58 protein-coding genes, 3 pseudogenes and 2 riboswitches (1 of these 63 only partly in view) are annotated in these 56,877 nt (G+C 68.4%); of the genes and pseudogenes, 28 read left to right on the top strand and 33 right to left on the bottom strand.

The annotated features are described in order from the left end of the window. Positions 1-196, bottom strand: partial view of a hypothetical protein gene (locus tag DLJ59_RS37395; protein ID WP_244236007.1) — the 5' portion only. 5 nt of this gene lie to the left of the window's left edge; the window shows 196 of its 201 coding nt (coding positions 1-196); it begins with the start codon at positions 194-196; the stop codon falls past the left edge of the window. On the opposite strand from DLJ59_RS37395, the gene DLJ59_RS13695 reads away from it, so the two are divergent. The 6 genes from DLJ59_RS13695 (at position 188) to DLJ59_RS13670 (ending at position 6,556) form a co-directional block, all read left to right on the top strand. Next, complete coding sequence (locus DLJ59_RS13695; RefSeq protein ID WP_244236006.1) at positions 188-979, top strand: iron-containing redox enzyme family protein; 792 nt, start codon at positions 188-190, stop codon at positions 977-979. The two genes, DLJ59_RS37395 and DLJ59_RS13695, sit on opposite strands and share 9 nt — an antisense overlap. Then, positions 976-1,878, top strand: coding sequence for a diaminopimelate epimerase (gene dapF / locus DLJ59_RS13690; RefSeq protein WP_124772888.1), 903 nt, complete (start codon positions 976-978; stop codon positions 1,876-1,878). Before DLJ59_RS13695 ends, dapF begins: the two co-directional genes overlap by 4 nt. Positions 1,879-2,010: 132 nt before the next feature. Continuing rightward, positions 2,011-2,865, top strand: coding sequence for an enoyl-CoA hydratase/isomerase family protein (locus tag DLJ59_RS13685; RefSeq protein ID WP_208648673.1), 855 nt, complete (start codon positions 2,011-2,013; stop codon positions 2,863-2,865). After that, on the top strand, positions 2,862-4,280 hold the full coding sequence (locus DLJ59_RS13680; protein ID WP_124772887.1) for an asparagine synthase C-terminal domain-containing protein: 1,419 nt from the start codon (positions 2,862-2,864) through the stop codon (positions 4,278-4,280). Before DLJ59_RS13685 ends, DLJ59_RS13680 begins: the two co-directional genes overlap by 4 nt. 14 nt (positions 4,281-4,294) lie before the next feature. After that, positions 4,295-5,104 carry a TauD/TfdA dioxygenase family protein gene (locus tag DLJ59_RS13675; RefSeq protein ID WP_158630830.1) on the top strand — a complete coding sequence of 270 codons (810 nt, stop codon included), beginning with the start codon at positions 4,295-4,297 and terminating at the stop codon, positions 5,102-5,104. A gap of 9 nt (positions 5,105-5,113) precedes the next feature. Continuing rightward, positions 5,114-6,556, top strand: coding sequence for a class I adenylate-forming enzyme family protein (locus DLJ59_RS13670; protein WP_124772885.1), 1,443 nt, complete (start codon positions 5,114-5,116; stop codon positions 6,554-6,556). Positions 6,557-6,953: 397 nt separating this feature from the next. Here DLJ59_RS13670 and argJ read toward each other — a convergent pair whose 3' ends face one another. From argJ to DLJ59_RS13620, 10 genes are all read right to left on the bottom strand, one after another. Continuing rightward, positions 6,954-8,147, bottom strand: a complete 1,194-nt coding sequence (gene argJ / locus DLJ59_RS13665; RefSeq protein ID WP_124772884.1) for a bifunctional glutamate N-acetyltransferase/amino-acid acetyltransferase ArgJ — start codon at positions 8,145-8,147, stop codon at positions 6,954-6,956. Positions 8,148-8,593: 446 nt separating this feature from the next. Then, the gene (locus DLJ59_RS13660) at positions 8,594-9,670 is read right to left on the bottom strand and encodes a substrate-binding domain-containing protein (protein ID WP_244236005.1); all 1,077 of its coding nucleotides are present in this window, start codon (positions 9,668-9,670) and stop codon (positions 8,594-8,596) included. Positions 9,671-9,698: 28 nt separating this feature from the next. After that, a complete protein-coding gene (locus DLJ59_RS13655; RefSeq protein WP_208648672.1) occupies positions 9,699-9,908 on the bottom strand; it encodes an SDR family oxidoreductase in 210 nt (69 codons plus the stop codon). A gap of 23 nt (positions 9,909-9,931) precedes the next feature. Beyond that, positions 9,932-10,756 carry a 5-deoxy-glucuronate isomerase gene (gene iolB / locus DLJ59_RS13650; protein ID WP_124772882.1) on the bottom strand — a complete coding sequence of 275 codons (825 nt, stop codon included), beginning with the start codon at positions 10,754-10,756 and terminating at the stop codon, positions 9,932-9,934. Positions 10,757-10,791: 35 nt separating this feature from the next. Then, entirely contained in the window at positions 10,792-11,976 is a 1,185-nt protein-coding gene (locus tag DLJ59_RS13645) for a glycoside hydrolase family 88 protein (protein WP_124772881.1), read from the bottom strand. 88 nt (positions 11,977-12,064) lie between these two features. After that, the gene (locus tag DLJ59_RS13640) at positions 12,065-12,742 is read right to left on the bottom strand and encodes a ferredoxin-NADPH reductase (RefSeq protein WP_124772880.1); all 678 of its coding nucleotides are present in this window, start codon (positions 12,740-12,742) and stop codon (positions 12,065-12,067) included. 5 nt (positions 12,743-12,747) lie between these two features. Continuing rightward, positions 12,748-13,644: a carbohydrate ABC transporter permease gene (locus tag DLJ59_RS13635; RefSeq protein ID WP_124772879.1), complete on the bottom strand. Its 897-nt coding sequence runs from the start codon at positions 13,642-13,644 to the stop codon at positions 12,748-12,750. Then, entirely contained in the window at positions 13,644-14,507 is an 864-nt protein-coding gene (locus DLJ59_RS13630; RefSeq protein WP_244236004.1) for a carbohydrate ABC transporter permease, read from the bottom strand. The genes DLJ59_RS13635 and DLJ59_RS13630 overlap by 1 nt, the downstream gene beginning before the upstream one ends. Positions 14,508-14,623: 116 nt before the next feature. Continuing rightward, positions 14,624-15,928 (bottom strand): ABC transporter substrate-binding protein, encoded by a 1,305-nt coding sequence (locus DLJ59_RS13625; protein ID WP_124772877.1) that lies wholly within the window; start codon positions 15,926-15,928, stop codon positions 14,624-14,626. Next, positions 15,925-17,976, bottom strand: coding sequence for a DUF2264 domain-containing protein (locus tag DLJ59_RS13620; RefSeq protein ID WP_208648671.1), 2,052 nt, complete (start codon positions 17,974-17,976; stop codon positions 15,925-15,927). Before DLJ59_RS13620 ends, DLJ59_RS13625 begins: the two co-directional genes overlap by 4 nt. Positions 17,977-18,238: 262 nt before the next feature. Here DLJ59_RS13620 and DLJ59_RS13615 point away from each other — a divergent pair, with 262 nt between their 5' ends. Together DLJ59_RS13615 and DLJ59_RS13610 are read left to right on the top strand one after the other, a co-directional pair. Next, complete coding sequence (locus DLJ59_RS13615) at positions 18,239-20,185, top strand: heparinase II/III family protein (RefSeq protein WP_124772876.1); 1,947 nt, start codon at positions 18,239-18,241, stop codon at positions 20,183-20,185. Continuing rightward, complete coding sequence (locus DLJ59_RS13610; RefSeq protein WP_124772875.1) at positions 20,182-21,318, top strand: substrate-binding domain-containing protein; 1,137 nt, start codon at positions 20,182-20,184, stop codon at positions 21,316-21,318. The genes DLJ59_RS13615 and DLJ59_RS13610 overlap by 4 nt, the downstream gene beginning before the upstream one ends. 214 nt (positions 21,319-21,532) lie before the next feature. Here the strand turns inward: DLJ59_RS13610 and DLJ59_RS13605 are convergent, their stop codons facing one another. Then, positions 21,533-22,975, bottom strand: a complete 1,443-nt coding sequence (locus DLJ59_RS13605; protein WP_244236003.1) for an RICIN domain-containing protein — start codon at positions 22,973-22,975, stop codon at positions 21,533-21,535. A 611-nt stretch (positions 22,976-23,586) separates the two neighbouring features. Between DLJ59_RS13605 and DLJ59_RS38075 the strand changes: the two genes are divergently transcribed. Genes DLJ59_RS38075 through DLJ59_RS13570 form a run of 7 tightly spaced genes read left to right on the top strand, consistent with a single transcriptional unit; the run spans position 23,587 to position 26,872 of the window. Continuing rightward, the gene (locus DLJ59_RS38075) at positions 23,587-24,309 is read left to right on the top strand and encodes a hypothetical protein (protein ID WP_341869587.1); all 723 of its coding nucleotides are present in this window, start codon (positions 23,587-23,589) and stop codon (positions 24,307-24,309) included. Between the two features lie 37 nt (positions 24,310-24,346). Further along, the gene (locus DLJ59_RS13595; protein WP_124772874.1) at positions 24,347-24,655 is read left to right on the top strand and encodes a hypothetical protein; all 309 of its coding nucleotides are present in this window, start codon (positions 24,347-24,349) and stop codon (positions 24,653-24,655) included. Positions 24,656-24,661: 6 nt separating this feature from the next. Continuing rightward, positions 24,662-25,156: a WXG100-like domain-containing protein gene (locus tag DLJ59_RS13590; RefSeq protein WP_124772873.1), complete on the top strand. Its 495-nt coding sequence runs from the start codon at positions 24,662-24,664 to the stop codon at positions 25,154-25,156. Next, complete coding sequence (locus DLJ59_RS36940; protein WP_208648670.1) at positions 25,149-25,754, top strand: hypothetical protein; 606 nt, start codon at positions 25,149-25,151, stop codon at positions 25,752-25,754. The genes DLJ59_RS13590 and DLJ59_RS36940 overlap by 8 nt, the downstream gene beginning before the upstream one ends. Next, positions 25,751-26,218: an SUKH-4 family immunity protein gene (locus DLJ59_RS13580; protein WP_124772872.1), complete on the top strand. Its 468-nt coding sequence runs from the start codon at positions 25,751-25,753 to the stop codon at positions 26,216-26,218. Before DLJ59_RS36940 ends, DLJ59_RS13580 begins: the two co-directional genes overlap by 4 nt. Positions 26,219-26,229: 11 nt before the next feature. Continuing rightward, the gene (locus DLJ59_RS13575; protein WP_124772871.1) at positions 26,230-26,628 is read left to right on the top strand and encodes a YbaB/EbfC family nucleoid-associated protein; all 399 of its coding nucleotides are present in this window, start codon (positions 26,230-26,232) and stop codon (positions 26,626-26,628) included. A 43-nt stretch (positions 26,629-26,671) separates the two neighbouring features. After that, positions 26,672-26,872, top strand: coding sequence for a hypothetical protein (locus DLJ59_RS13570; RefSeq protein WP_208648669.1), 201 nt, complete (start codon positions 26,672-26,674; stop codon positions 26,870-26,872). A 13-nt stretch (positions 26,873-26,885) separates the two neighbouring features. Here DLJ59_RS13570 and DLJ59_RS13565 read toward each other — a convergent pair whose 3' ends face one another. After that, entirely contained in the window at positions 26,886-27,488 is a 603-nt protein-coding gene (locus DLJ59_RS13565) for a response regulator transcription factor (protein WP_124772870.1), read from the bottom strand. After that, on the bottom strand, positions 27,485-28,627 hold the full coding sequence (locus tag DLJ59_RS13560) for a sensor histidine kinase (RefSeq protein ID WP_124772869.1): 1,143 nt from the start codon (positions 28,625-28,627) through the stop codon (positions 27,485-27,487). The genes DLJ59_RS13565 and DLJ59_RS13560 overlap by 4 nt, the downstream gene beginning before the upstream one ends. A 107-nt stretch (positions 28,628-28,734) precedes the next feature. Here DLJ59_RS13560 and DLJ59_RS13555 point away from each other — a divergent pair, with 107 nt between their 5' ends. The 8 genes and pseudogenes from DLJ59_RS13555 (at position 28,735) to DLJ59_RS13515 (ending at position 36,979) form a co-directional block, all read left to right on the top strand. Beyond that, a complete protein-coding gene (locus tag DLJ59_RS13555) occupies positions 28,735-29,616 on the top strand; it encodes an ABC transporter ATP-binding protein (protein WP_124772868.1) in 882 nt (293 codons plus the stop codon). 27 nt (positions 29,617-29,643) lie between these two features. Then, positions 29,644-30,363, top strand: coding sequence for an ABC transporter permease (locus tag DLJ59_RS13550; protein ID WP_124772867.1), 720 nt, complete (start codon positions 29,644-29,646; stop codon positions 30,361-30,363). Then, positions 30,360-31,040, top strand: coding sequence for a GOLPH3/VPS74 family protein (locus DLJ59_RS13545; protein WP_124772866.1), 681 nt, complete (start codon positions 30,360-30,362; stop codon positions 31,038-31,040). The genes DLJ59_RS13550 and DLJ59_RS13545 overlap by 4 nt, the downstream gene beginning before the upstream one ends. Before the next feature lie 601 nt (positions 31,041-31,641). After that, a complete protein-coding gene (locus DLJ59_RS13535) occupies positions 31,642-33,354 on the top strand; it encodes a carboxylesterase/lipase family protein (RefSeq protein WP_208648668.1) in 1,713 nt (570 codons plus the stop codon). 71 nt (positions 33,355-33,425) lie between these two features. Continuing rightward, a pseudogene (locus DLJ59_RS38280) lies at positions 33,426-33,575 on the top strand (IS982 family transposase); the annotation flags it as partial. Between the two features lie 230 nt (positions 33,576-33,805). Further along, the gene (locus tag DLJ59_RS13525; RefSeq protein ID WP_425271419.1) at positions 33,806-35,968 is read left to right on the top strand and encodes a hypothetical protein; all 2,163 of its coding nucleotides are present in this window, start codon (positions 33,806-33,808) and stop codon (positions 35,966-35,968) included. Positions 35,969-36,358: 390 nt separating this feature from the next. Beyond that, the gene (locus DLJ59_RS13520) at positions 36,359-36,667 is read left to right on the top strand and encodes a GNAT family N-acetyltransferase (RefSeq protein WP_124772863.1); all 309 of its coding nucleotides are present in this window, start codon (positions 36,359-36,361) and stop codon (positions 36,665-36,667) included. Positions 36,668-36,697: 30 nt separating this feature from the next. Further along, positions 36,698-36,979: a (4Fe-4S)-binding protein gene (locus DLJ59_RS13515; protein ID WP_124772862.1), complete on the top strand. Its 282-nt coding sequence runs from the start codon at positions 36,698-36,700 to the stop codon at positions 36,977-36,979. 84 nt (positions 36,980-37,063) lie between these two features. Here the strand turns inward: DLJ59_RS13515 and DLJ59_RS13510 are convergent. From DLJ59_RS13510 to DLJ59_RS13475, 10 genes and pseudogenes are all read right to left on the bottom strand, one after another. Next, positions 37,064-37,420: pseudogene (locus tag DLJ59_RS13510) on the bottom strand (transposase); the annotation flags it as partial. Between the two features lie 134 nt (positions 37,421-37,554). Beyond that, entirely contained in the window at positions 37,555-38,457 is a 903-nt protein-coding gene (locus tag DLJ59_RS13505) for a GNAT family N-acetyltransferase (protein ID WP_124772861.1), read from the bottom strand. Positions 38,458-38,491: 34 nt separating this feature from the next. Beyond that, entirely contained in the window at positions 38,492-38,743 is a 252-nt protein-coding gene (locus tag DLJ59_RS13500; RefSeq protein WP_208648679.1) for a (4Fe-4S)-binding protein, read from the bottom strand. A gap of 75 nt (positions 38,744-38,818) precedes the next feature. Beyond that, entirely contained in the window at positions 38,819-38,959 is a 141-nt protein-coding gene (locus tag DLJ59_RS37385; protein WP_244236009.1) for a GNAT family N-acetyltransferase, read from the bottom strand. A gap of 8 nt (positions 38,960-38,967) precedes the next feature. Then, positions 38,968-39,126 carry a GNAT family N-acetyltransferase gene (locus DLJ59_RS37380; protein WP_244236001.1) on the bottom strand — a complete coding sequence of 53 codons (159 nt, stop codon included), beginning with the start codon at positions 39,124-39,126 and terminating at the stop codon, positions 38,968-38,970. 129 nt (positions 39,127-39,255) lie between these two features. Beyond that, entirely contained in the window at positions 39,256-40,197 is a 942-nt protein-coding gene (locus tag DLJ59_RS13490) for a DUF5996 family protein (protein ID WP_124772860.1), read from the bottom strand. Between the two features lie 121 nt (positions 40,198-40,318). After that, the gene (locus tag DLJ59_RS37895; RefSeq protein WP_279635750.1) at positions 40,319-40,447 is read right to left on the bottom strand and encodes a hypothetical protein; all 129 of its coding nucleotides are present in this window, start codon (positions 40,445-40,447) and stop codon (positions 40,319-40,321) included. Positions 40,448-40,528: 81 nt separating this feature from the next. After that, positions 40,529-40,711: a flavodoxin family protein gene (locus DLJ59_RS36935; protein ID WP_208648667.1), complete on the bottom strand. Its 183-nt coding sequence runs from the start codon at positions 40,709-40,711 to the stop codon at positions 40,529-40,531. Positions 40,712-40,908: 197 nt separating this feature from the next. Further along, positions 40,909-41,325, bottom strand: a pseudogene (locus DLJ59_RS13480) (LysR substrate-binding domain-containing protein); the annotation flags it as partial. Between the two features lie 312 nt (positions 41,326-41,637). Next, positions 41,638-42,885 (bottom strand): cation:proton antiporter, encoded by a 1,248-nt coding sequence (locus tag DLJ59_RS13475; RefSeq protein WP_124772858.1) that lies wholly within the window; start codon positions 42,883-42,885, stop codon positions 41,638-41,640. Between the two features lie 227 nt (positions 42,886-43,112). Here DLJ59_RS13475 and DLJ59_RS13470 point away from each other — a divergent pair, with 227 nt between their 5' ends. Both DLJ59_RS13470 and DLJ59_RS13465 read left to right on the top strand, forming a co-directional pair. Continuing rightward, positions 43,113-43,574 carry a hypothetical protein gene (locus DLJ59_RS13470; protein ID WP_124772857.1) on the top strand — a complete coding sequence of 154 codons (462 nt, stop codon included), beginning with the start codon at positions 43,113-43,115 and terminating at the stop codon, positions 43,572-43,574. A 211-nt stretch (positions 43,575-43,785) separates the two neighbouring features. Beyond that, complete coding sequence (locus DLJ59_RS13465; RefSeq protein WP_124772856.1) at positions 43,786-44,712, top strand: mechanosensitive ion channel family protein; 927 nt, start codon at positions 43,786-43,788, stop codon at positions 44,710-44,712. Here DLJ59_RS13465 and DLJ59_RS13460 read toward each other — a convergent pair. After that, a complete protein-coding gene (locus tag DLJ59_RS13460; RefSeq protein ID WP_124772855.1) occupies positions 44,690-45,919 on the bottom strand; it encodes a cation:proton antiporter domain-containing protein in 1,230 nt (409 codons plus the stop codon). The genes DLJ59_RS13465 and DLJ59_RS13460 overlap by 23 nt on opposite strands. A 176-nt stretch (positions 45,920-46,095) precedes the next feature. Here DLJ59_RS13460 and DLJ59_RS13455 point away from each other — a divergent pair, with 176 nt between their 5' ends. Then, a complete protein-coding gene (locus DLJ59_RS13455; RefSeq protein ID WP_158630829.1) occupies positions 46,096-47,301 on the top strand; it encodes a DUF2254 domain-containing protein in 1,206 nt (401 codons plus the stop codon). 276 nt (positions 47,302-47,577) lie between these two features. Next, the gene (locus tag DLJ59_RS13450; RefSeq protein WP_124772853.1) at positions 47,578-47,826 is read left to right on the top strand and encodes a hypothetical protein; all 249 of its coding nucleotides are present in this window, start codon (positions 47,578-47,580) and stop codon (positions 47,824-47,826) included. 9 nt (positions 47,827-47,835) lie between these two features. Here DLJ59_RS13450 and DLJ59_RS13445 read toward each other — a convergent pair whose 3' ends face one another. From DLJ59_RS13445 to DLJ59_RS13405, 8 genes are all read right to left on the bottom strand, one after another. Continuing rightward, positions 47,836-48,315, bottom strand: coding sequence for a hypothetical protein (locus DLJ59_RS13445; RefSeq protein ID WP_124772852.1), 480 nt, complete (start codon positions 48,313-48,315; stop codon positions 47,836-47,838). Between the two features lie 81 nt (positions 48,316-48,396). Then, positions 48,397-49,287 carry an ABC transporter substrate-binding protein gene (locus tag DLJ59_RS13440; protein ID WP_124772851.1) on the bottom strand — a complete coding sequence of 297 codons (891 nt, stop codon included), beginning with the start codon at positions 49,285-49,287 and terminating at the stop codon, positions 48,397-48,399. 163 nt (positions 49,288-49,450) lie between these two features. Continuing rightward, positions 49,451-49,573 (bottom strand): hypothetical protein, encoded by a 123-nt coding sequence (locus DLJ59_RS37890; protein ID WP_279635747.1) that lies wholly within the window; start codon positions 49,571-49,573, stop codon positions 49,451-49,453. A 3-nt stretch (positions 49,574-49,576) separates the two neighbouring features. Next, complete coding sequence (locus DLJ59_RS13425; RefSeq protein ID WP_425271420.1) at positions 49,577-50,023, bottom strand: acyl-CoA thioesterase; 447 nt, start codon at positions 50,021-50,023, stop codon at positions 49,577-49,579. Between the two features lie 198 nt (positions 50,024-50,221). Beyond that, positions 50,222-50,435, bottom strand: a riboswitch (cobalamin riboswitch). Positions 50,436-50,617: 182 nt separating this feature from the next. Then, positions 50,618-52,867 (bottom strand): 5-methyltetrahydropteroyltriglutamate--homocysteine S-methyltransferase, encoded by a 2,250-nt coding sequence (gene metE, locus DLJ59_RS13420; protein ID WP_124772849.1) that lies wholly within the window; start codon positions 52,865-52,867, stop codon positions 50,618-50,620. A 116-nt stretch (positions 52,868-52,983) separates the two neighbouring features. Continuing rightward, positions 52,984-53,197: riboswitch (cobalamin riboswitch) on the bottom strand. A 488-nt stretch (positions 53,198-53,685) separates the two neighbouring features. Next, positions 53,686-54,183, bottom strand: a complete 498-nt coding sequence (locus tag DLJ59_RS13415; RefSeq protein ID WP_124772848.1) for a hypothetical protein — start codon at positions 54,181-54,183, stop codon at positions 53,686-53,688. After that, positions 54,180-54,842, bottom strand: coding sequence for an SDR family oxidoreductase (locus DLJ59_RS13410; protein WP_244235999.1), 663 nt, complete (start codon positions 54,840-54,842; stop codon positions 54,180-54,182). The genes DLJ59_RS13415 and DLJ59_RS13410 overlap by 4 nt, the downstream gene beginning before the upstream one ends. 258 nt (positions 54,843-55,100) lie before the next feature. Then, a complete protein-coding gene (locus DLJ59_RS13405) occupies positions 55,101-55,709 on the bottom strand; it encodes a copper resistance CopC family protein (protein ID WP_124772846.1) in 609 nt (202 codons plus the stop codon). Between the two features lie 240 nt (positions 55,710-55,949). Between DLJ59_RS13405 and DLJ59_RS13400 the strand changes: the two genes are divergently transcribed. Continuing rightward, complete coding sequence (locus DLJ59_RS13400; RefSeq protein ID WP_124772845.1) at positions 55,950-56,384, top strand: hypothetical protein; 435 nt, start codon at positions 55,950-55,952, stop codon at positions 56,382-56,384. Positions 56,385-56,877: the final 493 nt, after the last annotated feature.

Genomic DNA, 56,877 nt, shown 5'->3' with positions numbered 1-56,877 from the left:
GGATCAGCTTGACCGCGCGGTGCGCGGTGCGCTGCGGGAGCAGGTTCTCGAACGGGTGGGAGATCTGAACGACCGCGCTACCGCGGGTGACCCGGATGCATTTTTGCAGCAGCAACAGCTCCTCGCCCGAATCTATGATCTGGGGTTGCGGATCGCTCCGGGTGAACCGAGCGCCGAGGGATCGGTCGTGATTCACGAGATCGCCCGCCTGGTGGAGTCCGCCACGGGCGCCGCAGAGGACGCCCGCATCGAAGCCGGCCTGCTGGACGGCATGCCGACCGAACCAGCCGCTTACGTCTCCTGGTTGAAGTCGCTGGCCAAGCAGCACCGGGTGTACAAGCATCCCTACTACACCGATTTCATCAGCAACCACGCCGACTCCGAGGACCTGCGTCTGTACATGATCCAGGAGTCGGTCATCGACGCGAGGTTCGACGACCTGCTCGCCCTCATGCAGGTCGGTACCGACGGTCCCGCGAAGATGGAGATCGCGGCGAACTACTGGGACGAAATGGGCAACGGCCGGCCGGACGAGGTGCACACCACGCTCTTCAAACGGATCTTCGAGGTCTTCGACGTGCGGGACGACGAGGTCGCCGACCGGCTCACGGGCACGGCGCTGCTGTCCGGGAACCTCGCGGTGATGCTGTCGCGCTACCGGTGCCGGTACGCCGAGGCGGTCGGCTACCTCGGGATGACCGAGTGGCTGGTGCCGGACCGGTTCGTGTGCGTCGTACGCGCATGGGAGCGACTGGGGCTGCCGGAGGTCGGGATCACGTACCACAGGCTGCACATCACTGTCGACTCCCAGCACGCAGCCGGGTGGTTCCACAACGTGGTGAAACCGGCGGCGACCTCCGAGGCCATGCGTATTGGCATCGCACGCGGGACCGTGTGGCGGCTCAACTCGTCCGCTCGCTACCTTGACGAGCGGCTCGCCGAGACCGCCCCGCGGTGGGCTGACGGCAGCCGCAGGTGACCTCGCCGCGAGGGACAGGCCTTCCGCGCTTCGCGAAGTACCAGGCGATGGGCAACGACTACCTGGTCGTGGATCCGGAGGACGGGCTGCCCGCCGCACCGGCGACAGCGATCGCGATGTGCGACCGGCACTTCGGGATCGGCGCGGACGGAATCGTCTTCCGGGGACCGCCGGCGGGCGCGGGCCAACCCATGCCGACCCGGTTGTTCAACCCGGACGGGAGCCCCTGCGAGCTGAGCGCGAACGGGCTGCGCATTCTCGCCCTGCACCTGTCCCGAGGCGGCGCTACGGAGTTCGTGCTGGACACGGGGTTCCGCCACACCGGTGTCCGGGTACTGGACCGGTCCGCAGGGCTGGTGTCGATCGACCTGGGTCGTCCGGACTTCGACGCGGACGCCGTCGGCCTGGTCGGGGGTTCCGGCCCGGTCGTCGACCACCCGTTGCCCGTCGCCGGGCGGACCCTTGGGGTGACCTGCGTCCACAACGGAAACCCGCACGCGGTCGTCGTCCTACCGGCCGAGGACGAGTCGGCCGCGCGGGACCTGGGGCCGCTGATCGGCCGGCACTCTGCGTTCCGCACCCGGGTCAACGTGGAGTTCGCGGTGGTGCGTGACCGGAGTTCGCTCGAGGTCGTGGTGTGGGAACGCGGTGCCGGGCCAGTGCTCGCGTCGGGGAGCGGGGCCTGCGCGGCGGCAGCCGCGGTGCGGCGTCTCGGTCTGGTGGGCGACGAGGTCGACGTCCGGATGCGCGGTGGCGCCGTCACCGTGTCCGTCGACGCCGGCGGCGCGGTCCGGCTGACCGGACCGGTCGAGGAGGTCGCCACCGGACGGGTCTCCGCCGGACTCGCCGCTCGCGCGGGTCGACCGACCCGCCCGGTGCCGACATCAAGCTCCTCCTGACGAAGCAGGAGCCGCCACGGTGGCGGCGTGGCGGGCGCACGGAAGTCGCCGGGGGTAAAACCCCGTTTGTGCGGCCCATTCCGGCAACGTTGGCGGAAGGGTGATCACCGTGTTGATGAACGAGTAATCAACGTGTTTAACCCGGGGAGAGGCGCGATTGTCTGCGCCATCTCGCACCCCGAAAAGTCATGGAGGACCAGCTTGATGAACAACGCTGTCGACATACAGCCCCGTGACACCTTCACCGTGATGACGAAGGACGGCGTCGCGCAGGTTACGTTCGAGGGCTCGCATCACTCGAACGCGATGAGCAACGGCCGGATGCGCGCACTCACCGGGATCCTCCGCGAGCTCGAGGCCGACGACGCGGTCGCCGCCGTGGTGCTGCACGGCGGCGAGGGCAACTCCTTCGCCGTGGGCGGCGATTTTCACGAGGTCAGCCACTTCTCGGGCGGTGACGAGGTGGACGAGTGGATCGACAACATCACCGAGCTCTACGTCGCCAGCCTCGAAGTCACCAAACCCACAGTGGCCGCCGTCGAGGGTTACGCCATCGGGATCGGCCTGCAACTCTTGCTGACGTGCGACTACCGCGTCGGTGCGGACTCGTCGATCCTGCGCATGCCCGAGTTCAAGGTCGGTATCGCATGCAATTTCGGCGCGTTCATGCTGGAACGCTCGGCCGGGCGTTCGGTGATGCAGCACATGCTCCTGTCGTGTGACGAGTGGCCCGCCGAGTCCTCCCTGCGGGACGGCCTGCTGCACCAGGCGGTGCCCGCGGCCGAGGTGCTGCCGACCGCGCTGGCCCGCGCGGCGGCCTTCGCCGACTACAACCCGGCGGCCGTGCGCAACACGAAGCCGCAGATGAACCGCGACTACATCCAGGGGTTGCACGTCCTGCGGGACAACGCGAAGAGATCACACCGGGCAGGATTCGCCTCGGGGCGGCCGCAGCGGGAGATGCGCCGGATCGTGGGCAAGGCATGAGCGGCGGCTGGGTGGTCGTCGCCAACCGGCGCATAACCGGACTTGAGTCGATGGGTGCGTGCGTCGAGGTCGGTGATCTGTTCGTCTACCACCGTGGCCTCGCGGCGGGGCTACCCGCGACCGCGCCGTTCGATGTCGACGTCCGTACGCTGACGGCGGCGCCCGCGCTCGGCGAGCTGCCCACGAAACCGGCGCAGCGGACCGTGCTGCAGGTGGCCGAGGACGCCGTGACCGCGTTCACCTCGGTGTTCAACGAGGACGCCATCTACGTCGCCGAGGACCCCGCGACCGGCGGCTTCGCCTTCTTCACCGACCTGCTGCTCGCCGCGGCTATTTTGCCCGCGTGGGGCCTCGCCGCCCGGGTGCACTCGGGTCCCGTGGGCACCGATCCGGAAGCCACGCTGGTCGACGGGATCCGACGGTTGGACCACTCGGTCCGGCAGCGCCGTGCCCGGACCGCTTCGGGCTGGCTGACCAGCACCACCCCCCAAGCCGAGGACTTCCTCGAGCGGTTCCGCACGCCGTTTCGGGACGATCCGCTCGCTGCCGGGCAGGCGCAACTGGCCGAGCTGGATGCGGTGATCGCCGGCATCGCCGCCGTCCGCCCCGAGGCCACGTACGCGTCTCTGCTCTCTGGCGGGATCGACTCGGGCACCGTGACCTACCTGGCCGCGGCGCGGAACCTCGACGTGCGGCCGTACAGTGTCGGCACGCCCTGGGGAGACGAGTTCTCCGACGCCGCGGAGCTGTGCGAGGTCGCCGGCCTCAAGCTGCATCCGCTGCTGCTCGACGAGGACAGCATCATCCGTGCCATCCCCGCCGCCGTCCGCTGGCTCGGCGTGACCACGCCGGAGGTGGTCGAGGTCGCGCTCACGGCCACGGCGTTCTACCAGTCCGGCGTCGTCGAACCGGGTCGCGTGCTGCTCACCGGGTACGGCAGCGACCTCATCAATGCCGGGCTCTTCACCCCGTTCGAACACCCGGACGAGCTGATCGACCAGGGCATCGAGGCGGTCGCGCGAACCCGCACCAGCGGTGAGCTGGCCAACCGGATGGCGCTGGCGTACGGCGTCGAGACGTTCCACCCGTTCTGGACGCTCCCGGTGATGCGCACCGCGCTGGAGACCACTCCCGCGTGCAAGGTCCGCGACGGCCGGGAGAAGTTCCATCTGCGGACCGCGATGGCCGTCCACGTCACCCCCGCCATCGCGTGGCGCCGCAAGATCGCCGTACACCACGGCGGGAACCTGCAGGACGGGGTGCGGCGGCGGCTCACTGCGGACTCCGGGCAGAGCGACCCCTCCCGCATCTACCAAGCATGCTTCGCCGACCTTCTGGCGCTGGCCGGTCAAGGACACCTCGACGACTGGAGCGCCGACGAGGTCTACGCACGCGCGCTCGCCGCGATCCGATGAACGAGGAGATGATGATGGCCGAGAACACACTGACCGACTCGGGTTTCGGCACGGTGTTGACGTCGCCGCCCGGGGAGACCGTCGAAGAGCTGGCCCGGCGGTCCCAGGAGGCGGCGTTGACCAGCGGGGTCGCGCTGACCCGCGGCCTGGACTTCACCGAGAATGCCTTCCAGCGGCTCGTCCACCTCCTCGGCCAAACCGTGGATCACAAGTTCGGCGAGGGCCAGGCCGATCTGTTGCTGCTCAACGCCTCAAGGGACGTGGGAAAGGTCGTCACCGGCCGCGGCCCCCTCCCGCTACACACCGACGGACTGTTGGTGGGCGAGCAGGTCGACCTGATCGTCCTGTACGCCAAGGACTTCGCCGACGAGCCTGGTTCCGGCGAGACCACGGTGTGCGACCAGCTCGCCGCGTGGCGTGAGATCCCTGCGCACCTCGGCAAGGTTGTTGCCGACGGCCGACTCGAATACCTCGTCGAGGAACGCGGCTACTTCCCGCAGGTACCCGCCGACTGGTACGAGATCCCGACCACCCGCGACTACGGCCGGGTGCGCTCGCTGAACCTGGCACTCGGCTTCCCGCCGGATGTGCCGCAGGGCTGGCAGGTGCGCGTCGCCGGCGTGAGTGCCGACGACTCCGCCGCATTCTTCGCGGAGCTGTCGGCGCACCTGCATTCGCCGCGCTACCTCTATCAGCATCGTTGGCAGACCGGTGACCTGCTGGTGATCGACAACCAGCGGACGCTGCACGGCCGCACCGCGATCGGGTCCGACGGGGTGCGGCTGCTCTATCGCGGCCAGGTCACTCTGCCGACGACCGCCTGAGGAGAAACGATGCTACTGACCGAGTTCCGTTCCGTGGTGGCCCGCAGAGCCGATGCCCTCGCGGTGGTGGTCCCCGACGGCGATCGCGTGAGCTACGGCGAGCTGTCGCTGCGGGTCGACCGTGCCCTCGGCTGGCTGCGGGCCCGGGGCATCGGCGAGGGCCAGGTGGTGGCGACCTGGCTGGACAACGGGATCGACTACGTGGCATTGGTGTTCGCCCTGGCGGGCAGCGGCGCTATCCACGTGCCGATCAGCCGGTCGGCGACGCCGGAGCACATCGCCTGGCTGGTTGAGCAAACGAAACCGGCACTCGTCGTCGGCGCGGAGCCGCTGCCGGACGTCGTCGTCGAGCAGGTGACGACCGCAGAGCTGGCGGGCGGCTCCGAGCTGATCGGCGTGCGGCCGTTCGCGGCGTACGGGGGCGCGTTCCGGCTGCTGGAGACGTCCGGCTCCACGGGGAAGCCCCGGCTCGTGACCTGGCGCCAGGATGACCTGCTTCACGACCGGCGACAGTGGATCGCCTACACCGCGACGACCGCCGCGGACGTGCTGTTCAACCGCCACACCCTGGACGTCGCACACGGCTGCGACGTCCACCTGTTCCCGGCGCTGCTCTCGGGCGCCCTCCTGGTGCTGGCCGATCCGTCTGCCGCGCCCGACCAGTTGCTGCGGTGGCTGGAAGAGACCGGCGCCACCGTGTGCAGCGCACTGCCGAGGCACTACGAGTTGCTGACGCAGGCGGCACGCAGTCGGTCCGTCGACCTTTCCGCGTTGCGGATGCCGCTCTGCGGCGGTGCGTACCTGAGCGGCCAGGTCGTCGCCGACGCGGCCGAGGTGCTCGGCATCCACATACGACGCATCTACGGCTCGACCGAGTTCGGCATCGTGCTGGGCAACATGGACGATGCCGTGCAGGACACCCGCGGCATGACCCCGGTCACCGGAGTGGAGATCAGGCTCGCTCCCCTCGACGCGGCTTGGCCTTCGATCGGTGAGGTGCTGGCCCGCTCGACGCACACGAGCGTCGGCTACTTCGGTGACCTGGGGGCGACCTCCGCCACGTTCCGCGACGGCTGGTACCACACAGGAGATGTCGCCGAGTTCGACGGCGAGTACCGAGTCCTCGGCCGTGTCGCCGACCTGCTCGGCGGCTCGGCCGGTCCGGTGTTCAGCCCGGGCGTCGAGGCCGCGCTGACGGCCGCGTGCCCGATCACCGAAGCCGCCGTACTGGCACCGCTACCCGGGGAGGCCGAGGGCGAGGCGCTCGTGGTGGCGACGCCCGCGGCCGGGGTCGAGGACGAGCGCGTGCGCGCGGCGATCCGTGCCGTGCTCGATGACCTGGGTGTGCGTGCGGAGATCGTGCTCGCCGCCACCATCCCCCATACCGCCGTCGGGAAGGTGGATAAGCCCGCCCTGCGCAAGGGGCGGACGTCGAACGTGCGCCAGCACTGACCGATGACGGACCGAGATCGAGGGGGCGTTCCCGCTGGGTGCGGACGATCTGCGCGGCGCCGTGATGCGCCGACGCCGGTGTGTGGCCCGATCCCGGAATGGCGGTGTTCGTGGTTGTAGTAGCTGTAGAAGGCCTCGCTGTGATCCGGGCGTGCCGCCAGGGACCCAACCCTGTCGGGGTACGTGAGGTCGTACTTGACCGCGATGCGACGAGCCGTTGTCCACGATCCAGAACCCGCTTCGCCGACACGTACGGCGGGCGGCCGGCCCGGCCGCCGCCGATCGGACCGGCCGGGCAGTCGGACGGGCGGGGCGGACGGGCACCAGAGCTCGCTATCTCTCGGTAACCCACACAGGACCGCCGAGGTTGCCGGCTGACCAGCCGGCAACAAGCTGATCAGGTCGTGTAGTCGGCGTTGATGCGGATGTAGCCGTCGGTGAGGTCGCAGCCGTAGACGGTGAACGAGCCGGCGGCGATCCCGAGGTCGATGTCGATCGTGACTTCCTTGCCGCGCATGTATTCCGCGGCCCGGTCCAAGATGTCGTCGGCGGAGCTTTCGGGGAACATCAGCAGATCGCCGAAGCGGATCGCTACCCGGTCGGGGTCGATGTCGGTCTCGTCCTCCAGCTTGCCGATCGCCATCGCGACCCGGCCCCAGTTCGGATCGGCGCCGTGCACGGCGGTCTTGACCAGCGGCGAGTTCACGACGCTCTTGCCGACCAGCTTCGCCTGCGCGTCGTCGCGCGCGCCGCTTACCCGGACCTCGATGAGTTTGCTCGCGCCCTCGCCGTCGGAGGCGATGTCTCTGACCAGGTGTAGGGCCGCCTGGTGCAGCGTCTGCTCGAACTCTGCGAGGTCGGCCGGGCCGGCAACGCCGTTCGCGAACACCGCGGCGGTGTCACTGGTCGAGGTGTCGGTGTCGATGCTGAGCGCGTTGAATGTGCGGTCGACCACCCGGCGGAAGATCGCGTCGAGGTCTTCCCTGCCGACCCGCGCATCGGTGAAGAAGAACGTCAGCAGCGTCGCCATGTTCGGCTCGATCATGCCGACGCCCTTGGCGATGCCGACGATCACGGCGTCACCACAGCGCAGCCGGACCACCTTGTGGCGCGTGTCCGTCGTCATGATCGCGCGCGCACTGGCGTCGAAGTCGGCGGCGGGGAACGGCCAGGACAGCTCGTCGAGCCCTCGCCGGATCTGCGCCATCGGATAGGGCCGCCCGATCACTCCGGTCGAGCCGATCAAGAGCTCGTCGGCGGGGATCCCGGCGACCTCGGCGACCCTGCGCTGGATCTCGGCGGCGTTCTCGGCGCCGACCTTCCCGGTCGCGACGTTGGCATTGCGGGAGAGCACGACCATGCCTCGGAAGCTCCCGGCCGCTGCGGACTGCCGGCTGAGCTCGACGCTGGGCCCGGCGAACCGGGAGCGCGTGAACACCGCCGCCGACGTCGCGGGAACCTCGGACACGATGGCGGTAAAATCGTCATCGACGTCTTTGAGGCCCAGGTTCCTCGTCACGCCAAGGAAACCCTGTGGCACAAGAGAAGATCGCGGCCCAAGGAAATCTTGCGATTCAGCTGTCGACGACATCCGCTCACCAGTTTCATCCGTTGACGGCATTGTCCCATAACCGCGTCCGGCCGCTACGGATCAGAAGGTTAGTACTGCCATGGCGGGTCGTAGCTTCCGGGGCGTTCGAGTCGTTTGCGGTAGCGGGCGGCTCGGGCACGGTGATTGCTGAGCCGCCGGATTTTGACCAGGCCAGGACGTGGCTGGTGGTGTGTTGTGCGGCCAGGTTCAGGATGGCGAACAGGTGCCTGATCTCGTTGACGGTCAGCGGATCAGGCTGTCCTGGTCGCTGTCGCCGGTGGCGCCCCCTGGACTGTCTCGCAGGCTCGCCGAGTGAGCATCGGGCCCCGTGGTGGCACCAGTTGCAAGGCCGGGCCAACCGACGGCTCCGTACCGCCTTGACCTGCGCACGCTCCCCGACCAGTCGGTGAATACTGCGAGCGTCGCAGGCAGCCGCTTCCTCCCGGCTAGTGCCGTTGCGTGAAAGACAGCGACGAACCGCGGACGACGAGGTCTGGAGCGAGTAGAACCCGCTGCGGTGGCCGGCGTACACCGTGGAGAAGGCGGGAGACCATCAGTTCGACGGCAAGGCGGCCGACGTGACCCTTCGGTGGTCGGACCGCGGTGATGGCGGGATCGGCCAGGTGAGCGATCTCGTCGTCATAGGACACGATCGCCAGATCGCCAGGGATGTCGATGCCCATCTCAGTGCAGAGCTTTGTGATCGTGATGGCATGCAGGTCACTGTGGACAATCAAGGCCGTGACCCCGGCGAGTCGGCAGTTCCGGAGGATGCCATCCATGACGTCCCGCCCTCCGGGCGCCACGGCAGTTTCCTCCATGGCGAGGACGCCGGACAACGTGGGATCGGCGGCCGCAGTCCGCCAGGCGTGGCGCAGGTGGACCGAAGTTGGGCTGCCCTGCGCGACGACGAGTCCGATTCGACGGTGCCCTTGCCGTCGGAGGTGATAAATGGCGATCTCGATGCCGAGAGAGTGATCGCTGCGTACCCATTCGATATGCCGCGTGGATGGCGTCCACCGACGTGGCTGGCGTTCGACGAGGATGGTTGGAACCGGCAGGTGCCCGATCCATTCGAGGATCTCGTCGGCGTCGTCGCCGTCCAAGCTCGGTGCCAGCAACAGACCTTGGACCTGCTGCGCCTCGACGAGATCGCGCATCTGGCGGCGGTCCTCCTTGGCGTCGTAATTCGAACCGCGGAGTTGGATGCTGACCCCGAGCGCGGCAGCGGCAACCCGCGCGCCGGCCACGACAGGTGGCCAATAGAAGTCGAGCGAGGGCACGACCATGCCGACGGCGAACCGGAGGGGGGCTTGTCGGCGCTGGGTGACGGCGGTGCCATGGGATGGCAGCGTGGCACCACCGTGGACCTTCGAGACGAGACCCTGTTCGGCAAGGGCGGCGATGTCGCGCCGGACGGTGAGCTCGCTGACGCCGAACTCGCGGGCGAGGTCGCGAACCCGTACCGCTCCCTGTCCGCGTAGTTCGGCGAGCAGGCGCTCCTGCCGCTGTGCGCTGAACAACCGACCAGTTCCCACGATGCGAATGCTCCTAACGGGCGAGCCAGCCTCCGTCCACCGGAAGGACGGCCCCGTGCACGTACCGGGCGGCGTCGGAGGCGAGGAAGACCGCGGCGCCCATGAGATCCTCGGGGGTGCCCCAGCGGCCGGCCGGGATGCGGTCGCGGATGGCACGTTCCCGATCTGGGTCGGCGCGCAGGGCCGCGTTGTTGATGATCTTTCCGCGCCCCTGGTCGAGCATGATCCGGCCGGCCGCCTAACACATCACAGGCCCAGGTTGCGCAGGGTCGGGACGGTCTGGCCGACCCAGGCCAGGTCGGCGTCCTCGCGGGCCCCCTGGGTGCGCTGGGTGCCGCCCAGGAACCACAGGAAGTACGTGGTGTAGCCGGGTGCGCTGACGACGGTGTGGTAGCCCTCCGGCATCATCTGCATCACGTGATCCCGGATGGTGACGTTCTCCTCGTATCCGTCGTCGGTGTAGACCCGGCTGATGCCGAACCCGTTCGGCGGGTTGACCCGGTAGTAGTACATCTCCTCGTGCGCCGCCTCGGCGGGCAGGTCGTCGACCCGGTGCCGGTGCGGCGGGTAGGTGCTCCAGTTTCCGGACGGCGTGTAGGTCTCGCCGACGATGAGCCGGCGGGCGGGCAGGTCCGGTTGGCTGACCTCGGTGAGGATCTGGTGGTAGGTCCGACCGAAGTTGGCCGCCCCCCAGCGCCCGCTGGCGACCTGTTCCGGTGCGATGACGTACGGATCGGTGGCCAGGTCGCTGGGGGCGCTGGGCAGGGCGATCTCCACGTCGGTGACCGCCTCCACCATGATGGTGGCGCCCGCTGGGACGTACACCGAATGCGGCTTGCCGGAGAAGACGTCGGCACGCTGGCCGACCTCCGGGAAGTGGTGGTCGGCGACGGTGAAGTTCGCGGTGCCGCCGAGGATGACCGCGAGGATCTCCCGGTCGCCGGACCCGCCGGTCCAGGACTGACCGGCCGACAGCTTCAGTAGGGTGAAGTCCAGTAGCCGGCAGGGGTTGACGGGCAGCGTGTTGTGGCCGTCGACGGCGGGAATGGTGCAGTGGTATCGGTAGTTCATGGTCACCTTTCGAGGAACTGTGGGGTTGGGGCGGGTCACCAGGGACTGGTCCAGCCGGGGATGGTGGCGCGGGTGAGGGCTTCCAGGTAGAAGTAGTCGCCCCAGAGGGTGCCCTCGTCGACGCCGATGCCCTTGGGTTTGTCGTAGACGCCGTGCAGGAGGAGCGCGTTCGAGTCCATCGGGCCACCGGCGGCGTAGTTGTCGACCAGGGAGCGCAGGATTCGTTGGGCCGCATCTCGGTAGCCCTTCGCGCGCGCCGCGTCGGCGACGCTGCCAGCGAGCTCGGCCAAGCCGCAGGCGGCGATTGCGGCGGCGGAGCTGTCGCGCTCTTCGCCACTGCCGTCGCCGAACTCCAGGTCCCAGTAGCCGACGTGGTCGGCCGGCAACCGTGCGAGAAAGTGGTCAGCGCAGGTTGAGGCGGCGGCAAGCAGTGTGGGGTCGCCGGTGTACCGGTGGTTCAGGGTGAAACCGTAGATGCCCCACGCCTGTCCGCGGGCCCAGCAGGTGTCGTCCCCGTGGCCCTGTTCGGTCTCACCGCGCAGCGGCGCACCGGTCTCCGCGTCCCAGTAGAAGGTGTGGAAGGTGGTGCCGTCCGGCCGCAGGATGTGCTCACGCAGTTGTGCCGTGTGCCGGCGGGCGGCCGTGGCGTAGCGGTCGTCGCCGGTGGTCTGGCTGGCCCAGTAGAGCAGCGGCGTGTTCATCAGGCTGTCGATGATGGTGCGGCCGCGTTGGCGGGGGTCGGCCAGGTCGCCCCAGGCCTGGATGATGCCCGCGGGTTCGAGGAAGCGGGTCATCAGGTGGTCGGCGGCGGCCAGGGCCGCGTCCCGGGCACGCCGGTCGCCGGTGCGTCGCGCCGGCGTGACGCAGGCGAGGGTGTAGAGGAACCCGAGGTCGTGGGTGTCCAGGTCGATGCCGCCGCGCACCCGATCGGCAAAGCTGTCCACGTGCGACTGTGCGGCCTGCAGATAGCGCTCGTCACCGGTCAGGTCGTGAGCGAGCCACAACATGCCGGGCCAGAAGCTGGTGGTCCAGCCGACGTTGGCGCCTTCCGGCTGGCCAGCGGTCGGTGGTCGCAAGGGGTAGCGGTTGGCGACGGTGGTGTCTGCCGGGTACCGCGTGCCGAAGGCGTCGATGTTCGCCTCGACGGTACGTATCGCGGCGGTCACCGCGGCCGTCATCGCTTCGGCGTCCGGGCTGGGACGGACGTTGGTCGCCGTCATGGATGCTGTTCTCCCTCGTGTGTCCGGTCCGGTGCCGGGCAGGTGTTTCGTCGGCGTCCCGGCTCGATCGCCGGGAGGGCGGGGGTGATCAGGTGCTCCGGGCCGCAGCCGTCGGTGGGTCGAGCGCGGCCCGCAGGCTGTACCGGCTGTTGGACCACACGACGTACAGCAGCGGCGCGGCCGCGACGCCGAGCGCTATCGCGGGACGGGCCGCGAAGAGCTGCGCCAGCAATGCCAGTACCAGCAGTGACGCGGCGCTGAGGTACCAACGGCGCACCGCCAGGTAGGCGCAGGCACGGGCCACGTCGCGCAGCCGCGCGGCCGGTCGTTCGGCGATGGTCACCAGGCCGAGGAGCGTGGTGGCGGCGGTGAGCACGGTGAGCACGGCGAGGATCGGCAGCGTGAGCGCACCCACCCGGTGACCCCACGACGCGTACGCGTCGACGCCGAGGACGACCAGGACCGCGGTGGCCGCGGAAGTCCAGAGGATGGCCCGACGGGCGGTGGCCCGCCAGGTGCCACCGAACGTGCGTAGCAGGCTGCGGGACCCCCCGGACGAGTAGTCGGACATGACCGCGAAGATGCCGCACAGGCCCGGCGCGCACAGCGGGGCGGCCAGCGCGTACAGCGGCCAGGATCGCGCCGCCTCGGTGGTGAACGTGAGGGCCACCAGTGGCAGGCAGCCGAGCACGAGCAGCAGGTTGCTGACGAGCGCGGTGTAGACGCCGTCGAAGACGGCGGTGATGGTGTGGTGGCGCGAACGCATGGACCTCAACCCTTCAGTCCGGTCGTGGCGATGCCCTCGATGAAGTAGCGCTGGCCGAGCAGGAAGATGACCGCGACGGGCAGCACGGACAGCACGGAGCCCGTCATGATCAGCGCGTACTCGGCGTTGTACTGGGAGATGAACGTGTTCAGCCCGAGCTGGATGGTCCGCAGCTCTGGGCTGCGCAGGTAGATCAGTGGGCCGAGGTAGTCGTTCCAGGTGGTCACGAACGTCAGCAGGGCCAGGCTGGCCAGCGCCGGTCGGGACAGCGGCAGCATGATCCGTCGGTAGATGCCGAACTCGCTGAGCCCGTCCACCCGCGCCGACTCGCTCAGCTCCTCGGGGATCGTCTCGTAGAACTGCTTCATCAGGAACACGCCGAACGCTCCGAACGCCTGTATCGCGACGATCGACCACAGCGTGTTCGACAACTGCAACTTCGACATGAGGATGAACTGCGGGATCATGTACGACTGCCAGGGCACCGCGATCGTCCCGACGTACGCCAGGAAGAGCGCGTTGCGGCCGGGAAAGCGGACCCGGGCGAAGCCGTAGGCGGCGAAGCTGCCGGTCACCACCTGGAGGAGGGTGACGACCATCGACAGCAGCAGCGTGTTCCCCAACCACGTCGTCATGTCCGAGCGCTGCCAGATGTCGAGGTAGTTGCGCCACACCACGGGATCGGGGAGCCAGGTGATCGGGATGGTGAAGACGTCGCTGTTGGTCTTCAACGACGCCACCACCATCCAGTAGAACGGCAGCAGCAGCCCGGCCGCCGCGAGCACGAGGGCGGCGTACCCGACGAGCCGCCAGCCCCGGGACGCGACCCGCCGGCTGGGTGGTCTGCCGCTGCCGGGCACGGTGATGGCCGGGGCGGGCGCGGCGAGGTCGGTCGTGGTCATCAGCTGTTCCTCCGCTTGTTGACCATGAACTGGATGACCGTGATGCTGAAGCAGATGGCGAACAGGACGATGGAGACCGCCGAGGCGTAGCCGAACTGGTTCTCCTCGAAGCTCTTCTGGTAGATGTACTGCGAGAGCACCAGGGTCGACTGGCCAGGTCCCCCGCCGGTCATCACGAGGATGAGGTCGAAGACCTTGAAACTTTCGATGGTGAGCAGCACGGTGACGAAGAAGGTGGTGTGTCGCAGCCCGGGAAGGGTTACGTGCACGAACCGCTGCCACGGCGTGGCACCGTCGGTCTCGGCCGCCTCGTAGAGCTGGGCCGGGATGGTCTGCAGACCGGCCAGGAACAGCAGCATGTAGTAGCCCATGTACCGCCAGGTGCCGACGATGATGACCGCCGGCATCGACCAGGTCGACGACGTGGTCCAGCCCGGCGCGTTGTCCACCCCGACGGCGCCGAGCAGAGCGTTGATCGGGCCGTACTCCGGGCTGAACAGCTGGTTCCACACGACCGCGATCGCCACGATCGAGGTGATGTAGGGGAAGAAGGCGACGGTGCGGAAGAACCGCACGCCGCGCAGTTTGCGGTTGAGCAGCAGCGCCAGCCCGAGTGACGCCGCGAGGGTCAGTGGGATGTGGAAGACGGTGTAGTAGACGGTGTTTCGCAGTGCGGTCCAGAAGCTCGCGTCGTCCCACATTCGCCGGAAGTTGGCGGTGCCGGTCCACTCGGCCGCCCCGAAGACGTTCCAGTTGGTGAAGGCCACGTAGAACAGCACGAGGACGGGTAGCAGGGTGAGCACGGCGAAGCCGACGAAGTTGGGAAGGATGAACGACCAGCCGGCGACCGTGTTGCGCGACACCAGCCGCCGGTTCCTGGGTCTCGTGCTCGGCAATGTTGCCATTGGGAGTCTCCGGGAGCGTTCGGCTTGGTGGTGGGACCGGCGTGCGGCTCAGGCGCGCCGGTCCCACCATCAGCTCACTGGTTGAGGATCTCGTTCTTGGCGCGGGTCTGCGCCTCGCTCAGCTCCGCGTCGACGCTCTTGCTGTCGGAGAGGATCGCCGAGTGCGTCTCGTTGAGGAGGTTCTGCAGGCCGGCGGTGTGCTTCGACACCGGGTTCTCCGGCTTGACGGTGTGCGTGGCGTAGGCGAACTTCGACAGGTCGTCCTGCGGTACGCCGTCCAGCCCGAACAGCGTCGCGGTGACCGCGTCGGTGACCTGGGCCGGGGTGATGCCGATCCCGGCCAGCGCCTTGGCGGCATCCGGGCCGCCGGCGTACTGGAGGAAGGCCTTGGCCGCGGCGACCTTCGACTTGCTGATCTTCGGGTTGATCCCCAAGCCGGTCGGGTCACCGAAGGTGACCGGGGTGGCGGAGGTGCCGGTGGTGGACTTGTCGAACTGCGGCGCCGGGGCGATCCCCCACTGGAACGTGTCGGCCTCACCGCTCTTTCGCTGGTTGAGCAGCGTGGCTACGTACCAGGTCCCCATCAGCAGCATCGCCGACTGCTGCTTGCCGAACTGCGCCTGGTAGGTGAGTTTGTTGGTCTTCGCGGTGCCGAAGGTCGGCTGCGCGCCGGCCGCCTGCAGGTCCAGTGACCGCTCGTAGTACGGCTTCAGGTAGCCGAAGTCCCCGGAGAGCAGGTCCGCGTTGGGGGTCTGGGCGAGCGCGAATCCCTGCACTGTTGACTGGAAGGTGTGCTGGTAGGCGCCGGTCGCGTTCGAGCCGGCCCCCTTCAGCCCGGTGTGCAGCCGCTTCGTCGCGTCGGTGTAGTCGTCCCAGGTCCAGCTGCCGTCCGGTGGCGTCACCTTCGCCTTCGCGAACAGGTCCTTGTTGTAGAACAGCACCCACGAGTCCTGCCGGTACGGCACCGCGTACGTCTTGCCATCCACCTGGTACGACGCCAGCGCCGGGACCGAGTCGAGACCGGCGGTGGCGTCGGAGACGTCGTACAGCTGGCCACCGCTCTGGTACGTGTAGAAGTTCTTGAGGTTCTTCATGACGTAGACGTCCGGGGCGGTGCCGGCGGCCAGGTCCGTGATCATCTGGGTGTCGTAGTCGTTGCCCGGGGCGTACTCCTTGAGCTCCACCGTCACGTTCGGGTGGGTCGCCTTGAAGCCGTCGGCGAGCGTCTTGAACTCGGGCGTGGACGACAGGCTCCAGCCCGCCAAGGTGATCGTCATCGGGGCATTGGGGTCGGCCGGCTCGTCCTCGCCGCCACAGCCGGCGAGGACGAGTGTCAGCGCCGTCGCGGCACTGACGGAAGCCAATATTGCGCGCTTCATCCCTTACTCCTTAGGTCAGGGGCCTCGATCGGGCCCGGACTACTACCTGGTCGCTGGACTGCGGATGTGGCCCGATCACGGTCCAGTCGGGTCATGGTGTTCGCCCCGCCCGGCCAGACGACCGCAACATGAAAACCGCCGGCGTCCTCGCCGAGCGCGACCCGGCAGCCCTGTCTGACCGTGACCGCGGGATCTCTGGACAGCTCGGCGAGGACGACGACCCACGCACCGGGCTGAACCGGATGATCTACCCAGGGCACCACCAGCCCACCGGTCAACGGCCCGCCGTCGGGAACGGACGTGGCACCGGCCGTACCACCGCCGTGCACGCCGTCGAGTCGGCTCGTCAAGCCCGCGCCGGTCACGCTGACCACACCGCCGCCGAAGGCTGCCGTCGCACCACCGGCAACGGCCCAACCACCGACCCGCAGGCGCACCTCGGCGGCGTCAACATCGTCGGCGAGATCGTCGACACGGACCAGACGCAGCTCCCAGGGCCCGTGGACCAGCGAGTACACAGTGAGGCTGCCGGCCGGCCGGAACGTGCCGGCACGGCCACCGCCGTGGTCACGGTGGCCCGGGTCCGGATCGACCCAGTGGGCGAGGGTGCGCGAACCAGCCACACCCACGCCATCGCCGTCGACATGCACCGTCAGCAGACTCATGCCGGCACGATGCGTGGCTCTGCCCCTTCGGTCGACGAGGGCGACGGACTGGTCGAGGGGGTTGGCCCAGCCGCTCTCGTCGAGCACCGGGCTGGTCGCGGTGGAGTAGCCGAGCCGGGCGTAGAGCGGCGAGTCACCCACCGAACTTCCCTCGACAGCGTGGTCGGTGCCGTGGTTGATCACCCGGACGATGCCGTCGGCGCGGGTGGCCGAGACCAGCCAACCCGGCGCGCGAACGACCCGGACGGCGTCCCACTCCTCGACAGGCAGCGGCTCCTCCGGCACCATCCACACGGGGTGGTCGGCGGGCAGGGCGATGCCGAGCAACCCCTTGCTGGCCCAGTACGGCGAGCCGGGCCCAGAGTAGGCCTGGGCCAAAGGCGGCCACGGCCCGTGCCAGCCGACGGTGAGCAGACCGCGATCATCGAAGGCGCCGCGGTCGACGAAGTGGCGCACGATGCCGGTGGCCGCGCGGCGCAGCTGGCCAAGACTGACCGACGGCACCCCCGCGATCGCGCCGACCCAGAACGGCGCTGCGGCCGCGAACCGGTAGATCAGGCTCCGCCCCTGCACCAGCGGCGACCCATCCGAGCCCACGAGCGCGACCGCGTCACGTAGGTACCGGTCGAGGCCGGCCAGATCCCGCTCGCGGCGTCCCGCCGCCAGATCCTCCGCGCCGACCATCCGGGCCCACAGCGTCGGATAGAGGTGCAGCGCCCAGCCCACGTAATGGTCGTAGGCGCGCTCGGACCCATCGGACATCCAGCCGTCCGCGCGGGCGAAGCTGTCGTGGGTGGCCAGGTCCTCCGCCATCTCGTCCAGTGAGTGCGGCCCGCCCACCGAGCGTAGGAAAGTCTGCACGACCAACCGGAACCAGACCCAGTTGATCTGCGGGTAGGTGGCGTCGCCGACCGCCGGGGCCAGGTAGTCCACCACCCGCTCCCGCACCTCGGATGAGAGTCGGTCCCAGATCCACGGACGGGTCAGGTCGAGGACGAGCGCGAGGGAGGCGGCCTCGACCTTCGCCTGGGGGTGCTCGTCCAGCCGCACCCAGCGGTCCGTAGATCTCGGGTCGGTACCGGCCGCGATTCCCGCCGCGTAGCGGTCGACCAGCTCGTCGACACCCACTCCGTGCGCGCCGGCGATACGGAAACCGGCCAGCAGAAACGTTCGGGCGAACCCCTCCAGGCCGTCGACGGCCCGTCCGTAGCCCCCTTGCCGGCCAGGAAGGACGATCAGAGAGTGGCCGGGCGACGCGAAAGGCTGGACGGCAGCAAGCATGCGGTCAGCCAGCGCCAACCAGTCATCCCGGCTCCAGGTCTTGCCAGCGCGGGCAACCCAGTCGGGCTCGGACCCCGGGGCACCGGTCCCGCCAGCCATCATCCGCGGTCCTGTCGCATCGATCCGCCTCCAAGAGCGCGTCGGAGCGGTGCGTTGCCCGCGCACGTGACGCGCAGGCAACAGCGAGGTTTCCGAAGTAAAACGCTCACAACAGAACAAGTCAATGCTCTTACCGAACTTGGATGACCACAACAGATCAAAAGGCCACAGGATGTCGCCATACCTAGACCGTCGTCTCCTCGATCAGCAAAAAGCGATCTGATACGGTCAGTTTCGCTCACATCTGCTCTACGTGCGAGGAGTCATGGCCGCTGCTGACCGCTTCACCGGCCCACTCGCCTCGGCCTGGCCGGATGTCGGTGTCGCCCGACTCGAAGGGCTACTCACGTCCCCCGAGCTGGCCCTGCCGGTGCCCCCGGCGCACCATCGCGACGTCTGGGCCGAACCGCACGTGCACGGTCCTACCCTGGCTGACCTGCGGGCAACCGCCGAGCGCGACCGGACCACCCCATGGCCGACCCCGCTGGCCAGCCAGTACGCCCGATACCACCGGTACGGCGACCGCGAGACGTATGAGCGGCAGGTCTTCGCCCGGCAGCGGCGGCTCACCCGCGCCTCTCTCATCGCCGCCGTGACCCTCGACAATGGCTGGCTCGATGAGATTGTCGACGGGGTGACACTGCTGTGCGAGCAGAGCAGCTGGTGTTGGCCCGCCCACGACGACACCCACACCGTGCACGGCACGGTGTTGCCCACCGTGACCGACCCGTACCTCGACCTCGGTGCCGGTGAGGTCGCCGCGCAGCTGGCCTGGATCGACCACCTGCTCGGCGAGCCGCTCGACGTGCGCGCGCCCGGCCTGCGCGCCCGCATCCGCTACGAGGTAGACCGCCGCGTGCTGACGCCGTTCACCACCCGCCGAGACTGGCACTGGCTCGGCCTCGACGGCGACGTACACAACTGGAACCCGTGGATCCACGGCAACGTCCTCGTTGCCGCGCTGCGGCTCGTCGACGACCAGACCCGGCGGGCCGCGCTGGTCGACCTGGTCGTCGAAGGGCTCGATCGGTACGTGGCGGCGCTGCCTGCCGATGGCGCCGTCGACGAGGGCTACGATTACTGGTGGAACGGCGTGTGCCGGGTGCTGGAAGCGCTCGATATCCTGGCCCACGCAGCGGGTGGCGCGCTGGACGACGTGCCCGGCGACGCACTGCGCCACAGCGTCGCTTTCCCGCACCGCATGCACCTGGGCGGCCCCTGGTACCTCAACCACGCAGACGGGGCCGCACGTCCGGCCATCGCCCAACCCTGGCACGCTCTACACCGCGCCGCCCGCCGCGTCGGCGACCGGGACGCGCAGGCCCACGCCGCCGCCCACCGCCGACCCGACGCACCGGTCGCCGGCGCGGAGCAGGGGCTCGGGCGGCTGCTGCGGGCGCTGACCGACCCGAGCTGGGTCCACGCCGCACCTGGCATGTCACCGCTTCCTCGCGACGTGTGGCTGCCGTCCACACAGGTCATGCTCGCTCGCCGCACCGCCGGCAGTGCGGAGGGCCTTACCCTCGCACTGAAGGGCGGCCACAACGGGGAACACCACAATCACAACGATGTCGGCAGCGTCGTGATCGCCCTCAACGGGGTGCCGGTTCTCGTCGACGCCGGCCGCCCCACCTACACAGCGCAGACGTTCGGCCCGGACCGGTACGGCATCTGGACCATGCAAAGCGCCTGGCACAACGTCCCGCACCCCCGTGCGACGGGTCAGTCACCCGGCCGGGGCTTCACCGCCCGCCAGGTCACCCACGTTGCCGACGACATCAGGTCCGCGGCCACAATGGACATTGCCCCTGCGTATCCGAGGTCCGACCTTCGGTACTGGTGGCGCGCCGCGCGGTTTGACCGTCACGGCGGACATGTCGAGATCGTCGATACCTGGGAGTTCGACCCGGCCGTCGAACCGCCGCCGACCCACGTACACCTGCTCGTCGCCGGTGAGGTGCGGCTCGCCGATGGTCGCGCCGAGATCACCGCGCTCGACGGTGCCGGCCGGATCGGGCTCAGCTGGCGTCCGGCGTCCGCCCTTTGCGCCGCGACAGTGCGCCCGATCGAGGACCCTATGCTCTTCGACGTGTGGGGAGCGCGGCTGCACCGGCTCGCGATCGACGTCACCGCGTTCGGCCCAAGCGGCGAGCTCGTCCTCACCGTGGAGGAGCTTCCACCGCACGAAGCGCTCCTCGGAGGTGCCCCATGACAAAGGACAGTCCCACCGTCGGTACGGCGGAGGCTCGAGGGCCGCTGCAGGTCGCCCGCCGCCAGCAACTGCTCGAGGCGTTGCAACGCGACGGGGCGATGCGCATCTCGGACCTGTCCCAGGCGCTCGGCGCCGCGCCGGTCACCATTCGCCGCGACATCGCGCAGCTCGCCGCTGAAGGCCTGGTCAGCCGGGTTCACGGTGGGGTTGCGCTGATCACGCCGGACGAGCCCGCGATCACCGACGAAGCAACCGGCGCCGGCTCCGACGCGCTCGGTGGCCGCACCCTCGGCATGCTGGTGCCGTCGATGGATTATTACTGGCCGGATGTGGCCCGCGGCGCCGAGGAGGCCGCACGCGAGCTCGACATGCGCGTGGTGCTGCGCGGCTCCTCGTACGACACGGAGGACGACAAACCTCAGCTCGCCCGGCTCGTGGAGCGGATGGCCGTCGACGGCCTGATCATCGCCCCACGCATGGACGCACCCACCTCGGAGCGGACCATCGAGTGGCTTGATCAACTTGGCTTTCCCGTCGTCCTGCTGGAACGCACGGCCACGCTGGGTAGCCATCACGCTGTGATGGAATCGGTGGTCACCGACCATGCGCTCGGCGCGGCCATGGCGGTTCGGCACCTCACCTCCCTCGGGCACCGCAAGGTCGGTCTCGTGGTCGCCGCCAACAGCCCCACCAGCCAGCACGTGAGGCGCGGCTGGCTCGACGCCACCGCGGAGTGCGGCCTGGACCCGAACGCCACAGTCGTGGCCGCAGTGCCGGACGCCCGGGCACCGGAGCGAGACGCCGCGCTCGACGCCGTCCTGCGCCAGTGCCAGGTGACCGGTACCACCGCGCTGCTGGTGCATGCCGACCCTGAGGCGATCGCGTTGGTGCAGCACTGCGAAGAGCGGCACCTGACCGTGCCCGGAGACCTGTCCATCGTCGCGTACGACGACGAGGTGGCCGAGCTGTTCAGCCCACCGCTGACCGCGGTCCGGCCGCCACGGCGTTCCATTGGCCGCGCCGCCGTGCGACTCGTTGCCGACCGGCTCACCGACCCCGAGCGTCCCGCGCACCGGGTCGTGATCAGCCCGTCCCTGCGCGTACGCGAGTCGACTGCACCGCCGACGGCATAACGGGCCGCCGGCGTCCCGGACGGGTCGCCAGCCCGAGTCCGCGATCGCACCGCAGCGCGGCCTGGCCAGCCATCCCAGCCAGCCGGCATCGGACAGCCTTGCTGCCTGGTTCCGCGCGGGCGAATCCGGCGGCGCTACGGCGCACACCCCGGGCACCGGCTCATGTTCGGTGTGCCCGGGTGTGCGTCGTAGCGAGGATCCGTGGTGACGATCGTCAGACGGTGGTGCGTGACCATTGTTGGTTGGTGCCGGTGTTGCAGGTGTACTGCTTGAGGACTGCCCCGTCAGTGTTCGTCGCGGCTGGTACGTCCACGCATTTGTTGCTGTGTCGGGCCCGTAGTTGGAAGTAGGTGCCGTTGGTGAGCATCTGGAACTGTTGGTTGGTGCCGGTGCCGCAGGTGTACTGGATGAGTTCGGCGCCGTCGGCGGTCGAGGCGCTCACCACGTCGAGGCATTTTCCGCTGTGTCGGCTGATGATGCGCCAGTAGCCGCTGCCGGCGTCCTGGAACTGCCACTGTTGCCAGGCGTTGCCGCCGTAGGTGTACTGGCCGACGCGCGCGCCGTTGTCGGTGTTCGGTTGCTGCACGTCCATGGCCTTGCCGCTGTGCCGCACCGTGACCCGGTAGAACGTTCCCGCAGAGGGCGGTGGCGTGGTCGGGCCGCCGCCGATGGTGTCGCCCCACGCGTAGCGGATCTGGTCCGCGCCGGAGGTGTTGCGGACGGTCAGGGTGAGGTCGGTGCCACTGCCGCCGAGGGCGAACATCGAGTACCAGTCGTAGCCGATACTGCCGGGCTTGCCCCCGAGAGCGGGCCAGTACGTGCCACCCATCTGGTTGTCCCGCATGACCTGGGCCATCGCCCGGATGTAGCGCACGAAGTTGTCGGTGCTACCCGCGTCGGCGTAGTTACGGCCGTCGTTCATCGGAGCGCCGAACTCGGTCGCGACCGCGCGGGACGCGCAACTGCCCAGCCGGGTCTGGATGTGGCTACGGAAAGCGTCGTAGGTCATCGCGCCGTAGAAGAACGCGTAGTAGTGAAACGACAGCAGCGTCGCGTTGAAGCGGCTGTCGTTGCAGATGTCACGCAGGTCCTGACTGAAGCCGGTGCCACCGATCAGCACCCGCCCCGGCACCGCCGAATAGTGGTAACTGAGCCAGTTCGCCGCGACGGTGCGCCACTCCGCCGAACTGTATCCATGCGGTTCGTTCATCGGCTCGAAATAGACATTGGTGTTCGACCCGTACGTGTTCGTCACCGTCGACCACATCGCGTTCCACGCCGCGAGGTTCGTGATCCTTCCACCGGACGCGGCGCCGTCCTCCCAGTAGGCCAGGATCACCTTGAAACCACGGGCCGTCGCCGCGTCGATCGCACCCCGATACGCCTCCCACCACGCCGTCCCCACCGTGTGGGTGTTGATCGGCAACCGGACGGTGTTGACCCCCATCACCGACGCCATGTCGTCGTAAAGCGCATTGGCCTTCGCCCGCACCGTCGCATTACTGTCAGACGAACTCAAACCCTGCACGACCAACGGCCCGGTACTGAAATTGTCACCCAACACCGCCCAGTTCATCCCTCGGAACTGGCTGGTGGCCGCAGCGGCCGGCGACGACGCGACGACGACAACGCCAACCATCGCCGTCAGCGCGGCCACCACAGCGATCAACAGCCGGCGAAGCGGCCGGATACTCCGTGATGCTCCTGAAGGATGGCCGCCAGACGACGTCTTCTGTTTCGTGAACTGTTGAATCACTAGATCTAGCCCTCTCTGCGTTCGGACACCAGACTGATGCCGTTGGGGTTACATCGGTATCGGGAACAACATCGGGGCAGCCCGCATTCGAACCGACACGGTCCAAACCATTCGGATTCGAACACGGGCCCGCCGGACGGAGGTAGCCCGCGAACCCGTCAGGTCACTTCACGACGACCACCACCACAAAAGCCGCCGCAGCCACGGCGGACAGCTACGAGGAAGGCACGTAAACGCATGGTCAGTGCTCCCGACAGTCGATTGGCAACAGGTGGGATCAGATGAAGCGCGCCCAGGGGTGGCCGGCGTGACATCTGTCGGTGACATCTCTATGTGAGCGTTCACATCGTCGAGGCGTGAGCGGCTAGGAGCTTCATGATTTCCGACAATTTGCGACCTGACGCGCGGTAGCTCCGACGCGTCACGCCTGTGCGGAGCATTGTGTTCTGCCCGTTACGTTCGTGTTGCGGACAAGTGTTAGCGATCGCATCTGAGGTGTCAAGAAATCGAACATGCTCGTTCAATCCGGCCCGTCAACCAGGCGAGCCGCCTCGGAGGCGGACAGTGTCCAGGCAATGCCGTACGGGCGAAAAGGGCAGCTACGCCGACGGTCTGCCGTCGGTGACCGATCGCCGCAAGTCCGCCCCACGGTGCTCTCACGTACCTTCCATCTGGGATCGCTCGTGGGTCGGCCACGTGCAGATCACCGTCGCCGAGACCCCGGCGTCGGCAGCCGCGGCGGCGGCTTCTACGAGGACGCCGGCGCGATGCGGGACATCGTGCAGAACCACGTGCTCCAGGTCCTCGCGCTGGCACTGATGGAGCCACCGGCCCACGCCCGGGCAATTCCACCTTCGCCCGGTCGTCGACCACATGCGCCTGCCCTATCGCGTGCGGCCCCTGACGGGACGGCCACGGGCAAGGTAATCGATCTCAATGGTGACTCCCACAGTCGACCGCTCCCCCAGCCGGGTCGCAACCCGGCGGGACGCGTTGACCGCCCTGAGCAGGCCATCCAGGCCAGTCAGGCGACAGCCCTGCTCCTTGGACGCCCGGACCAGCTCGACGGTCGCCTCTGCCGAGGGCTCAGGCCGCTTCTTACGTCCGGGTCTGGTCGTTCACGCGGTCATCACGACACCCTCCCCACCAGGCACAAAGCCCGATGGGTCAGGCCGGAAATACCGTTACATCCACAGACCAGGATCCGACATAGACGTCTCGCTATTCGCTGGTAGAGTCCCGACAGGAGGTGGTCCTGTGGATGGATTTGCCGTGGACCCAAACCAGATTCGGGGACAGGGAATCGCCCTCGGACATGTCGGTCAGTCCTTTGGTGACCAGCTCGGCCAGTTTCGAGCGGGGCTTTCGGCGTACGAGGGCGCGTGGGGCGACGACACCATCGGTGGACTAATCGGCGCGGCATACAACGTGGTCTCACAGTGGGCATTCGAGTGCTGGAAGGAGGTCGCCGACGAGTTGTCCTCCGCCGGCCAAGATCTCGCGGGCATGGCCAGTGCCTACGAGGAGACCGATCAGAAGGCGGCTGAGGACCTCGGTCGCCTTCAGGAACTCCTTGGGTAGGCCGTCATGGGATTGCAGTTGCCCGGTGAATTGGTCAGCCTGTTGAGCATGTTGGGCTACGACTGGCCGACGTCGGATGAGGAAAAACTGTTCGAGTTGGGGCAGGCGTGGTTGGGCTTTTCCGAACAGATGGCTAACGCCACGCAGTCGGCTGGCGGGGTGGCGCAAGAGGTGTGGGCCTCCAACCAGGGCTTAGCGATCAACGCCTTCCGGGAATGGTGGACAGCTCAGGACAGCGCCCCGGGGGTACTGGACCGGGGGGCAAACGGCGCCGCGACGGTCGGCATCGGTCTGATCGTGTGTGCCGGCGTTGTTCTAGCGCTGAAGATAAGCGTCATCGTGCAGTTGGTGATCCTTGCAGTCCAGATCGCGCAGGCGATCGCCACCGCAGTGGCGACGTTCGGCGCCTCGCTGGTGGAGATCCCGATCTTCAAGATCATTACCTCGAAGATCCTGGACCTCCTGATCGATCAGGCCGTCTCGGCGGTTCTTGGTGGCTAAGCGCCCGAAGCCCGACCTTCCGCCGGGTGCCGCCAAGAAAATCGCCGAGGCCTTGGACGACATCGACGCTCCGGAACCGCGCAAGGCTGCGCCGAAGCCTCGACCCAAGCCGCGCAGCGCCAGGGACGCTCCCGTGCCTGCTCGGTACCGGCAGCTGGGCTACGGCACCACGGACGAGAGCAAGCTGGCCCAGGCGGAACGGCTCAAGGACGGCAACACGAAGAACATCTACGGCGGGGCCACGTTCGATCACAACGGCCAGAAATACTCGGTCGCTGGCCGTTCCTCGTCCGAAGCCCATGCCGAGGGCGACATGCTCGACCGGATGCGGCAGGAGATCGCCGCACGAGAGGGAATCAGTCCTGAGGATGTCGACCTCAAACAGGTGACGAAGGCCAAGGTTTTCGTGGAGTTCTCACCCTGCGACACGAGACCAAGACGGTGCCAGCAACTGCTGGACGACGAACTCCCCGCCGGCACGGACGTGTCCTACAGTTGGCCGTGGAACCCCCGCGACGTCCGCGACGCTTCCCGGCTAGCACAGACGAATGCGGTGACCAAACTCTTTCAGAGAGGGACCCCAGGGCCGATATCATGACCACATACCCCGCCGACCAGGTCGCGTCAGTCGCTGTCGGCGAAGCACGGACGATCCTGACCGACTTCGGGCTGCCCGACGGCAGGCCCGCGCCCTTCCATCCCGCTCACACGCTCCATCAACTCGACAGCGACCCCCGTTACCTGGTCATCGGCGCCTGGGGTCGCGAAGGCGTGCTCATCGCATTAGACATTGAGGACGGTCGCGTGGTGGGCTACACACCCTGGGCGAACGAGATCTATCAGGTGAACACGTCGCTTCACCGGTTTGTCGACTGCATCAACGCCATCAAGGCCGCAGCGCCGCTTTCGCCAGACAATCCCCGGTACAACAGTTATGACGCGGCCGGAGACCATGTACTGGCCGCGCTCGCCGCAATCGACCCGGACGAGCTCAGCGACTCCGACTCGTTCTGGCTGGACATCGCCGACGACATCAAGGTCGGTGACTACGACACCGAGTAGCAGGGAGCAGCATGGCCGCCGCCGACGACATCCGCCGCATCCTCGACGACACCGTCACCGCGCTCAAGCAAACTGCGCCGGACCCGGAAACGGCCAGCATCGCCGAACTTCGCGGAGAAGGCACCGCCCCCGACGGGTTGGTCGCTGCGGTGGCCACACCCGACGGGCGGGTGGAGTCGCTGACCATCGCCCCACGGGCAATGCGCCTGGACTCCTTCACGCTCGCCGAGCACGTCACCACGGCAGTCAACGCCGCCCTCGGCGACTTAGCCGCCAAGGCTAGCGACGCGACGCCGGCCACCGACCCAACCGCACTGCTTCACCACCTGCAGGACCTCCAGATCGCATCGGTCCAGCGCCTGGAGACCTTCCTGCGCACGATCAACGAAGCGCGCCGGCCGGGACGGTGAGCCTGGCCACGAGCCAGCCAGTCCCGGTCGACCACCACAAGCCTTGCTCGAAGTCGTCATGTCCGTCTTCGGCGGCATGAGCAAAGGCGAACGCAACCGCACCAAGCTGCGCGTGCGCACCGCCATGGCCGCCCAGACACTCCTGGAAGGCCGATACCTCGGCGGACGCCCACCCTGCGGCTACACCCCGCATGATCTCGGCGCTCACCCCAACCCCGCGAAGGCCGCCGACGGCAACAGGTGACGCTCCAGGATGGTCACAGCCAGTCGTGTTCGCGGGCGTAGCGGGCCGCTTCGTGGCGGGTCCGGGTCTGGGTCTTGCGCATCGCGTTGGAGAGGTAGTTGCGGACGGTGCCCGGGGCCAGGTGGAGCCGGGCGGCAATGTCGGCGACCGAGTAGCCCTCGCCGGTGACCCGCAGGACGTCGGCCTCACGGTCGGTGAGGGGGTTGTCCTCGGTGACGGCAAGCGCGGACACATCCGGGTCGATCCAACGTTTGCCCGCGTGCAGGGTGGCGATGACCGAGGAGATGTGCGCCGGCTCGGCGGATTTGCTGACGAAGCCCTGGACGCCGAGCTTCAGCGCCTTGCGCAGCACACCGGGACGGGCGTGCCGGGTCAGCATGAGGATGACCTGCTCCGGGCGCGTGCGGCGGATCTCGGCGACCGCGCCGAGACCGTCCACGCCCGGCATCTCCAGGTCGATGACCAGCACGTCGGGCTCGTGCCGCAGGGTGGCCTCGACCGCCGTCCCGCCGTCGGACGCCTCGGCGAGAACGGTGACATCGCCCTCCATCGGCAGCAGCGCGGCTAAAGCGGTGCGCAGCAGCGCCTCGTCGTCGGCGAGCACGATTGTGGTCATCGGCCGTCACCCCGCTCCGTGTCGGCACGCGCGGGGGGTAACGTCGCCGCCGTCCGGAAGCGTCCCTGCTGCTGTTCCACTGTCAGCTCACCTCCGTCACCCGCCACCCGTTGCCGGAGCGCCGCCAGCCCGCGCAGCTCCGGGGGCGCGGCGGCCGTCACCCCGTCGTTGACGATGGTGATGCCCGACGCGGCGAGCGTGATCTGCACCTGGCTGGCCTGCGCGTGCCGCAGGATGTTGGTGGTCGTCTCCCGCAGCACCTGGCCGAGCAGTTCGCTGGCGCGGGCATCGACCTCGGCCTCCCGCGTCACCCGGACCCGGATGCCGGCGGCCTCGAACAGGTTCTTCGCGTTCTCGATCTCCGCGGTGAGATTGAGCCGTCGTTGTGCGTAGGCGAGTTCCTTGGTCTGCGCGATGGTGTCACTGACCAGCAAGTACGTCTCCCGCAGCTCCTGCTCCGCCCGCGCGGTGTCCCGGAGCAGCAGTCGCTGGGCCAGGGCGATCTTCAGCTTGACCACGTGCAGGGTGTGGCCCTGGATGTCGTGCAGGTCGCTGGCGAACCGCACGCGCTCCCGCACCACGGCCAGCTCCGCCTCACGCTCCCGGGTCTGTTCGAGTTCCCGGATGAGGTCGAAGAACCGCTCGCCCACGATGGTTAAGACCGTCACGAAGATGGTGAGGACGGTCGGGACGAGAACGTAGGTGACCAGGACGTGGCCGATGTCGTCCCGCTGCACCAGCAACCGCGCCGCACCGACCGCCGCGACATAGCTGAACAGCCCGGCCAGCAGCAGCTTCCGGTGCCGTCGCACCTCGCGCATGGCGAGGGAGCCCACCGCGCAGAAACCCCAATAGGCGTTGGGGCTGCCGCTCACCAGAACTCCCAGTGGCCACACCACCGCGGCCACGACCAGGCAGGGCAGCACCACTCGGGCGAGGTCGTTGGCCGTCCACCGTTCGAAGGCCACCAGCGCCGCCATGGCCCCCGGCGCCAGGATGATCAGGTGCCACCAGGTCCGCGCGTCGATGTAGAGCAGGACCACCGCGGCGAACACCACCGGCGGCAGTGACGTGGCGAGGTTGAGCCGGCGCAGCCTTCCCTGCGTCGACTCGGTGAAGCGCGGCGAGCTGGCGGTCACCAGACCAGTATCGGGCAGCCGGACGCCACGACCAGTGACACCACGTCACATGCGGTGATGACATGGCGCCACTGACGGGACGGCCTTGCCCGCGCTGTGATGGGTGCATGTCCACCACACCCATCATCGAAGTCGAACGGCTGAACCTCACCTACGGCGACTTCCACGCCGTGAAGGACCTCTCCTTCGAGGTACGACCCGGAGAGCTCTACGCACTGCTGGGCACCAACGGAGCCGGGAAGACCTCGACCCTGGAAGTCGTCGAGGGTCACCGGAGGCCAACCTCGGGCACGGTACGCGTGTTGGGGCACCGCCCCGACGACCGGCGGGCGGTACGTCCCCGAATGGGCGTGATGCTCCAGGAGAGCGGTTTCTCCCCGGACCTCACCGTCCGTGAGTCCGTCGGCCTGATCGGCCGGCTCACCCGGCGCACCGACGACGTCGACCGGGTGCTCGACGTGGTCGACCTCAGCGGTCGGGCCGGACGCAAGGTCTCGCAGCTGTCCGGCGGGGAGAAGCGGCGGCTGGACTTCGCCACCGCGGTCTACGGCACCCCGGAGCTGATCTTCCTGGACGAGCCGACCACCGGCCTCGACATCCAGTCCCGCGACGCCGTCTGGGCAACGGTGGACCGGCTCCGCGAGAACGGCTCGACCATCGTGCTCACCACGCACTACCTGGAGGAGGCGCAGCAACGCGCCGACCGGATCGGGCTCATGCACCAGGGCGTCCTCCATCGCGAGGGCACCGTCTCCGAGCTGACCCGCACCCTCCCCGGCGTGATCCGCTTCTCCCTCGCCACACCGGTGCCGCCGCTACCGCTGACGGCCGACGTGGACGCCGACGGGAAGGTCACCGTCGAGTCCTTCGAGCTGCAGAAGGACCTGCACCTCCTGCTCGGCTGGGCCCAGGCCCACGCCGTGGACCTGCGCGACCTGGCGGCCGGGCCGACCCGGCTCGACGACGTCTTCCGCGCCATCAGCAACTGATCCGCGCATCCCGAAGGAGCCTCACCCGTGTTGTCCATCGCGTCCAGCGAACTGATCCAGATCTTCCGCAACCGACTGATACTGATCACCAGCCTCATCATCCCGGTCGCGGTCAGCGCGTTCTTCGTGCGTCAGCACGAGACGTACGCCGCCCTCGGGAGCCTCGGCTACATCGCCGCGATCGTGACGTTCACCGTGGCCGCGTTCGGCCTCTACGCCACGGCCGTCACCACCCTGGCCTCCCGGCGGCAGAACCTCTTCCTCAAGCGGCTGCGCTCCACCGCCGAAAGCGACCCCAGCATCCTCGCCGGCCTACTGCTGCCCGTACTCGTCATCGCGGCGGTGCAGGTGGCCGCGATCCTCACCGCCCTGGCCGTGGTCGCCGGCGGACCGTCGAACGTCGCCCTGCTGGTGGTGGCGATCCTCGCGACGCTGGCCATGCTGATCGGCCTGGCGCTGGCCACGGCCGGGCTGACGAACTCCCCCGAACACGCCCAGGTCACCACCCTCCCCGTTACCCTCGGGTTGATCGCCGTGACCACCTGGGTGGGTATCTCCGGCACCGAGAACCTCGCCTGGCTCAAGCGGCTGCTGCCCGGCGGCGCGGCCACCGAACTCATCATGAACGCCTGGAACGGCGGCGTCGCCGTGACCGACTCCCTGCTCCTGCTCGCGCCCACGCTCGGCTGGGTCGTCATCGCCGTCAACCTCGCCACCCGACTCTTCCGCTGGGAGCCCCGCCGATGACCACCGAACCCAGCTCGCACACCCCGACCCTCGTCGAAGACCTCCTCCTGCTCCTGTTCCAACCCAGGTCCGGGACCATCGCCGGCGAGAACACCCTCTTCTACGTCCTCGGCGGAGCCGTCCTCGCCGACCTCGCCCTCGGCGGGCACCTGACCCCGACGGATCGGGGGCGGGTCAGCAGCCTGCCGGGTCACCCACCGTCGGACAGCCTCCTCCGCCCGGCCTACGACTACCTCGCCGAGAAACCCCGAGGGGTGCAGACGGCACTGGCCGCGATCGGTCCCGTCCTGCGCGAGCCGGTGCTCCAGCGGCTCGTCGCGCGCGGCGACATCGACCAGGAGCCCCGTAAGGTGCTCGGCCTGTTCCGGACGACAGCCCTGCGTGAGGGCAGAACCGAACGACGGGCGCGCCTGCTCGCCGAGGTTCGGCAGGTTCTCGTGGACGGTGCGAAGCCGCAAGCCCGGGTCGCCGCGCTCACGGCGCTGCTCTCGGCGAGCGGGACGCTCCCGCAGTTCCACCGCGAGATCCCGTGGACCTCACCGGTGATCAACCGAGCCAAGGAACTCGAACAGGGCGACTGGGGCGCCGATGCCGCAGGGGCAGCCGTGACCCGCACCGTGACGGCCACCGTCGTCAACAGCGCCATCGCGGCCATCTCTGTCCTTCCGCGAAGTTAGCCCGGTTCCGGGCGGACCTGCCGCTGGCGGTCGCGGCCAGGCCACCTACTCCGCCGGCGGCGACGACGGATATCTCACCTATCCGCCGTACGCCCACTCACGCGCGGACCGACACGCAATCCATCTGACCTGGATCCCGCACTTGAAAAGGAGGCCCGCGTGACCGCGCCGCCGCACCCGCCGCGCCGATCGGCGCCCGCGACCGGATCCAGGCGGTGATCTTCGCGTACGACAACGGCCTGGTCCCCCCTCGCTGACGGCGAAAGGACAGGAATAGGGGCGCCGGCGTCTCCGCCGTTACCTCGTGCGCTTCGGCGAGCCCGGACAGGGTCTCCGCTGACAGGCGACTCCTCACCGTGCGCCCGCCAGTGAAGCGCTTCGCGCGAACATGTGTCGGTTCTCAAAACAGCAACAGGAGTGAAGAGTGGGAAGCGAGTGGCAACAGCGCCCAACCGGTGTCGTCCAGGCGGGCGCCAGGTCTGGTGGGCGCCGACGGTTTGCGAGGTCCCTCCGCCCCTGGGTCCCCCTGTTCCCGCTGACGGCTGTCGCGTTCGTGCTCGCGTGGCTCAACCGGAGTCCGTGGTGGGGTTGGGTACTTGTCGTGGGGCTGCTCGTGGTGGTCGGTGCGACAGTGCGCTCGTGGGCCCGAGGGCACGCGCTGCTCCGGATAGGTGCGTGGCTGCTCGCCGGGGCGATCGTTCTCGGGGCGGCGGTGTTCGCCTATCCATCACCGCAGACCCGCATCGCCGGCGGAGTGGACCGCTCGCCGTCCGGGCCGGTGCAGACGCAGCAGGGACCGATCACCGGCGTCTACAACGACGAGCGCACAGTCGAGGTCTTCGCGGGCATCCCGTATGCGCAGGCTCCGGTGGGGGATCTGCGTTGGCGTGCGCCTGAGCCGCTGAAGCCGCGCGAGGGCGTGTTCACCGCAGACCGGTTCTCCGCCGTTCCGGTTCAGGGCACCTCCAGGTTCTTCACGCGGGCGCTCTCGCAGATCGTGGAGGTGCCCCTGGAAGGCACGCTCCTCAATCCCTATCCCGTGAGCGAGGACAGTCTCTCCCTCAACATCTGGCGGAGCACGACACCCGCCCCGAAGAACCTTCCCGTGCTCGTCTACATCCCGGGCGGCGGCTTCGCGACCGGCTCCGGCGCCCTCCCCCTCTACGATGGCGAGGCGCTCGCCTCCCGGGGCCAGGTGATCACCGTCACCATCAACTACCGGCTGGGGGTACTCGGCTTCCTCTCCCATCCCGAACTGTCCGCGGAGTCCACACACGACGCGTCGGGCAACTACGGGATCCTCGACCAGATCGCCGCCCTGGCGTGGGTGCGTGACAACATCGCGGCATTCGGCGGCGACCCCGACCAGGTCACGATCGCGGGCGAATCCGCCGGGGGCGAGAGCGTCTGCATCCTAGGTGCGACACGGCTCGCCGAAGACCTCGTGGACGGCATCATCGCCGGCAGCGGAGCGTGCATGGGCACCACGGGGAACAGCGAGCGCGGCGACCAGACCGACACGCGCGAGGCGGCAGAGGATGCCGGCCGTCGCCTGAGCGAGCGACTGGGAGGGGCGACCATCGAGGAGATGCGCGAAATGCCCGTCGAGCGCGTCGTGGACGCGGCGGGCGCGCTCGACGCGCACTGGCAGCCCTCCGTCGACGGCCACGTGCTCGAACGATCGCCGGCGGAGACCTACGCCTCCGGAGAGCAACTGGACGTGCCGACCCTGGTCGGCAGCAACGCGGACGAAGCCTCGCTCGCGCTGGCCAGTCCACCGGACACGGACGTCGACGAGTACCGGTCGTCCGCACGCGAGACATACGGTGAGGATGCGGACCGGTTCCTCGATCTGTATCCAGGGGAGACAGCGGAACAGGTTCTCGAGTCGCTCCTGCGGGTCGAAACCGACAGGATCATGACCCGAGCGATGCGGCGCTGGGCTCAGTTGCAGACGCAGACGGGTGAATCGGACGCCTACCTCTACTTCTTCTCACACATCCCTCCCGAGAAGGGTCTTGAGAAGTACGGCGCCTACCACGGCGCCGAGGTCGCGTACGCATACGACAACCTCGGCGCCGACAGCGCCGCCGACTACACGGAGGCCGACTACCGGCTCCGCGACCAGATGAGCGCGTACTGGGTCAACTTTGTCCGCACCGGCGACCCCAACGCACCAGGCCTGCCGGCCTGGCCGACGGTCGAGCAAGCGCCCGACCGCGTTATGGAGTTCGCCGGCGGCAGCGGGATGGCACCCCGCCCACGCCCCGACGCCGTCGACTTCTGGATGGACTACGACGGGCCGATCCCCTAGACGAGTAAGTCCACACGACCCCGGGTTGTTGGCCTAGACGAAGCGTGGTGCAGATCCGTTTGTGACGCCCGGGTTGGGCCGGGTACGGCTACTGCGCCCCGCACTCGACGTTCTTCTTGGGCCTACGCCCGCATCTCATCTGCACCCCGTCCGGTCTGCCGATCGCGTGGGCGCTCATTACCCCGAAAGTCGACGAGCGGAAGGTGCTGACGGCGGTCCTCGCCTCACGGTCCAGCTTCCGGACAGGATCAACGTCCTGTCCAACGGACCACACACCCAGGTCAAACGCGAAATCTAGGCGGTCCCGTCTGTAACGGGCTCGTTCGGGTATGCGCGGCTGGCCAGCGCTTCGCTCCGAGATGTCCCAGCCTGCGAGGTAAGAATGCCGGAATCATCGCGGTGCCGCGCACGGGGTGGGTGCGACCCGCCCCCGCCGGGTGACGTCGTTGAGTTGCGGGTGCACGGCGTGATTGGTGCCAGCGCGGATGACATCCTGGATCGGCCGCACGTGCAGCGGGTCGCCGGCGACAGCAAGGGCGGCTTCTACCGGCCTCGCCGAGGCTATGGTGACTCCCGAGGTGCCTGCGGCGTGGTGTTGGAGACATACCGATGGAGCGATCTGCGGAGCGGAGCCGCCGCAAGGACGCTGTCGCTGGTGTTGCTGTTGCCGTTCATGGCCTGCAACGTGGCGGCATGGATGCGGCCGCGGGCGAAGGTCAGCGGCGGTGTGGTCTGGGTAGGCTGCAGGCTGGTCGGCCTGAGCCTCACGGCCCTGTACGTCTTGTCGTTCGTCGGCGTGGCGTTGGACCTGCTCGCCTGCAAGTGCATGTCCCTGGGTAGCTGCCTCGGGGGCCGGACCTGGCTGTCCTGGCTCGGCGGTCAACCGGTCGGATTGCGCATGGCGCTGCTAGCGCTGGTGCCCGTCGCCGCGATCTGGGTGTTGTGGGTGGTGGGTTCCCGGTGCGGTCGCTGGTACGAAAACTTCATTCCACCTACGGGTGAGCCGGCCGACACGCTACTGGGCTCGATCGGGACACATAACGCCACGCCGGGAGTGGTGCGACTTCGCTCCATTCATGTGGCGACCGGCCTCGCTGTGCTCGATCTGAGTCTGATCGCGGCGTTGTGGGCTGGGCGTGGACCGAGCCTCCTCAACGTCCTGCTCACGTTCTGCGCCGTGCTCACCCTTGTCGCCAGTGTCGTACTGCTGTGCGTACCTTCCGTAATCGACGCCGTAGCCGGCACCTCGGTGGTCGATGGGGTGGTCCATGCCCTGCGGTCGACTGCCGTGGTGGTGACGATCGCCGTCATCGGGTGGGTCGCATTCGACCGCAGCGAGTGGCCCGCCGAAAACGGACTGCCCGGCCACGACGTCGCGGTCGTCCTGCTCGTCGGAACGCAGGGCGTCCTGCTCGCGCTGCTCGGGATCGCGGCACTGGTGGGCCGGGAGGGCAGCCGTGGGAAGCTGCGCTGGTCGGGTCCGCTGCTGTTCGCGTGTCTGGCGGTGGGACTGGGGGTCAGCTTCGCCACCGAATTCAACTACCGCGTATCGGACTACCTCGACCGCGATCTGCCCACCCCCGACGTGCTGCCCACCAGCCCTGTTCTGCCGTACAAGTGGACGATGTTCGGTTTCTTCGTGTCGGTCATTGGCGCAGCGGTCGCGGGTGCGGCGATGGTGCTGTTCACGCGGAGGCACCGACGGCGGACAGCGGACGGCATCGTCGCGCGCGACTTTCCTGAGGCAGATGCGAGGACGGCCCGACGGCGGGAACAAGTCCGCGACGCAATCGCCCGGGCGCAATTCACGGAGCGACTGCGTCCACTCGGAGTGACCTACTGCTGCCTCGTCGCGCTGAGCCTGGGTTTCACAGCTCTGGCCCTGGACGAACTACAGCCGAGCGTCGCCGTGGAGAGCCTGGTCAGCCTGCCGTCCGATTTCGTCAGTGCGGGCACTCAGTTGGGCAGCTACCTGATGGCGTTGCTGTTCGTCGGTTTGTTCTTCGGAGGACTGTTCGCCTACCGTACGACCGCTTTTCGTCGCTACATCGGTACGCTCTGGGACCTCGGCATGTTCTGGCCGCGTGCCGCTCACCCCTTCGCCCCACCGTGTTACGCCGAGCGCGCCGTGCCCGAACTCGCGTGCCGTATCAGCATGCTGGTCGGGCAAGGGAAGTACGTGTTGGTGGCCGCGCACAGCCACGGGTCGATACTCGCTCTGGCGAGCGTCCTGCAACTAGAGCCGTCTGTGCTCTCGAGGGTTGCCCTGCTGACGCACGGTTCCCCGCTGAGACGCTTCTACAGCACGCTGTTCCCGGCGTACGTGGGCAGTGATGTGCTGAGTGAGGCCGGCCGCCGGTTGGGCTGGCGCTGGGTGAACTTGTGGCGAGACACCGATCCCATCGGCAGTTGGATCTTCACGCCGGGACGCGGGGCTGACGACGCGCTGCGGCAGCGGTCCGCGGTGGACCGCCGGCTTCGGGATCCGCAGGATCTCGATGCCCGGGGCCGTGACACGGTCTGGCCCCCGATGTGCGGTCATCAGCCGTGCGTGACGGACGACCGATACGAGGCGGCGGTCTGCGAACTGTCCGAGCGGCTCCGGACCGGCTGAGATCATGTAGCCGTCGCCGAACATCAGGCGCTGCGGAGTGTGGTTCCACCGGCCTGCGGTGTCCGAAGGAGCTGCGGTGTGCCGGTCACAGGTCTCCTTGAAGCGCGTATGCCGATCCGGTAGTGGCACGGTGTCATCACCCGCATGTGACGCGGTGTCACTGGTTGCGGCCGGTTGCTGACGCACACTGGATGGTGTGACCGCGGGATCGCCGCGTTTCACCGAGACGACGCGGAGATGGTCGCGCCCGCACAACTTGGCGACGTCCAGCGGCGCGTTGTCCACCAAGTCCTGACAACGGGTCGGCCAAGAGGCCGGTGACACCAAGTGACGCATCCACTAGACCGCAGCGCCGTGGCTGAGATCCACACCACGACACATGGAGGACACATGGCAGTACGAGTGAGTGACGTCCCCGAGGCCAGACGATACGAGGCCCGCGTCGACGGAGAGTCCATGGTCGCGGGCGTCGCGCAGTACATCCGTACCAGCGAACTCGTCGCGTTCGTACACACCGAGGTCTCACCGGAGTACAAGGGAAAGGGAGTAGGGGCAGCACTGGCCCGCACCGCCCTCGACGAGGCACGCGCCGCGAACCTGCTGGTCCTGGCCACCTGCCCATTTATCGCGGGGTGGATCGCCAGGCACCCCGAGTATCAGGACCTGGTGTACCAGGCCTACAGCAGAGTCAGTGACTGACGGCCGAGCACGGCGACGACGGAGGCCGTTGTGAGCAGCGGAAACAACAAGAAGGCGTACGAGGGCCAGAAGATCACTGTCACGTTCGAGGCGAGGCGTTGCTGGCACGCCGCCGAGTGCGTCCGCGGCTTGCCGGAGGTCTTCGACACGGGCCAGCGCCCGTGGATCCGCCCCGACGCTGCCGAGGCCGAACGCTTGGCCGAAGTGATCCGGCGCTGCCCCTCCGGAGCGTTGCAGTACGAACTCGTGGACGGCGGGGCCGAGACCCGGACCGGCCCACACAGACCACGCGCAACTCCGTCGAACAGTTGATTCTGCGCGGCGAGCTGAGCGTTGCGCCGAGATCTCCCCGGTCGTCAGGCCTTTCGCATGCAGCGACAGGATCGCCTCGTTGAACCCGTCCAACCGGCGGACGTGCTTCGGCACGATCCGCGGGGCGAACGAACCCGCCCGGTCCCGAGGAACCTGAATCCGCACCGGCCCGACCTCGGTCTGCACCGTCTTCGCCCCGTGCCCGTTGCGAATGTTGGTCCGCCGGCCGGTCGCCTCGTCGACGCCGACCTCCTCAAGGTGGGCATCCAGTTCGGCGTCGAGCGCTGATTCAAGGACCGTGCGGGTGATCCCCGCGAGGAGCCCACCCGGGCCGACCAACGAGACTCCGTCGGCCTTGGCCCACTCGACCAGCTGCTGCGCAAACTCGACCTCAGCCGCCGTCGGTTCAGGCAGCTGAACCGCCTTCTTCTTGTCTGCCATGACGTGGTCCTTCCCGGACAGGATCAACGTCCTGTCCAATGGACCACACCCAGGTCAAACACGGAAATCTACGCAGTCCCAACCGCCGCCCTCTCATCTGGGCTCTGTCACAGGAAGTGTGGTCGGCGTTTTGATCAGGTCAGGTCAATGCGCTCCTGGATGATGGGGTAGCCGGCTTTGGCGAAGGTGGCAGCCATGGGGATGTTCGTTTGATCGGTGGCGGCGACGATGTGGTCTGCGCCCTCGTCGGCGAGGATGTGGGTGGCTTCGACGAGCAGGTCGTAGGCGTATCCGTGACCGCGGTGCTCGGGCACGACGCCGATGTAGCCGATGACCGGGTCGCCGTAGTTGCGGGCGGGGGCGCTCAGGCCGACCAGTTCCCCGACTGGGTTGTAGGCCAGGCGCCACCAGTCGCGTGGGCTCGGCTTCCACCGCAGGTAGTCCAGTGTTTCCAGGCAGGCGGCGTCGATCCCGGACGTAGCGATGGTGTGGCGGGCGTGGGCGTCGAGACTGCCCTGGTGTATCCGGCGGAAAGCGTCGTAGATGGCTGAGTCGTCGGGCTCGGGCCGAAATTCGAGGCGGCCTGGCCGTGGGGGCACCGCGCAGTCCGGCGTCCATCGGTATCGGAAGCGCTCGACCAGCGGCGATAGGCCAGCGGCGACGGCGGCGTCGATGCGGGATTGGGCCTGCTGTCGGACCGCGGGATTTTCGCGCCAACCGGTGGGCAGCAGTAGGGAGTACTCGGCGTGCAGCGGCGCGGTGCGCAGCAACTGCACTGCCGCGTCGTGGTCGGTGAAGTCGAACCAGTCCAGGGCCAGCGGCTTGTTGTCTTCGGGGCCCGCCCACCAGGCGGCACGAGCCACCACGACGCCGCCGCGTAGGGCGACCCAGGTCCACTCCGGGCGGTATTGGCCGGCTGCTGCCATGTCGGTGTAGGTGTCGCCGAAGGCGGCGAACCCGACCAGGCCCGGGTCGGGAAGAGATGCGAAGAGATTTTCCTCGCCCGAGGTGAGGGGGCGGATGACCAGGTCGGGCATGTAAGGTTCCTTCCGGGTAGCAGTGTGCTCCCGTTCAGATCCGCGACGCCCTCGGAGTCGGGTGGGAGCACGTGACAGTCACTCTGTCCACGGTTCCCACCTCCTTCATGCGATCGAGGGCGCCAGCGAAGGTTAGCAGAATGAGATCTCTGAGCGGTGGCCGGAGAAGCGTGTTGGCACCGTCGGGGCGGATCCACGGGCGCTGGCCCGTGTCGAAAACCTCCGGCAAGCCGCGGACGCACTCGGCGGCGTGCCAGCAACGCCTCGCCTCGAACGTGACAGTGATCTTCTCTGGCCCTCGTACGCCTTCTTCCCGTCTCCGCTGCTCGTACTCACCTCCATCGCCGCCGCGCCCTGTTGTTCAGTCGCTGACTCTGCTGCGGGACTGGTACACCAGGTCCTGGTACTCGGGGTGCCGGGCGATCCACCCCGCGAAGAATGGGCAGGTCGGCAGGACCAGCAGGTTCGCTGCGCGGGCCTCGTCGAGGCCCGCGCGGGCCAGGGCCGCCCCTACTCCTTTCCCTCGTACTCCGGTGAGACCTCGGTGTGAACGAACGCGATGAGTTCCGTGGTGCGGATGTACTGCGCAACACCCGCGACCGTGGACTCTCCCTCGACCCGAGCCTCGTACTGATTGGCTTCGGGGACATCCTTCACAGTCACTACCATGTGTCCTCCATCAGATTTCATCTCCGGCCGACCGGCGCGTCGCGCAGTTCGACCGTCGGCCGTGCCACCGGTTGCCGCCAGTCGTGTCCGCAGGGGTAACACGGCGATCGTGCGGTCACACAGTTTGTCCTACCGCGCAGGGGTTTTGTGCCAGCGAAGCGGGTCGTCCTCCAGCGCGGAGCGGTCCCAGTTCCCGAGGTCCGCAGCGGCCTCGTAGGTGGTGCGGAGGAACTCGGCGACCGCGCGGTCTGGGTCCGGTGCGGCACGGGCGGCCTCGTAGGGCAGGAGGAACTGCTGAAACTCGGAACTGTAGTACGCGCCTTCGGGACCGACCTGCCGCTCGGCGAACCCGTCGGGTGCGGGGTAGGCGTACGAGTAGAAGGCGCCTTCCTCGCCGCCACCGGGCCAGAACCCGCAGCTGGACAGCTCGCGCGAGTAGCCCTCGACCATGACCCAGTCCCCGCAGTTGGGCACGCCCCCGGGGTGCGGCGGAGCCGACCGGCCGGAGAAGCGGGTGCAGGCGAGATCCATCCCGCCCCAGAAGAAGTGCACCGGACTGACCTTGCCCACGAAATGCGACCGGAACTCACCGATCACCCGATTCGCCTGCAACAGCTGTCGCCAGAACAGGGTGGCCGCCTCGCCGTCGTACGAGGCGTGCTGGTGGTCCTCAGCGAACGGTATCGCCGGGTCGACCTCGTTGGGGTACGGCCGGATCGGTGCCTCGATCCCGAGTTCGTCGAGCATGGCCATGACCCGCGAGTAGAACTCGGCGACCGGCATCGGCCGGAGCGCGAGGCTTCGCGCGCCGCCGTCGCTGGTGCGCACGTCGAGCCGATGGCCGATGAAGTCGAACTCGATCTCGAAGACTCCCGTGCCGTACGGGATGGCGGACGTCGTCAACCCGCGCGGGCTCACGTACAGGGTGACCTGCCACCAATGGTTGAGAAACGGAGCGTGCGCCATGCGGATCTTGCCCACAATCTGGGTCCACATGTGCACTGTGTCGCGGGTGGCGGTCCAGTCCGAGACCCGCAGGCTCGGCCAGCTCATCGTTTCCGGGCTCGTCATCGCTACTCACATCCTTGGCGCTGCAACGGAAGGGTGGCTGTCGTCGTGATCGTGTCCGGCAGGCCGGTACCTACGGGGCGCCACCGGTTCACTGATTGGCCGTCTTGTCCGTTCCTGATGATTAGCGGTACTCCGGGTTGGCGTTGCCGGGTCGACTGCCGGCGTCCCAGGCGGTGCGCTGGTTGCCGTAGGCCGGGAATCCACCAGCGCGGCGCATCATCGACGCGAGGTGGAGCAGGTTGAAGGTCATGAACGCGGTACTGCGGTTGGTGAAGTCATTCTCCGGACCGCCGGAACCCCTCGTCGAGGTAGGAGGGCCCGGGGCCGACCTCTAAGCGTACTGGCCCTGCTCGTTGAACAGGCCGGAGTAGCCGTAGAGCCGCTCGGCCACCCGACGGTTGACCGAGCTGTTGTCGCCGAGCCAGATCGGTCCGGCGATGACCAAGATGTCAGCTTCCAGCACCCGGGTCAGCGGCGCGGGCCATTCGTCGGTATCCCATCCGTACTCGGTCATATCGGGTCGGACGCCGGTGGCGATGTCGTGGTCGACAGCGCGAATCTGGTCTATGGCGACGACGGCCTACCGCTGCGGCCCCGGCCCGTACGCATCCGCTGCCCGGCCGTCGGCGACCGTAGACGCACGGCGGCGGGCCGACCGGGTCCGATCGCGAGGCCGAAGCGGACGTTGGCCGACCGACGGCCCGGGCACGGTCAGTCGCCTGCTCTCAGGGCATTGAGCACGGCGGTCACCTCGGGGCGTGACGCGGCCGCCCGCCGGGCCCCGGCGGTGATGCGCCGGGTCAGCGGCGGGTTCAGCGGTCGGGTCACCACCCGGTATCGCGGGTCCACCGCCAGCTTCGGCAGCATGGTGATCGAGCGGCCGTTCTCCACGTGCTGGAGCGCCAGCATGTAGTTGTTGAACCGACAGATCACCACGGGTTCGAAGCCGGCCTCCCGGCACAGCCGGGTGGACAGCTCGGACATGTACGAGCCTGCGACGTCGAACGTCCAGCGCTGCTGCGCGCACGCCTCCAGGTCGACCGATTCGGCGCTGGTCAGCGGATGCTCCGGGGGCAGCACGAGCACTACCGGGTCGGTGGCGAGCGGCACCAGGTAAATCTCCGGGGAGAGCTCGGCGCCAGCGAAGTCGGCGGTCGTTACTGGCTATTCGGCGGGCAGTACCTCGGGATCGCCCGACGCACCCTGGTGCCGCTCGACCAGTACGACATACTCATCGTCGCCCACGTGGCGGGATCGCTCAGGATCAGCGTCCGTGACCGGGGAGGCGAAACTCCCAGTTCCACCGCCCCGACACTCCCCCGTCAGATGTCCGAAGGCGGTCGTGGTCTACCGATCATCGCCGCCCTCACCACCGACTGGGGCTTCTTCTCCTTCGGTGACGGCAAGACCGTCTGGGCCGCAATCGGCGGTCCCAACGGATCAACCGTCGGCGGACGAGCTGTCCCGATCTCGCCGCCAGGGCCGCAGCGGCCGCCGGGCGCGATGTAGCACGCCGAACCAGGCAGGCGTCTCCCGGGACTCGTCAAAGGCTTGCGCTATCACGACATCGGTCGACGAGTGCAACAAGATGGAGATCACGATTGTCAAAGCGACGAGGTGGAACACCTCGTCGCCGGCCGCGATGCCGGACTCCAGGACCAGCAGCCCGTACACCACGGAGGCGAAGCCCTTCGGCCCGAACCACATCGCCGCGGCCTGCTCCCTGGCACCGAGCCCGGAGCGGAGAAACGAGATCCACAACGCGACCGGGCGAGCCACGAAGATCGCCAGCACCGCAAAGGCCCAGCCGGTCCAGGAGATCTCGCCCAGGAACCGTACCGAGATCAGCGCGCCGAAGACCAACAGCGCGGCGAGTTTCAACAGCTCGGCGACGTTCTCCCCGAAATGCTCAAACGCCGCCCGCTCCCGCGGCCCGAACGTGGCCACGGTGATCCCCGCCGCGAACGCGGCCAGGAACAGGTTACCGTGGGTGACCTTGCCCAACGCCAACACCAAAAGCCCGATCGCCACCCCGTTCAGCGGCGCGTACGCGGCGGACGCCGCAAGCCAGCGGGTGCGCTCCAACGCGATCGCCAGCAGCGGCACCAGCACACCGATGAGCAGTCCCACCACGAGTTCGCCGGCGATCTCTCCCAGGTGCAGGTCCTCCGAGCCGGCGGCGACAGCCAGAAGCAGCACCACGAAGGGGAGGGCCAGCCCGTCATTGACGCCCGACTCCACGTTGAGCAGATGCCGTAGGCGGGCCGGCACCTTGTCATTGCCCACCAACGCCGCCGCGAACACCGGGTCGGTGGGGGCCAGGATCGCGCCGATCAGCAGCGCCTCCGGCCAGCCCAGGCCGGCCACATAATGCGCCAGCAGCGCCGTGATCAGCAGGGTAAGGGGCAGGCCCCACCCCAACGCCCGACCGGGCAGCCGCCATGCCGAGCGCAGGTCCGCCCACCCGACCCGCATCCCGTCGGTGAACAGCACCGCGAACAGGGCCAGCTCCGCGAGTTGCGCCACGATGGGGGAATCGGAATGCAGGTGCAGCAGCCCGGTGGTGTCCTCGCCGAGGATGAACCCGGCAACCAGGAACAGCGCCGCGGTAGACAGGATGGTGCGATGAGCCAGCGCCGAGAGCAGCACGGCCACCAGCAGGACAACGGCGAACGACAACAACAGCACCGGTCACGCTCCACTAACGTGCGTCATCACAATGCCGACCAGACCTCGCGCCGCCCCACTGATTCCGAACGATCATAGCTGCGACGGTGGGTCGCCTCGAAACCCAGCACGAGCGGCGGCTGGTGCCACGATCCAGAGCCGCTACTCCACGCACTTCTGGACGGCGCGAATCGTCACCTAACCGTCACAGGATCCGGCGGTCGTGCCGCGACACTCCGGGGAACTCCTTGACCAAGCGCCACGACGGCGAGGAGGACCCACGAATGGGCAACTGGTACGGCCGGGTGCGTTCGATGGCAGCGCTACCAGCGGTGGTCCTGCTCGTGGCAGGCTGCACCAGCGGGCCCGTGACTCCGCAGCCCAGCCCCGAACCGACGCTCACCACCACACCAGGCACGGTCGCGCGGGCCGAGGTGGGCGACCTGCTCACCGTGACTGCGAGCGTCGAGCGGGTCATCGCCGACACGGCGTTCGTCGTACGCGACGTGGATCTGACCGACGGCACCCTGCTCGTGCTGTCGACGGGCCCGTCGGTGCCTGCTCCGCCGCAGCTGGTGACCGTGCAGGGCACCGTGATCCGGTTCTCCCACCGCGAACTCGGCGACCGTTACCGGCTCGGGCCGTCGGGACCGTACCGGGCGTTCGAAGGCGGTCGGGCGCTCGCCGCTCGTGAGCTGACAGTCTGGTGATCACGAGTCGCGGCGGGAACGGGTTGTCGCGGTCCGCGGACCCAGGCACCGGCCGGTCACCTCACCCTCCGGGCTGAGCGGGCGACATGCCCATGACGCTGGCCCGCCACGGGACGGGCGTTTGCGAGATTCCACCGTCGGCTGCCGCCTATGGTGGAAACGACGCGACGGACCCGCATCGGCCGATCGCCGGGGACGATGGGCAAGCGGCATGGAGCGGTTCCTGGAGGCGTTCTGGGACACGAGCAGCGTGAGCGGTCGCCTCGTGACCAGCGTCGTGCTGATCGTGCTGGCCGTCGTCGTCGCCGCCGTCGCCGGCCGTCTGGCCACCCTGCGGGTAAGCGATACCAGCAATCGCTACTACCTGCGCAAGGCGGTGCACTACCTGACCGTCGTGGCGCTGCTGCTTGCGCTGGCACTGCTGTGGCGGCCGTTCGCCGGCCGGATCGGCCTGGTCGTCGGACTACTCGGTGTCGGTCTGGCGCTGGCCCTGCAGGAGGTCATCGGCGCGTTCGCGGGGTGGATCGCCATCCTCACCGGCCGGCAGTTCCGCGTCGGTGACCGGATACAGATGTGCGAGGTACGCGGCGATGTCCTGGACATCACCCCGCTGCGCACCCGCATCCTGGAGAGCGGATCCTCCACCGACCCGGAATCGTGGATTCGCGGCCGCCAGTACACCGGCCGGGTGGTGTCCCTGTCGAACCGCTTCGTGTTCTGCACACCGGTCTACAACAGCAGCACCGTGCTGGACCACCTGTGGGACGAACTGACCTTCCCCATCCCCTACCAGGCGGACTGGCACCTCGCGGAGCGCATCCTGTGCGAGGAGGCGCAGAACATTTCCTCGACGGCCGAGGCGCGGAACGCCATCGCGCAGATGCGCCACCGCTACCCGGTCGCCGAGGCAGAGGTCGATGCCCGCGTGTTCGTCCGCGCCACCCCGAACTGGGTCGAACTGTCAGCACGGTTCGTCGTGCCCGTCCGCGCCGCCCGTCAGGTCAAGGACCAGGTCACCCGACGGGTGCTGGACCGGTTCGCCGAAAACGGCATCCGGGTGGCGTCGGCGACCCAGGACATCACCGTCCACACACCCGAGGCGCCGGAAGCTGTCATCAACCGGGCGGACCGCCGCTAGCGGTCGCCAGCTCCGCCCGGTGCGCGTACCAGCGACGACCGGGCATCGCCGTGACACCGTGCACCACGGTGCTCGCCACCACCACCAGACTGCCGGCGGCCCACAGCCGAGGATCCCCGACTCCTTCCTCCTGGCTGTAGGTGAGATAGAACAGTGCCGACACACCGATCGGCCCGAACCAACCCAGGAACACCACACTGCGCCAGGACAGCCCCAGGGCCGGCTTCAGCGCGAGCACCACCGGCAGCCGGCGCAGCACCAACACCGCGATGACGAACGCCACCAGCGGCCAGCCCGACTCGCGCCACCAACGCCACGGCACCTCGACCCCGAGCAGGAAGAACAACGGCAACACCAGATAGCGGGTGAGCGCGTCGTCGAGCCTTTGCTCCGAGGCGCGAGATCGGTCCCCGATCACCGCGTTGTAGGCGAGACCAGCGACGAAGACCGCCAGGATGCCGTCGGTACGCGCCAGTCTGGCGACTCCCAGTGCCGCGACCCCGAGCACGACCGTGAAGACCAGCAGCGAGCCCTGGTCAACATCCTCCCGAGCCCCAGCCGCCACGACGGCCCGCCCGGCGGTGTAACCGACCACCACGCCGACCACCACGGCGCCCATCACCCCCCACACCGCCTCCAAAAGGCGACCCCCGACGGAACCAGAGGTCACGGCGCACAACGCGAGCACGACGAAGACGAAGGCGAGCCCGTCGTTCGCGCCCGACTCACCGCTGATCACCTGACGTAGCCGAGCCGGCAGCTGCCGCTCCGCCGGTCCTCCCGAGACGACGCTGGAAGCCAGGACCGGGTCCGTCGGCGTCACACAGGCGCCCAGCAGCGCCGCCAAAGCGACGGGAAGGCCGAGGACAAATCCTGCCAGGCCGGCGCTGACCACCGCCATGCCAACCATCGCGACGGCGAGGAGCACGCCGACCGGGCGTACCACCGACCGGTAGTCCGACAGCGGAAAACGCAGCGCGACCGCCATCAGCGAGATGGCCAACAGGACCCGGCTCGCCTCCAACGTCAACACGGACACCTCGTGATCCGGCAGGTCGATCAGCCCGAGAACCGGACCGACCAGCACGCCCACCAGCAACGCGAGCAGCGGCTCACTGACCGGGGCCCGACGGATGGCGCTGGACCAGAAGGCCAACAACACGCCCAGAATCCCCACCAGGGCGTAGCCGAGGTGCAGCGCGTCCATCCCTCGCCGCTACCCCGTGGTTGTCGGTTCACACCCGGGGCTGCGTACCTGCTCGATGACCAGTGACTGCACGCGTGCCGCCTCGATACCGGAGGCGTCGCAGAGATCGGCAGACGATGCGCGCGACGTCCGGCCGTGCGACACGATGAGCATGTGTTCACGAAGAACTGCGCGTCGTGAGGCGGCGCCGCACCGCGTCCGCGCGACTGGCCGAGGTACGGGAGAGCTTCTGGCTGGTGCCGGCGATCTTCTCGGTTGGTGCGGTGTTAGCGGCGGTCGGGCTGTCAGCGCTGGAGCTGCAGTTGGATCTTCCCTTCGGGGGGATCGTGCCCAGCGGCCCCGCCGGTGCACGCTCGCTGCTCTCCTCGATCATCACGGCGATGATCTCCTTCACCGCGCTGGTCTTCTCCATCACGGTCGTGGCCCTGCAACTGGCCAGCAGCCAGTACTCCCCCCGCGTCCTGCGGACCTTTCTGCAGGATCGGATCATCCAGGCGACGCTCGGCACGTTCGTCGCTACCTTCCTGTTCGCGATGGTGGTGCTGGCCGCACTGCCAGATCAGGAGGGCCAGAGGCTGCCGGAGCTGTCCCTCGCTGTGTCGATAGCCCTCGTCCTGGCCAGCAGCGCCACATTCATCTACTACCTGCACCACATCACCACGGTGATGAGGGTTTCCCACATCATCGGCTCCATCGGCGCGCAGACCCGACGGTCGATCGCCCGTCTCCCTCCACCCGACGAGCCACCGGCGGTTGTCCCCGGAGAGGTGACACAGACCGTGCCGGCCTCGGAACCCGGCATGGTCAGCAACGTCGATCTCGTCGTGCTCGGGCGGCTGGCACGGGAGCACGACTGTGCCATCACCGTCGTCCCTACCCCGGGTGACTTCGTCGTCGCGGGAGCGCCCCTGCTACGGGTGCATCAGACCGTCGGTGGCGCCGCCCGCCCGGTGCCGGCCGACCGCGCCTGGCTGGGCGTGACCGTCGGCGTGGAACGAAGCCCGGGCCAAGACCTCGGATTCGGCTTCCGGCAACTCGCCGACATCGCCGAACGCGCGCTGTCCCCAGGAGTCAACGACGTCACCACCGCCGTCCGGGCCGTCCAGGAGGCACACGACCTCCTCCGCCGGCTCGCGACCCGCCCCGATCCCACCTACGCCGTCCGCGACGACGACGGCACCGTCCGCGCCCGGATGAGCAGCATCTCGTACGACGCGGTCCTGGCCATGATCGTCGACGACATCCGGCTCGTCTCGGGCGACCAGCCACGCGTCAGGCGATTGCTGGACTCCATCGTCCGTGACGTGGCCTCCATGGCGCTTCCCGTCCACCGAGCGGCGATCGGTCGTCGGCTACCAACGGCAGTCAACGACAGTCACTGACAACCCGCCGGGGTGCCCTCCGGAGCGACGATCCGCGCGGGTGGGCATGTGAAACGGTCAGGCGGTGTCGGTACGGCTTCCACTGCGAGCTCAGCCCGGGATTGGGCCTGATCGGAGCCGCAGAGAACGAGCAGTGCCGCCAGCCGCTCGTCGATGAGACGAACCGCAGCTAGCTGACCACGCAGCAGCACTTGGACGCCAAGCGCGCCGCCGAGGAAACCAAGGACGAACTCAACCGGGCTTGTGGCGCCAACGCAGGCGCCGGCGTGCATTCCGGTGCAGCTCGGCTCCGTGCCGCCCAGCAGCGGGCCGGACGGCGTGCAGCGCATCCGACAGGTGCTGACAGACGGCGGGTTCACCGTCGTGACCGTGCGCTGGGGACAGCCGACCGGCCCGGCGTCGCCCGGCTCGGTTTTCTACGCCGTCGCTGCCGGCACCGGGTGCGTGCTGGGGTCCGTGGACTTCAACGGTGTCCGGCTCCCACGGGTTGTCGGCACGTTTCCCGGCGGGCGTTGCCTGGCCTGACGAACGCGGTCAGCGGGCCGGCCAGAAACCGATCACTATCCGCTCGGGGCCGACGGTGCGCCTGACCGGATCGAAGTCGGGCGAGCGCAGCAGCGCTCGCGTCCGGGCGCGGCCTGCGACATCGACGCGTACCCGGTAGCGGCCGGGAGGGCCTACCGGCAGAAGGTCGCTTACGGGGGCCATGTCGAGCAGGTGCGACAGGTACACGGTGCCGGTCCGCAGGGTGACCTCGGTGCTGTCGGTATCCGGCCACGTCGTGGAGTCGACGGCCGCGGGTTCTCCGTCCCACGCCTGCACGGTCACCGACGCCCGACAGGTGGCGCTCGACGGGCTGGCGACAAACAGTGCGTCGCGCCCGCTCCAGCAGATGCGGTCCTGACTGAAGTCGGGGTCGCCGATATCGTCGGCGCGCTTGTCGAGCACGAGGAACAGGCCGTGGTCGGCGGCGACCGTGCCGCTGACGCTGCCGAGCAGGCCTACCACCGTCACCCCCGGAGGATATCCCAGGCCGGCGCCGAGGTAAGACGCCTTCTTGGACGGATCGTCGGTCGGAGTGTGGCGTCAGTCGGATCAGTTGGGCACGTGTCGGGCGCGGGGATCGGGCCGTCCGGCAAGGATGGCGGCAAGGATTTCGGCGCCGTCGACGACCCGCGGACCGGGCCGGTTGAAGTAGGCCGGCCCGTCGACCACCCACACCTGTCCGTTGCGCACGGCGGGCAGGTCCGCCCAGCCGGGTTGCCCGGTTGCCACCGTCAGTTCGTCGACGGTGCGCTCGGGCGTGAACCCGCACGGCCCGAACACCACCACATCGGGGGCCAGGTCCGCGACCACCGACCACCGGTGCGGGGTGCTGTGCGCGCCGGGCCCGAGCAGCAGCGACCGCCCGCCCGCATAGGTGATCTGCTCCGGCACCCAGTGTCCGCCCGGCATCAGCGGATCGAGCCACTCGACGAACAACACCGTCGGCGCCCCGCTGACCGCGCCCGGCAATGCCGCGAGGCGGCCCTCGGCGTCCGCTCGGATCTCCGCTGCCCTGCCTGCCGTGTCAGTCAGCGCGGCGACGGCGTCGACGGTGTCCAGGATCCCGCCGATGGTTCTCGCCTCCATGGACACCACTGTGGTGTCGAGGTCGATCATCCGGACCGCGTCGTTGACCCGCTGGTAGGAGACCGCGCACACGTCGCACAGGTCCTGGGTCAGGATCAGATCCGGCTTCACCTCATCGAGCATGGCGACGTCGAGCTGGTACACCGACGACCCTCGGTGCGCGTCGCCGCTGAGCGCCGCCGAGATCTCCCGGCTCGTCAACGTCTCGGGCAGGCTGGTCGCGGTCACCTCCGGGACGTCGGCGAGCTCGCCCGGTGGCCAGTCGCACTCGTGCGTACGGCCGACCAGTTGCCCGGTCAGGCCAAGCATGGCGACGATGTCAGTGGCCGCTGGGAGCAGGGAGACGATTCGCACACCTGCGTGCCTACCAGGCGCGGCCGAGCGTCGTCCAATCCCCTCGAACGTCGCGACGACGGCGGCGGTCCGCACCGCTACGAGCCGAGCGCCAGCCGTACGCCGGGAACGACGAATGCCACAGCGCAGGTCCGGTTGATCCGCCGCGACCAACGGCCGTCCGTCAACCGGCCGGCGCCCGGGCGGCGTTGGCTATTACGAACATCATGTCCGGACCGGGCGTGACCGTGAGGACGACGATCCCGGCCAGGTAGCCGGCGAGCGCCACGACGGTGAGACCGAACATGTCTCAGGCCTCGTCGGCGCCGTCGAGCAACGCCCGCCGCAGCGCCAGCCGGTGTTCCCGGCGGATCTCCGCCTCCCGGTAGCGACGACGGTCCCCGTCAGTCTCCGGTTGCAGCGGCGGTACGGCACGGGGCTGCCCGTCGTCGTCGATGGCGACCATGACCAGATGGGCGGTGGCCACGTCGGTGGGCGGCACCGCCCGGTCCCACCGGTCCGCGGTGACCTTCACGGCCACCTCCATCGAGCTGCGGCCCGCCCAGGTGATCCGGGCATCGACGTGGACGACGTCGCCGACCCGCACTGCGCGCAGGAACGCGGTCTCGTCGATCGCCGTGGTCACCGCCGGCCCGTCGGAGTGCCGGGCGGCGACCACCCCGGCGACCGAGTCGATGAGGTTGAGGATCCGGCCGCCGTGCACCGTACCCATCAGGTTGGTGTGGTGCTGATCCATGATCTGCGACAGGGTCAGGTGTGAGGCCGACGGCGCGCGGCCGGCGATCGTTGTGGTGTTGTGCACAGCGGTAGTCCGTCCCTCGGGAAACCACACCACCGGAACCGCGAGCACAAGCTGATGAGGACGCGGCCGCGCACAGCGCGCACGGCACGTCACCCGCTCAGCCCACCAGCGAGGCCGACGGCAGCGCACACGGTCGTGTACGCAGCGCAGGCAGGTCTTCGGACTCGCGGGCCTGACCGGTTGCGCCGGTCTCCTACTGGCCGTCGCTTCCCAGGCCAGTGGCCCAGTGCTGATGACGGCTGTCGTTCCCACTCACCGCTGCGGGGCAGCCCCGGATTCCCACCGGGTTCCCTCTTACGACGCCCGACCGGTCACGATCGGGCGAACCAGCGCCGCCAGCCAGTCTAGGTGATCGACGAGGGCCGCAGTCGCGGCAGTCAGGGAGCCCGGCGACCCGGGAAATGTCAGGGACCAGCACCTCTCGGGCACCACCGGACCACCCGCCGCGGCCGCTCATCGCGGCAGACACGCACGATCTGGCCCGTGCCGCCGGGCGGGACCACGTCGAGATCCCACCCGGCGGCCGTGTCACCCGCGGCGAAGCTCGGCAGCGGCGGCGACCAGATGTTCGAGCGACGCTTGCACCTCCGCATAGCCACGGGTCTTGAGGCCGCAGTCGGGGTTCACCCACAGCCGCTCGGCAGGGACCACCGCCACTGCTGAACGCAGCGCCTCGACAACCTCGGCACGCGAGGGCACCCGCGGTGAGTGGATGTCCCACACACCAGGGCCGACACCGCGGCGGTAACCGGTCGCGGCGAGGTCGTCGAGGACCTCCATCTTCGAGCGAGACGCCTCGATGCTCGTCACGTCGGCGTCGAGAGCGTCGATGGCGGTGATGACCTCACCGAACTCCGAGTAGCACAGGTGGGTGTGGATCTGGGTGTCGTCAGCGACGCCGCAGGTCGCCAGGCGGAACGCGCTGACCGCCCAATCCAGGTAAGCCTTCTGGTCAGCCGCGCGCAGCGGCAGTGTCTCACGCAGCGCCGGCTCATCGACCTGGATCACCCGGACACCGGCTGCTTCCAGATCACGACACTCATCACGCAGAGCGAGCGCAACCTGGTCGGCGGTATCGCCGAGCGGCTGATCGCTCCGAACGAACGACCACGCCAGGATCGTCACCGGACCGGTGAGCATCCCCTTGACCGGCCGGTCGGTCAACGACTGCGCGTAGGTCGACCATTCGACCGTCATGGGTGCCTTGCGCGCCACGTCGCCGTAGATGATCGGTGGGCGTACGCAGCGGGAGCCGTAGGACTGCACCCAGCCGTGCTCGGTGGCGGCGAACCCGCTCAGCTGCTCGCCGAAGTACTGGACCATGTCGTTGCGCTCCGGCTCGCCGTGCACCAGCACGTCGAGGCCCAACCGCTCCTGAAGTCGGATGACCCGCTCGACCTCAGCCCGCATCCGCTCGGTGTAAGCGGCCTCGTCGAGTCGACCGGCCCGGTACGCGGCACGAGCCTTGCGCAGTTCGTCGGTCTGCGGGAACGAGCCGATCGTCGTCGTGGGCAGCGCCGGCAGGCGCAGCCGGGCCTGCTGGGCGGCGGCCCGCTGCGGATAGCCGCCGCGCTGCCGGTCGGCGGCCCGCAGCGCGGCGAGCCTGCCCCGTACGGTGCCGTCGTACCATGCCGCGGGGGCTGCGGGCAGCGGCGCGGGTAGCGACGTGGTGCCGTTGCGCAGCGCTCGACCCAGCAAGACGACCTCGTCGACCTTCTGCCGTGCGAACGCCAGCCGCTGGCGCAGATTCGGATCGAGCGCGGTCTCGGCGGACAGGTCCACGGGCACGTGCAGCAGCGAACACGACGTCGACACCGCGACGTGATCGGCGAGCCCTGTCACCGCGGCACCGGCGCTGATCGCCGCACGCAGGTCGGTGCGCCACACGTTACGGCCGTCGACGAGGCCAGCGACGATCGTCTTACCGCGTAGCTGACCGGCGCCGGCGAGCCGCTGCAGGTTGCCAGGCCCGGCGACCAGGTCCAGACCGATCGCCTCGACCGGCGTGTTCAGCAGGGCAGGAAGCGCGTCGTCGAGTGTCGCGAAGTAGGTGGCGACGAAAATCTTCGGCCGCTGCTGGACAGCGCACAGACGGTTGTACGCCTCGCGGAGCGCGTCTATCTCCGCTGCGGTTCGGTCCGTGACATAGGCCGGCTCGTCGAGCTGAACCCACTGCACTCCGTCAGCGGCGAGGGCCCGCAAAATGTCGGCATACACGTCGATGAGGTCCGGCAACCGGTCGATCGGATCGCGACCTGGCACCGACGGCTTGGCCAGCAGCAGGAACGTGGCGGGGCCGACCAGCACCGGCCGGGTCTCGATACCCACCTCACGCGCTTCGCGGTACTCCCGCAGGGCTTTGACCGGATTCGCGGCGAAGACGGTGTCGTCGTCGATCTCGGGGACCAGATAGTGGTAGTTCGTGTCGAACCACTTGGTGAGCTCCAGCGCGGGTTCGGCGTCAACGCCACGAGCCATCGCGAAATAGGTGTTCAGCTCAGAGAGGCCGAGATGGGCGAAGCGCTGCGGGACCGCGCCGACAGCCACGGCGGTGTCCAGCACGTGGTCGTAGTAGGAGAACGTGTTGGACGGAATCGCGTCCAGTCCCGCGTCGCGCAGCGCCCGCCACACCTCGACCCGTAGTCCGGCGGCAGTCGTCGCCAACTCGTCGGCGTCGATGCTGCCCGCCCAGTAGGCCTCGACGGCCTTCTTCAGCTCACGGTTGCCGCCGATACGCGGATAGCCCAGGACGGTGCTCTGACCGAATGCAGTGCTCATGGGAGCCTTCCCTCGAAGTGTCCGAGGACCCACGCGACAGCAGGGGAGGAAGAGGTACGGCGACGCACCGGCTCCCGCCCCGGCCGTCCCGAGAGACCATCGGCGGCGCACACCAGGCGGTGTACGCAGCGCTGGCAGGTCTTCGGACTCGTGGGCGTGACCTGAACGGTCGCCTACTGGCCGTCGCTTCCCGGACCTCGCGGTCCAGTGCTTGATGACGGCGGTCGTTCCCACTCACCGCTGCGGGGCAGTCCTGGTATCGCACCAGGTTCCCTCTTACGACGCCGCGACCAGTTCAGGCCACGGCGAACCAGCACCATTGTCTATGGTAGACGTCCCCGAGCGATCCGAGTTGACGTGTCCGCCCTGCGGGACTGGTGAACATCTCCGCAGCGAAACGCGCGCCGCACGGTGCGGAAGGGTGACCATGGGCCGAAAGATCGACACAGACCCGCCTGGCGCCGACCGTCAGCGACAGCGCTGTCCCCGACATCCCCCGCCGTGGCAGCAAGCTATTACCGACACGTGCAGCCGCACGCCGGTCTGGTAGGCCCCTGTCCAGGTCAGATCGTCGACCAGCTTCCGGGACAGTTAGGGCGAGACGAATGCCAGGTCGAAGAACAGCTCTGGGAGCGCTACCGGTTGTCGTTCCCGGGGTGCCCTGAGTAACCCGCCTGGTTGCTCGTCCCCCATCACCTGTTCCATCGGGCTGTCCTGCCGGTGGAATTCGGAGCGCGCCAAGCTCCGCTTGTCGGCAAGATCTGCCGTGCTCGACGCCGGACGGCCCGTCGCAGCCGACCGCGTCCAGTCAGCTGTGGTTATCCGCTGGCGGCGTCGCCCTGAGTCGAGCGATGTCTGGCGTCACGGATGAGCGTCAGCGCGATGACGAGAAGGCCGAGCAGGGCGACGACGGCATTGGCCGTCGTGAGGTACACCGCCTCGCCGTGGCTGGCGTGCTGGAGATGGGTCAGGTGGAAGAAGAAGTGGGGTATGGCGAAGGTGGAGAAGGCCGCCGCCGCGGGAATGGTGAATGCGGCTCGAGGTGCGACGAGCGCTATGCCGAGGACGACGGCCAGGCCGAGGGTGGCTCCGCCGAAGTCTCGCGCGTAGTGCTCGCTGAACGGCGGGGTGAGAGAGACGGTCGGGAAGTGGTTGTAGAAGCTTTCGGGAAAGACCTGGCTCCAGAACCCGACAACGAGTTCGTCGAGAAAGAGGACGGCGAGGGCGATCCGGATCAGCGCGGTCAGCGCCGAGTCTCGTCCGTCTGGTGACGTTGCCCGCGGTGGGGTGGGGATGGGTGGCTGGCCTTCGTTCACTGGGTCCGCCCGTTGGTGTTCTGCGCTGCCTGGCTGACTAGCCACTGGTCGAAGGTTTGTGTGCCCCGGGGACCGGGGCCGGTGGGCAGCAGGCCGTGTCCGGCCATGGCTCGACCGGTCGCCCCGGGAAGGCGGATAGGCAGGACAAGGCGGTGACTTCCACGCGCGCGTAGCAGGCGGCGGGCCATGTCCGACATGCGCAGCTGTTGTGGACCGGCGATGTCGGGCGCCCGGCCGGCCGGGTCTGCTAGGGCGAGGTCGACGAGACAGTTGGCGACTTCGTGGGCCGCGATCGGCTGGATGAGCATCTGGGGCACCACTGCAATCGGTCCGGGAATGGTGGCGAGCATCTGCGCGGCCAACTCGTAGAACTGCGTCGAGCGGAGCACCGTCGCAGGTACCGCACCGTCCAGGACGAGCGCCTCCTGGCGTCGTTTGCCCGCGTAGTAGCCCCAGTTCACCCGGTCGGCGCCGACAACCGACAGCGCCACGTGGTGCCGCACCCCGCCGCGCTGGCCTGCGGCGAGCAGGTTACCTGTCGCCGTGCCAAAGAAGTTCTCCGATTTCTTGCGGCTGATCGTCGACACGTTGCTGACGTCGATCACGACCGTTACGCCGTTCAGCGCCTCGTCCAGCCCGGAACCGCGGATCAGGTCCACACCTGTGGAGCGGGCCAGCAGGACCGGCTCGTGGCCGGCAGCCCGTACGGCGTTGACGACGAGACGTCCGACCCAGCCGGTCCCGCCAGCTACCGCGATCCGCACTGAGCCACCTCCCGATTCGTGTACGCCGTAACGCCGCAGGGGTGCGTCGTCCGGACCGGGCACCGGGGTGAGAGGAAAGTTAACTGCTGTGATGTCACTGTTGGTTCTACCTCTCAGGACTGCTCACTGATACTTAAACTGTGACGGATCGCCCTAACCGGTGGAGCGCTCACCCGAGGCCGCCTTGCTGGCGGAGTAAACACCGCGCGAAAGCGTCATGATCGCGAGTAGGAGAGCCAGTACTGCTACACCCGAGGCGGCGTACAACGCCACGACTCCGCTGTGCGTGAGACGGGCCCGAAACGGATTCGACGCGGCGGCCGCCGCAGCTTCCGCTCCCACAGTGAACTCCGCCGTGCCGGCTACCGGGTGTCCGTCGGTGAAGGTCGCTCGCCAACTGATCTCGTACCAGCCGTCAGGCATATCCGCTCTCACCTGGTGGCGCAGCGTCGCTCCGTGGATAACCGGTGGACCGTCTGCCCAATCCGTCCCCGTGTGGTCCGTCACTGTGGCACTGCTGTCGGACGTGATCTCGGCGGCGAACACCACCTCGACCCGTTGCGGGGCCTTCGCGAGCACCGCACCGGCGGTCGGCGTGATCGAATGCGTCGCGCCGTGCGCGAACGCGGGCGCGGGCGTGACCGCCAGCGGAGAACCGGCAGCAAGCGCGACCGCGACGATCAATCCGACGCGACGACGAATGCGAGCCGCCCAACCGGTGTCTGACGTGTCCGTCACGCGCGCCGCAACGCTTCTCTTCATGGCGTGCTCCCCTCCGCCGCGAACGACCGTGGCGTCTGCGAACTGGACCGAGCGGCCCCCCGATTTGTGACAGCGGAGGTCGCGGCCGGGCCGTGTGTCACGAATCGGAGACCTGCTCGGTCCGTACCTGGTGACACTCGCCCACCACCGGCGGGCTCCTGATATGTCCAGCTACGCCGGGTGGCGGGTCAAGGACGACACCTCGGACGCCGAGCCGGGACAGCGCAAGGAGCGACGATCATGACCGCCATCATCCGCATCGCACTGGTGATCTTGTTTCTCGACAATTTCGTGGTCGGAGCCTGGAATGCGATCTGGCCGGCCAGCTTCTACGCGAACTTCCCGACCGTGGATCTCACGCCGCCGTTCAGCGAGCACTATGCGCGGGACTTCGGTACGGCCTCACTGGCGATCGCCCTGCTGCTGGGCATCGCGGCGGTCAAACCCAAGGCTCACTTCGTCATCCCTGCCGCTGCCGCCTATTCGGTCTTCGCGCTGCCCCATTTCTTCTATCACCTCACGAACCTGCAGGGGGCGACCGTAGGTGAGGCGATCCTCCTCACCACCGCAAACGCCGCCGTGGCGCTCATCGGCCTGTTCATCATCTTGCTGACGGCGCTACGCGACCGTTCGGCGGCTCGGCGCGGCCTCGCCTCCGCTCGGGCCACCCACTGAACCTTCCGCGTCAACCACTGGGAGAGCCGATGGTTCCCGAACCCCTCCGGCCACTTCGGTCAAACGCGCTACCCAGCGCGTTCTGTGTCGTCGTCGCCGAACGACGCCTCCTCACGAACCTCGCATATCATCTGCTCGGCTCGGTCGACGTCGCCGAACACGCGGTTTTAGAGACGTACACCGCCTGGTACACGACGGCGGACGACCAACAGGATGACATCGACATTCCCTTCAACTGGCTCGTCAGGACCCTCGTCCGAATCTGTATCGGTCTACTCGAAACGTCACCGTCCCTAGCCGGTGGCCAGACCGCCGATCCAGCAGGTCGCCTCCAGGGTGCGAACCGTCCGCCTGGGGCTGTCTCGTTAAAGGTGTTTCCGGCGATCTTGGTTAGTAGGTTTCAGCGGCCGGGAAGCGGTCGCTGAAGGTGATGGCGAAGGCGTTCAACGCGGGTTTCCAGCGCATCGTCCATCGGGTTCTGCCTGCTCCGGTG

This window comes from Micromonospora inaquosa, from assembly GCF_003857055.1.
GTDB lineage: Bacteria > Actinomycetota > Actinomycetes > Mycobacteriales > Micromonosporaceae > Micromonospora > Micromonospora inaquosa.
This window is presented reverse-complemented; position numbering and strand designations above follow the sequence as displayed.

Coding starts and splice junctions, on each gene's coding strand:
- DLJ59_RS13555 (WP_124772868.1), top strand. CDS start 28,735: ATGTCCACCACACCCATCATCGAAGTCGAACGGCTGAACCTCACCTAC.
- DLJ59_RS37380 (WP_244236001.1), bottom strand. CDS start 39,126: ATGGTAGTGACTGTGAAGGATGTCCCCGAAGCCAATCAGTACGAGGCT.
- DLJ59_RS13635 (WP_124772879.1), bottom strand. CDS start 13,644: ATGACCACGACCGACCTCGCCGCGCCCGCCCCGGCCATCACCGTGCCC.
- DLJ59_RS38075 (WP_341869587.1), top strand. CDS start 23,587: ATGCTCGTTCAATCCGGCCCGTCAACCAGGCGAGCCGCCTCGGAGGCG.
- DLJ59_RS13545 (WP_124772866.1), top strand. CDS start 30,360: ATGACCACCGAACCCAGCTCGCACACCCCGACCCTCGTCGAAGACCTC.
- DLJ59_RS13670 (WP_124772885.1), top strand. CDS start 5,114: ATGCTACTGACCGAGTTCCGTTCCGTGGTGGCCCGCAGAGCCGATGCC.
- DLJ59_RS13610 (WP_124772875.1), top strand. CDS start 20,182: ATGACAAAGGACAGTCCCACCGTCGGTACGGCGGAGGCTCGAGGGCCG.
- DLJ59_RS13465 (WP_124772856.1), top strand. CDS start 43,786: ATGGAGCGGTTCCTGGAGGCGTTCTGGGACACGAGCAGCGTGAGCGGT.
- DLJ59_RS13565 (WP_124772870.1), bottom strand. CDS start 27,488: ATGACCACAATCGTGCTCGCCGACGACGAGGCGCTGCTGCGCACCGCT.
- DLJ59_RS13615 (WP_124772876.1), top strand. CDS start 18,239: ATGGCCGCTGCTGACCGCTTCACCGGCCCACTCGCCTCGGCCTGGCCG.
- DLJ59_RS13425 (WP_425271420.1), bottom strand. CDS start 50,023: ATGGATCAGCACCACACCAACCTGATGGGTACGGTGCACGGCGGCCGG.
- DLJ59_RS13675 (WP_158630830.1), top strand. CDS start 4,295: ATGGCCGAGAACACACTGACCGACTCGGGTTTCGGCACGGTGTTGACG.
- DLJ59_RS13400 (WP_124772845.1), top strand. CDS start 55,950: ATGACCGCCATCATCCGCATCGCACTGGTGATCTTGTTTCTCGACAAT.
- DLJ59_RS13625 (WP_124772877.1), bottom strand. CDS start 15,928: ATGAAGCGCGCAATATTGGCTTCCGTCAGTGCCGCGACGGCGCTGACA.
- DLJ59_RS13460 (WP_124772855.1), bottom strand. CDS start 45,919: ATGGACGCGCTGCACCTCGGCTACGCCCTGGTGGGGATTCTGGGCGTG.
- DLJ59_RS13590 (WP_124772873.1), top strand. CDS start 24,662: ATGGGATTGCAGTTGCCCGGTGAATTGGTCAGCCTGTTGAGCATGTTG.
- DLJ59_RS13680 (WP_124772887.1), top strand. CDS start 2,862: ATGAGCGGCGGCTGGGTGGTCGTCGCCAACCGGCGCATAACCGGACTT.
- iolB (WP_124772882.1), bottom strand. CDS start 10,756: ATGAACTACCGATACCACTGCACCATTCCCGCCGTCGACGGCCACAAC.
- DLJ59_RS13405 (WP_124772846.1), bottom strand. CDS start 55,709: ATGAAGAGAAGCGTTGCGGCGCGCGTGACGGACACGTCAGACACCGGT.
- argJ (WP_124772884.1), bottom strand. CDS start 8,147: ATGTCGTCGACAGCTGAATCGCAAGATTTCCTTGGGCCGCGATCTTCT.
- DLJ59_RS13640 (WP_124772880.1), bottom strand. CDS start 12,742: ATGCGTTCGCGCCACCACACCATCACCGCCGTCTTCGACGGCGTCTAC.
- metE (WP_124772849.1), bottom strand. CDS start 52,867: ATGAGCACTGCATTCGGTCAGAGCACCGTCCTGGGCTATCCGCGTATC.
- DLJ59_RS13655 (WP_208648672.1), bottom strand. CDS start 9,908: ATGCTCGACCAGGGGCGCGGAAAGATCATCAACAACGCGGCCCTGCGC.
- DLJ59_RS37890 (WP_279635747.1), bottom strand. CDS start 49,573: ATGTTCGGTCTCACCGTCGTGGCGCTCGCCGGCTACCTGGCCGGGATC.
- DLJ59_RS13505 (WP_124772861.1), bottom strand. CDS start 38,457: ATGCCCGACCTGGTCATCCGCCCCCTCACCTCGGGCGAGGAAAATCTC.
- DLJ59_RS13645 (WP_124772881.1), bottom strand. CDS start 11,976: ATGACGGCGACCAACGTCCGTCCCAGCCCGGACGCCGAAGCGATGACG.
- DLJ59_RS36935 (WP_208648667.1), bottom strand. CDS start 40,711: ATGACCGAGTACGGATGGGATACCGACGAATGGCCCGCGCCGCTGACC.
- DLJ59_RS13575 (WP_124772871.1), top strand. CDS start 26,230: ATGGCCGCCGCCGACGACATCCGCCGCATCCTCGACGACACCGTCACC.
- DLJ59_RS37895 (WP_279635750.1), bottom strand. CDS start 40,447: ATGACCTTCAACCTGCTCCACCTCGCGTCGATGATGCGCCGCGCTGGT.
- DLJ59_RS13490 (WP_124772860.1), bottom strand. CDS start 40,197: ATGACGAGCCCGGAAACGATGAGCTGGCCGAGCCTGCGGGTCTCGGAC.
- DLJ59_RS13520 (WP_124772863.1), top strand. CDS start 36,359: ATGGCAGTACGAGTGAGTGACGTCCCCGAGGCCAGACGATACGAGGCC.
- DLJ59_RS13620 (WP_208648671.1), bottom strand. CDS start 17,976: ATGATGGCTGGCGGGACCGGTGCCCCGGGGTCCGAGCCCGACTGGGTT.
- DLJ59_RS13580 (WP_124772872.1), top strand. CDS start 25,751: ATGACCACATACCCCGCCGACCAGGTCGCGTCAGTCGCTGTCGGCGAA.